Source organism: Campylobacter sp. 2018MI01, assembly GCF_018501205.1.
Lineage (GTDB): Bacteria > Campylobacterota > Campylobacteria > Campylobacterales > Campylobacteraceae > Campylobacter_E.
In genome coordinates, this window is sequence record NZ_JAHCZE010000002.1 from 1 (window position 1) to 57,671 (window position 57,671).

Below are 57,671 nucleotides of genomic sequence, written 5' to 3' on the forward strand. Positions count from 1 at the left end.
CTATAAATCAAAATATAAAGCTTTGGTAATAATAAAAATATTGCTTTATATTTTTTAGTTTTTATGTGTAAATTATTGTTTTAAATTCTTTATTTTTTAATACTTAAAAAAATCAATATCAGTGAGATTTCAAGTGATTTTATGAGTAAAAAATACAATTAAATGCGTAAAAGTAACATTAAAAATAACTAAACTTTTAAGAAATTTGTGGATAAAAATTATAAATCTTAGCTATCTTTACCGCTTAGTAATTTGGCAAGATTTAAGAAATGGTTTAATAAAAACAATAACTTAGCAATTTAAATTTTCTTACTTTTAAAGAAAATTAAAATATTTTTATTTGAATTGTTATTTTAAATTCTTTATTTTTTGTATTTAGTAATGCGAGTGAATGAATAAAGATTATTATTTAATGGTTATTTTTGCTTCTTTATATCAAAAATTAAGCTTTGCATCATAATTTGAGTATATTTAGGCGATAAGATAAATGTATTTTGAAACTCTTTATGTTTAAACTCATTAAAAAATCCAATAAATAATATTTATTGGCAAGATAAAAAACATATAAAGATTTTGCACCTTTAAAATAGGTGCAAAATAAATTAAAAACTCTTTCTTAAAGTCATATTAAGCGAATAATCCACATTCAAATCACCAAAAAATGTCCTTTCAAACTCGGTCATTAGCCTTAAATTATTCGTAAAATTATAATTAAATGAAGCATTAGTTAGCATTCTTGTATCTTTTTTGCCTTCAATTTGTCTAATTACATTTAAATCTCTTATGGTTTTATCGCCGTTTTTAGCTAAATCAGCAGCAATTCCAACCCCAAATCTAAATCCAAATCTTGAATCTTCGCTACTTTGCTTACCAAAACTTAGCATTGTTTTTGTATTAAATGGAACGAATGATTTGCTTTCTAATTTTATATGCTCGGCTTTATTTTCAAGGCTAATCGCACTAACATAGCCACTAATTAGCTCAACGCTAGGCTCTAAATAATAATTATTCATATAAAATCTATTGCCTAATTCTACGCTTGCTACTACGCTTTTAGAATGATTATTCGCGTTAATATAAATTGCTTTATTATTGCCATTATTTAGCGTTAGAGTATAGTCATTTTTATAATCAACATATTTTGCAATCATATCAATATAAAAACCATTATTAAAAATAAAGCTTGAATAAAGTCCCCCGCCTATGCCTTTTACTTTACCTTCTAGCATATTTTTTGTATCTAGTTTATAAATTGAATTAGTAAAGATAATTCCCGCATAAGCATTGAAATCATCCATTTCGCTAATCTTATCAGCACCGATTTGTAATTCATAATATTTGGTCTTATTATCTTTTAGATACGAACTTGCTCCACCGAAATTCCTAATCCAAATTCCGCCATTTGCAACCTCATCTCTTAGCTCTCCCATACGCTTTTGCATATTGTTCCACTCTAAAACATAGTTAAAAAATGCTTGATTTAGCGTGTTTTTAGCTGTATTTATTGAACTTTCTTTCTCTCTTACGAAGAAGTATTCTTGATAATGGCCTTTTGTTTCTACATTGCTTGGATTGTTGCTAGGATTTGGGTCAAGCTCAACTATAACAGGCTCTTCTGGGTTATTTGGAGTGCTTGGCTCATCTGGTATTGTAGGCTCATTTGGAGTTGTTGGGGTATCTGGCTTAGGCTCAACTGGTTTAGTATCAGGCTCACTTGGTTCGTTTGGAGTGCTAGGAATACTAGGTTCGCTTGGATTATTAACATTAGGCTCATTTGGATTAATAGGCTCACTTGGAGTTGTGTCTGTGTTAGTTGGCGGAGTTGGTTTAGTATCAGGCTCACTTGGTTTATTTGGAGTACTTGGCTCATTTGGTGTTGGGCTTGGCTCTGGTGATGGAGTAGATGGTATTTTTTCAAGATACCATTTAGCTGTGCCGTTTTCAGCATAATATTTTACATTAGCTTTAAGGTCAGCAAATACTGAATCTTCACCTTTAATACCAAAATAATTTTCAGCCACTAAAGTATCATTAGCCAAACTTGCTAAAAGTATTTTATCATCTCCGTTTAAAAAGTCTTTTTGGATTAGCAAGGTATTATTAGCTCCACTTGTGCTTTTGCTTATATTTAAAGCATTAGTTTTGCTTTCGTAAATATATGTTGTATTGGTTGAGTTTAGGCTACTTGCGTTTATATTTGCATTAATCATTGCACCATTAAACTCAAGGCTAGAACTATCATCAGCTGTTATTGTGCCTTTAAAATCTGTGCCATTTAAAAGGCTTAGTTTTGAATTGGTTTTCAAATCAAAATTTGAATTAATTTTGATATTTTTAGCAATGCTTTTGCCTTTTGTTACTTCTTCTTGATATTTTAGATTATTATAATAACTTTCATTAGTATCACTACCCATAGTATCATTTGCTTTTATATTTTCTCCATCAAACCTATCTATATAAGCTAAATTATCGCCAATTTTAATGGTTGAAGAAATAGAATTAATGTTTTTAATATCCACATTTGAATGTTTTAAAATATCAAGACTAGCTTTATCTAAAGTTAGGCTAGCCATTTTATAATTTCTCTCTTCCCAATCTTCTTGGTCTAGCCTTGTAGGGGTAGTAAATATATCTTCTTTTAGCTTATCTTTTACATCTTGTGATACATAATTATGCACTATTGGATGACCTTGTAAAACTAAATTTCCGTTTTTAAATTCCATATTTTGAATATCTAAACCACCATCATAAACAGCGTATTTACCACTATTATTGTGATTTTGAATTATATTGATATTTCCTTTAATATTTCCGTGATAAATAATATTTGTAGGTTCTGTTGTAGCAAATTTATTGATTTCCAAAGTGCTTAAGTTAGTGCTAGTATTTGTTATCACTGCATTATTATCACTTGCATAAAAATTATTAAAATATTTTAAACTAGCACCATTTAAATCAAGCTTGCCTGCATTCTCGCCAAAATATAAATAATTTGTATTTATTTGATTGGCGTTATTTATCTTTAAACTTGAATTATTAGTCATATAAATACTACCAAAAGTTGTGCCTGAAGAATTTTTAAACTCAACTTCGCCCCCACCTATTCTAAGACCTGCATTGGGGCTACTTGAATATACATTTAGCTTGCCAGCTCCGATTTTATGTAAGAAATCATATTGAGTAGTCTTTGCATAATAATTTACGACCGAATTAGCACCTATATCAAGACCACCATGTAAAAAGTCAAAATTACCTTTAATATCATAAGTTAAATTATCTTTTATAATCAATGCACTAGAACCTAAATCAGCATTAGCACTAAGAGTTAAAGAACCACCATTTATATAAATATCCTTATCATTAGCCATTAAATCTAATCTTTGCTTATAAGCATCGTAATTTTTATTTAAACTGCTTATATAACCAGAATAATGGTGTTTAAAAGATAAAGCCCCCATTGTTTGTTCTACAAGATGATTTTTATCATCTTTTAAACCATCATTATTAAGTGTTAAATTAGCAGATGTAATAACACTATGAGCCTTATTAAAAATATCTAAAGTATTATTATTTACTAAATGATAATTTGTATAAGTACAAGATGTGCTATTTTCATTACAATTTGCAACACTAGCTACTCCTATCATATACCATTTTTTATCTACATTATCCCATACATATAAAGCACTTCCACTATCGCCTTTTGCGCCTGTGCTTGAAAAATTCAATAATTTATTCTGATTAAAATTAATTGTATAGATTCCAAATTCTTGTCTGAAACTTTCATTTTTATCTATGTTGTTTATAATTCCACCTGTAAAATACTTATTTGCATCAGCCAATTTATCTGATTTTACACTAAAATAATCGTATCCGTTTTTATTTATTGTTTCTACTGTGTTAATTTTTTGAAGACCTGTTCCACTCCTTACAAAAAGTGTATATCTAAAATTATCATATAAAGCTGCCTTACCACTTTTATCTTCAAAATTTGCTAAATCATTATTAATATCTGATGAATATGTTTTAAAAGCTTCGTAATTTGTATCTTTTCCATTTTCATCATAATATTTTATCGGAGCAATATCCGCTTTTTTATTAATATTAACCTTACCCATTCTAAGAGCTAAAAAATCATCTTTTCCACAAGTTCCTTGAGTACAAGTCCATTTATCAAAATTATTTGATGCACTTACAACAGTATTTAATACTCCACCAAATTGTAAAGCTGAATATTTATGCAAAGAATTTGCTTGGTCTCCAAAAATCATATGAGCTGCACTTAAAACCCTATTGCCACCTATATTTGTAAATTCTCCCCTTAAAATACCCGTTTTATTACTAGCACCAAAATCAATCATAGGCATAGGAGCAAAACTATCTACTTTTAAAGTCCCATCTTTAGAGCTTACGCTAAGCTCTGTTGTCCCTGCTTTAAATTTGCCTTTATTAGCACCAAAATCTAAATAATCTTGATACGAAAATCTACTATCAACGGCACTTGCATTTAAACTAGAATATAAAATACTTATTAAAATTATTGATTTTTTCAACATTTTTTTGCCTTTTTTTATAAAAAATAATCGTTATTTTATAATGTTTTTCTTAAATTAAAAATCATAGAATTTAAAAACGATATTTAAATTCTTTAAATCAAATTCTAAAAACAAATTATTCCTTAACTAACTTAAGATATTTTTCCAAATTACAAAGGATTTTAATGAAAGAAAAATTAGCAAAACTATATTTAACATTTTTTTATTCAGGTCTTAGTCCGTTTGCAAGTGGCACAATGGGGACTATTGCGGCATTACCATTTGCTTATTTGTTACTAATTTACACAGATAAAAGCACTTTAATGCTATTAAGTATTGCAATTTTTATTGCAAGTATTAAAATCATTGACGATTATGAAAAAACTCACGAACACGATGCTAAAGAAATAGTAATTGATGAGGTTTGTGGGGTTTTTTTGGCGATTGGTATGAGTTTTAACAACTCTTGGTGGCATTTTGCTTTAGCTTTTATCTTATTTAGGCTTTTTGATATAACTAAGCCAAGTATTATTGGTAAAGTTGATAAAAAGTTAAAAGGTGGCTTAGGCGTTATGCTTGATGATTTACTTGCAGGATTTTTTGCAGGTCTTTTATGCCTTGTAATTCAAGGAATTTATTTAAATTATTTAAAGGATTTATTATGAAAAAAAGTTTAATTTTATTAGCTTCTAGTGCGGCTTTTGCTTTAGATATTGGTGTAGTTTTACCACTTAGCGGTAGCGTTGCAGCGTATGGAAATGCGGCACTTAATGGAATAAAAGTAGCAAATGCAATGCAACCAACTTTAAAAAATGGAGAGCAAATCAATTTAAATATAGTTGATACAAAAGGCGATAAAATAGAAGCCATCACAGCAACTGAAAGAGTTTTACCAAAAGTTAGTGCAATAATTGGAGAAATGATTACTGCAAATACTATAGTGGTTATGAATACAGCTGAAGCGAAAAAAGTGCCTGTAATTGCACCAGCTGCTACAAATGATAAATTATTAAAAGGCAAAAATTACGCTGCTAGAGTGTGCTTTAATGATAGTTTTCAAGGCGAAGCTATGGCAAAATATTTATTAGCTCAAGGTAAAAAAACAGCAGTAATTGTAAAAGACCAAGCGACTGATTATTCACTAGGTTTATCAAAAGCTTACAAAAAAGAATTTGTTCAAGGTGGTGGAGAAATATTAAAAGAATTAATCATTACAAGTGGAGATAAAGATTTTAACGCTATTTCAGCTCAAATTGCTAGTTTAAATCCTGATGTAGTGTATTTGCCACTTTATTATCAAGAAGCAGCACTTTTTGTAAGACAAGCAAAAATAGCAGGTGTTAAAAGTATAATCGCTAGTGCTGATGGGGTTGCTGATGAGCAATTTATCAAACTTGCAGCAGAGTATTCAAACAATCATTTATATACAGATAGCTTTGATGCAAATGTTCCACCAACAGAACTTAGCAAAAAATATTTAGCAGAATATGCAAAAGCTTATAATGGAAGTCTTCCATCAAATTTTGCTGCAATGGGTGCTGATGCTTATTTTGTATTAGTAGAAGCTGCAAATCGTTGCGAGCAAATCACTAGCGAATGTATAAATCAAGAGATTAAAAAAACTAAAGATTACGAAGGCGTTAGTGGAATTATTAGCATAGATAGCACAGGAGAGACAAAAAGGTCTTTAATTATTAAAGAAGTAGTAAATGAAAACGCAGTTTATAAAGATAGCGTAAAGTAAGGGAGCAAAATGAAAAAAATATTATTTTCTTTAGCATTATTAACAAGTATGAGTGCTGATATTTTAAGAGTAGCAACAGCACCTAATTATCCGCCTTATGAATATTTAGAGAACAACGAATTAAAAGGCTTTGATGTTGATATTATTAAAGAAATTGCTAAAAGAAATAATTTAGAAGTGGAGTTTAAATATATGGATTTTGACGGATTAATCCCAAGTCTTAAGAGCAATAAAGTGGATTTAATCGGAGCAATTATGAAAAAAACTCCAGCAAGAGCTAAGGCAGTAGAATTTACAATTAATTTTAAAGATAGTTCTAATTATTTCATAAAAAGAATAGAAAATAATGAAAATCAAGAAATTAAAAATTGTAAAGATTTAGATTTTACTAATACGCTTTTTGGGGCTGAACTTGGCTCGGTGCAATATGATATAGCAAAAAAATCTAGCCAAAAAGAAGTAAAAGGCTTTGCAAATTCTAGCATTAGCATACTTTCATTACAAAGCAAAAAAATAGATGCTATAGTATTAGATAAGGTTGCTGCAGTTAATTTTTTAAATAAAAATCCTGATTTGCAAGTAGTTTGCGAGTATAAAGATGAAGACTCACAAGGATTTGCCGTAAATAAAGGTAATACAAAATTACTTGAGATAATAAATAAAAGCCTACAAGAAATGCTAGATGATGGCACAATAAATGAAATTAGTAAAAAGTATAAAATAAATTAATGCTAGTTCATATTTGTTGTAGCGTTGATTCGCACTTTTTTTTGCAAGAATTAAGAAAATTAATGCCTGATGAAGAACTCATCGGGTATTTTTATGACCCAAATATTCATCCTTTTAGCGAATATGAATTAAGATATTTTGATGTAGCAAGGTCTTGTAAAAAGCTTGGTATTAAGCTAATTAAAGGTGAATATGATTATGCTGAATGGTTTAATTATGTAAAAGGCTATGAAAATGAGCCTGAGCGTGGGAAGAGATGTTCTAAATGTTTTGATTTTAGAATGCAAAGTTCTGTTGAAATGGCTTTAAAATTAGGGCAAAAAACATTTACAACCACACTTTTATGCTCTCCTAAAAAAGATTTAGAGCAATTAAGAGTATCTATGCAAGAAGCTTTAAAAGGGACTGATTTAGAGTTTTTTTGCGTTGATTTTAGAAAAGATGGTGGAACTCAAAGGCAATTAAAATTAGCAAAAGATGATTTATTGTATCATCAAAATTATTGTGGCTGTATTTACGGCTTAGCTCAACAAAAAAGCGAAGAGCATTTGATAAAAGAATTAAGCTCAAGTATATATAAAAATCAAATTCTACCTGGCTCAATAGAAGAAAAATTGCAATTTTTTAAAAAAGTCGTAAGATTAGAAAGCAAAAATCAACAATTTAGCATTATTAGAGAAAAGTTTTTAAATTATCGTTTGCTTTATGCAAGAATTAAAGCTAATAAAAGTACCGCAAAAGCTTTTGTTTTGTTTTATTCGCATTTTAAATCACGCAAAATTAATCTAAGTCTTGACATAAGTAAAGAGCTAATAATGTGTAATAAAGATGAATTATGTGTAATATCGTTTAAAAAAGCGAATGAGTTTTTTAAATACGAAAATTATGAAGAATTTTTAAAAAATCCACCAAGTATTAAAAAGCAAATAAGTTTTAGAACAAAATTATTTAATCACTATAACCTAAGTCCTATTATAATTATTGAAAATATCCCCGAAAAAATTGAAATAATTGCAAAAAGCATAATTTTTGAGGATACTAGATTTATACAAGGAAATTAATGGAACTTAGCTCAAATGATTTAAATATTTTATTATTTATATCTTTTGTTGTTTTTTCATCGCCTTATATAGCAAAGCTTACTAGCTTACCTATTTTAGCGGTTGAAATTATTTTAGGAAGTATTGCTGGTGCTATTGGAATAATCACAAAAACACCTGCTTTTACCCTAGCTTCTCATATTGGATTTTGCTATTTAATGTTTATAGCAGGGCTTGAAGTAAGCCTTAAAGAATTTATAAAATTAAATGCAAATGAGCTAAAAAAAATATCTTTATTTTATTTAATTCTCTACGCTTTAGCTATTAGTATTTCATTGATACTAAAACTTAGCTTAGTAGTTGCAATAATAATTCCTGTTATGAGTATAGGGCTTATTAGTATTTTATATAAAGAATACGAAATTACTCCAAAATGGCTTAGTTTTACTATGGTTTTAGCAGCACTTGGCGAAGTAATAAGCATTGTTTTAATAACTCTTTTAAATAGCTTTTCAAACTCAAGTAGCACAATGCAAGTTGTTACTTCTGTATTGTCAATACTATTCTTTTTAGGGATTTTTGTTGTAATTTATTATATTTTTAATGCGATTTTTTGGTGGTTACCTTGGCTTAAAGAGATTTTAATGCCTGATTATGATAAAGCAGAGCGTAATGTAAGGCTTAGTCTTGCATTGTGGATGCTAGCAGTTGCTTTAATGCTTTATTTTGATTTTGAAATAGCTTTAGGAGCGTTTTTAGCTGGTATGTTTATATCTAGCTTTTTTGGGCATAAAAAGGATTTAGAGCATAAATTAAGCTCATTAGGACACCCTTTTTTAATACCTATATTTTTCGTATATGTTGGGCTAAGCCTTGATTTTAGCTTGGTTAATAAAGAGCTTATATTAATGTCATTTGCTATTATTCTTACTATGTTAGTTTGTAGAATAATTAGTTCTTTTGTATTTTATAAAGACTTTAAAATATCTTGTATTTTATTAGCTTTTACATCTTGTATGCCGCTTACTTTATTAATCGCAATTGCAACTTTAGGAATGAAATTAAACTTAATTGATAATTCTTTTTATTTAGCTTTGGTTTTATCATCTTTAATTGAAGCTGTCATATTTATGTGGGCTATTCCTAAAATTTCGTTACTTATTGAAACACATAAGCAAAAATCTAAGTAAGTTTTTTACAATATTTCACAAATTCCTTTTAAAATATACATAACTATTAAAAAAGGAGTTAAAAATGGAAAAAGCAAAATTAATTTACGATGGTAAAGAATTTGAATTTGATGTATTAAGTGGAACTAGAGGTGCAAAATCAATTGATTTTTCGTCTTTATATTCAAAAACAGGTGCATTTTCTTATGATGAAGGATTAACTAGCACTGCAACTTGTAAATCAAGTATTACTTATATAGATGGAGAAGCAGGAGAATTAAGGCATCGTGGTTATTCTATTGAATGGCTAGCAGAAAATAAAACTTTTTTAGATGTAGTGCATTTATTATTACATAAAGAATTACCAAGTCCTGAAAGATTAGAAGCATTTAGATACGAGCTTAAAAAAAGAAGCTTTATTCACGAAGGTATGCATAAATTATTTGACGCTTTCCCTGACAATGCTCATCCTATGGCAGTTATGCAAGCAGCAGTTGCAGCACTTTCAACATTTTATCCTGACCATTTAAATATGGATAAGCACGAAGATTATATGGAAATGGCAGCCAGAATCGTAGCAAAAATACCAACAATAGCCGCTAGTGCGTATCGCTATAAAAATGGCTTTCCTATGGCATATCCTAATCTTGATCGTGGATTTACCGAAAACTTTTTATATATGTTAAGAACATATCCATACGAGCATGTAAATCTAAGACCTATTGAGGTAAAAGCACTAGATACGGTTTTAATGCTTCATGCTGATCACGAACAAAATGCAAGCACAAGTGTAGTGCGTTCAGTCGGTAGCACTCACGCTCACCCATATAGCTGTATTAGTTCAGCAATTGGTGCATTGTGGGGACATGCACACGGGGGTGCTAATGAAGGTGTGATTAGAATGCTTGAGACAATTGGCACACCTGATAGAGTTGATGAGTTTATTAAAAGAGCAAAAGATAAGAATGATCCATTTAGACTAATGGGCTTTGGACATAGAGTTTATAAAAACTTTGACCCTAGAGCAAAAGTTCTTAAAAAATTAAGAGACCAATTGATTAGCGAAATTGGAATTGATGCAAACTTTGTAAAAGTTGCAACTAGAATTGAAGAAATCGCATTAAATGATGAGTATTTTGTAAGCCGTGGATTATATCCGAATGTTGATTTTCATAGCGGCTTAATCTTAAAAGCTCTAGGAATTCCAAATGAAATGTTTGCGGTATTATTCGTAGTAGGTAGAATTCCTGGCTGGATTTCACAACTAATTGAGCAAAAAGAAAGCCCATTAAAAATAGTTCGCCCAAGACAAATTTATATAGGCGATTAAAAGAATTTGAATTCGGAAATTCCGAATTCAAATCAATGCTTTAAAACTCTTAAAAAGCTTAATATTAAGGCATTTTAAAAATTATCAAAAGTTAAAAATTAATTATTATTGTTATATTCATTTTTACTAATATATTTTATAATGAAGAAAAATAAAAAAGGATTAAAAATGCGTATTAGACAACCACATATTCCTTATGTTTCAAATAAAATTTCAATAGATTTATTAAACTCAAAATTTGTAAAATTAGTAAATGGTTTAGAGCCAGTTAAAGAAGTAGTTTCAAAAATTATTACAGCCTTAGTATTAAAAGAAAAATCACTTGATGAGAAGGTAAATGAGATTTTAGCAGAGCAAGAAAGCCAAATGGATTTAATGCAAGTTGATAGAAAAAATATGTTTTGGTTACTTAAGAAAAAACTAGCAGATGAATATAAAATCCAAATGAATTATGAAGATAGATATAATGCCTTATCTCACGCTATTTTGGACGCTTTGGTTGATGAAGATTTAATCAATTTTAATGTATCAGAAAATAGAGTAAAAAATGTGATTTATTCAAGTATGATTGAATACTTAAAAACTTATGAAGATATTGAAGACCTAGTATTTGATAAAATTAATAATTACAAAAGAAAAATCGTTCCTGGTAGCGAAGAATACGATTTAATTTACGAAAAGCTTTATGAAGAAGAGCTTAAAAAAAGGAAGATGTTATAAACAATCTTCTTAGCACTTTTGTGCTAGGACTAGGTCTTAGTCTTACTCATTGTTTTTTTATGTGTGGTGGGATAATTCTTTTATTCAACCACAAAAAGAGTAATTTTTTTGATATTTTTATATATCATTTTAGTAGAATTTGTGCTTATATTTTAATAGGTCTTATAGCTTATTTTTTAGGTTATTTTTTAAATTCTTTAAACTTACAAGTATTTTTATATTTTATCTTAGGTGCTTTTTGCGTTATTTTAGGATTTGCTTTAATTGTTAAGGGACAACTACTAGCTTTTATAGAAAATCAATTCATATATAAAAAAATAATGGTATTTTTAAACAATAAAAAAACTTCAAAATATAAAGGCTTTATATTTGGTTTTTTAAATGGATTTTTTCCTTGTGGTTTAGTATATTTTTTCGTAGCAAAATCAATGATTGCAAAAAGCGTTAATGAAGCTTGGCTTAATATGTTAATTTTTGGGATTAGCACTCTTCCTGCTATGCTTTTAGGCTCTATATTTATAAATAAAATTAGAAAAATTAAAAATATTCAATATTTATTTTTTGCTTTAATTATTGTTTATGGATTTTATTTGTGCTTTTTAGCACTTAAATTAAGTAGGTAAAAATGTATAGATTAAATGAATATAAAAATGCAATTGAAAACACAAATATAGTTTCAAAAACAGATATAAATGGGATTATTACCTTTGTAAATGAAGAATTTTGCAATCTTTGTGGTTTTAGTGAAGATGAACTACTAGGACAAAATCACAATATTATCCGCCACCCTGATACGCCTAAGAGTGCTTTTAAAAAATTATGGGATACTATTTTAGCTGGGCGTGTTCATAAAGGAGTTGTTAAGAATAAAAAGAAAAATGGGGATTTTTTCTACGCACAAACAACAATAATTCCAATTTTTGATGAAGATGGAACAATATTTGAATTTATAGCTATTAGACACGATGTTACTAAGCTTTTTACCTTAAATGAAGAGCTTGTTGCAACTAAACAAAAGCTAATGCAATTAAATGAGAATTTAGAACAAGTCGTAGCTCAAAAGACAAATTCTTTAAAAATACTCAATGAGAATTTAGAAAAGAAAATAGAAGACGCAATAGCAATCAATAACGCTCAACAAAAAATAATATTTCAGCAAAATCGCCAAGTTATCTTAGGACAAATGCTAGAAAATATAGCTCATCAATGGAGACAACCTTTAAATGAATTATCTTTAGCTATTTATTTATTGCATAACGAAAAAAAAGATAAACATTATAAATTATGTCAAAAATTAATCCAAAATATGAGCCAAACTATTAATGATTTTAGGGACTTTATTAATCCTAATACGCCTTTAGAAAAGCATAATTTAATTAAAGTAATTAAGCATAGTTTATACATAAGCTATCAAGCATTGAAAAAAAATAATATAAAAACTACATTTGATATTGATGTTAAAAAATGCTGCTTGTTTTGTAATTTTAATGAATTAGTGCAAGTTCTTGTAAATATTATAAATAATGCTAAAGATGCTTTTTTAGAACAAGAACTAGATGATAAAATACTACATTTTAAAGTATTTAAAGAAAAAAAGAATTTGATTTTGCAAATTAGCGATAATGCAGGGGCAATTCCTTCTAATATAATAGAGCATATATTTGACCCATATTTTACAACTAAACACAAAAAACAAGGCGTAGGACTTGGGCTTTACATTTGTAAGCAAATTTTAAATAAAATAAATGCAGATATAAGATGTTTTAACAAGGGCAATTGTGCATATTTTGAACTTATTTTTAAAGGAGAAGAATGTTAAGTTTATTAATTGTTGAAGATGAGAAAAATATAGCTCATCTAATGGGAGATATTTTAGCACCTTTGTTTTATGAAGTGCATTACGCTCAAGATGGCTTAAGTGGATTAAATAAATTTAAAAAACTTCGTCCTGATATAGTAATTTGTGATGTATTAATGCCGCTAAAAGATGGTTTAAGCCTTGCAAAAAGCATTAAAGACCTAAGCCCAAATACGCCTATTATAGTAATTTCAGCCCATAGTGATAAAGAAAAATTACTAAAAGCTATTGATGTTAATGTGAATAAGTATTTAATCAAACCTGTAATTCCAGAAGAATTAATCGCAAGTGTAAAAAGCCTGGTTTCAAATATGAGTAAAGTTACTAAAATAGGTGATTATACGATTGATTATATGAAATCAACTTTTAAAACATTAGAATTTGAAGTTGAACTTACAAAAAAAGAATTAACTTTATTAAAAGCCCTTAGTGAGCCTATAGGAAAAGTTGTAAGTCTTGATGAAATAAAAGAGATTTGCTGGGGCAAAAGCGATGTAAAAGATGGTTCTGTAAGAACATTTATAAAGCGTTTTAGAGATAAATTGGGTGTAAATATTATAAAAAATATTACTTCAACAGGTTATAAAATAGTTTTATAATATAGAATTATCGTATTTAATACCCATTCTAATAAATATAGTATTAGAATTGCTTATATTAACACTTACAGCTTCATCGCCTGGAGTGTCTTTGCCTATTAATAGCGATTTCACAGAATCATAACTTAATAATGTAGAACATAATTCCCCTGGTTTTTCAATTTTTTTAACTATCAAAAAATCTCTAAAAGTGCTAAAGTGTAAGCATTTTTCAGATTTAACAAAAAACCACATATCCTTATCAAGCCCTACTTTAGTCATTAGTGGAATATCTATGAAATTTTCATTATTAGAATAATATGTATCTACATCATTAATCAATGTAGCTAAGTTTCTGATTGATTTTGACATTTCTGCTTCATTTTTTGAATTATATACCTTAAGACCTAGTAAAATAAGTAACGCAAGTACCACAATACATACAATAATAATTTCTATTACTAATGCTTTTTTATTCATTACTTAATCTTCCTTGCTGCTTAAAAGACCTGCGTTAGGCAACTTAAAGCTTCTATCCTTTGCATAAATTCTTTGATTATTAATTAAATCGTATTTCCAAATAGGTGCATTTTGTTTAAAATCTTCAATAAACTTAGCAAATATATCTAAGCCGTTTTTTCTATGTGAGCTTGCAATCCCTGCAAAATAAGAGCATTCACCTACTAATACATCTCCTTTTGCATGTGCAAAAAATAATCTAATATTTAAATTCCTAGTTTTCTCACACCAATCATCAAACCATTTTTTTAAAATTGGCTCATATATATCAAAACTAAGACCGCTAATATTGCCTTCTGCTCTAATTATCCCACTAAAACTTAAAAATGCTCCATAATTTAACTCTTTGCAAATTCCACAAAATTTACTATATAAAGCTTTTTCATCAAGAGCATTATTAAATATTTGAAATTCTTTCACGCTCAACCACCACAAACAGGAGGTAGTATGCTTACTACATCGTTATCTTTTAATGCAATATCTAAACTATCTATGAAATTATCATTTATAGCAATAGCACTAATCTCTAACCATTCTTTTAAATCTTCAATTTTCAATAACTCATTTTTTAATTCACGAACATTTTTTACATTTAATTCAATAGAATTTTTATTAATAGGTCCTAAAAAATTAATCTTTACCATTTTCATATACCTTTTCTAATAAAATATTTTCAGGAACAGGTCTGCTAAAATAATACCCTTGATACTCATCGCAACCTAAGTGTTTTAAGAAATTTAAAATCTCAATATTTTCTACACCTTCAGCTACAGAGCGTTTATTTAAAGATTTAATAACATTTACAATAAACTCAACCAATCTTCTATTTTTTTCATTAGTATCTATATTTTGTATAAAGCACTTATCAATCTTAACAACATCAAAATCTAAATCTTGGTCATTTAAATAAGATAAAGAACTATATCCTTTACCAAAATCGTCCATTGATAAACCTACATTAAGTTTTTTGATTTTATCAATAATAGCCTTACTTGTTGCATTTTCTATTGAAAAGCTTTCTGTGATTTCAAATTCAATTAATCTTGGCGGTATGCCTTGAATGTTTTTTTCTATTGTATGAACTATTCCTTCGCTTAAAAGCTGCTTGGTGCTTAGATTTATACTAAGTTTTAATTCAAGACCTTTTTCTAACCATCTTCTTTGAGCTTCACAAGCCATTTTAATAATTTCATTACCTAAAGTAATAATTAAATTACTTCTTTCGCAAATTCCTATAAATTGGTCTGGAAATATTAATTTATCTCCTTTTTGCCATCTAACAAGAGCTTCTGCTCCTATAATTTTGCCAGATTTTACATCTACTTTTGGCTGATAATATAATAAGAATTCTTTATTTACAATGCCATTTCTTATATCTTGTTGTAGCTTTAAATTAGCTTCATTTTGTTTGCCAATTTCTGCCGTATAACCAAATATCCAATTATCTCCACTAGCTTTATCATTTTCTATTGCTAAATCAGCATTTCCTATACATTCGTGTAAATTCTTGCTATCTTTTGGATATATACTAAACCCAACTCTAGCATTAATTTTAAATGGCTCATATTCTATTAAATCATCATTTGAATTAATTTTAATGCTTCTTGCGGTTAGTTTTTGATGATATTTTTTAGCTAATGTAAAATAATCTTCATTTTTATCTACTTCAATTACTAATAAAAACTCATCAGCACTAACCCTAGCAAGGCATTCAAAAGTAGTTTTATTTTGTATAAATTTATATTTATCATATTTTATAAAGTCTAAGCTCTCAAAATGTTCATTATCGCCTGTTGCCATACCTTTTAAGGTTGTATAAAGTCTATAAGCTACGATTTTTAAAACTTCATCACCAAAACTTCTTCCATACATTGAGTTATAAATTCTGAAATTATCTATGTTAAAAAATAAAAATAATAATACCTTATTATCTTTTTTTACATAATTATCAAGGCTTTCAGTAACACTTATCATATTCATAAGACCGGTAATATTATCAATATACGCTTGTTTTTTGATATTCCCGTCTTTGGCTTGAATTTGTCTTATAAATCTAAGTAAAGCATAACTTAAAGTTCTAAATTCCTTAAATGCAAAATCACTATTTAATTGTTTATTCTTATTAAAATTAGATATATGTTTATTTAATGCTACATCAAAATGCTTAGTAGCTAATTCTATTTGCGCTCTTACTTCTTTCTTCTTTCTTATTATATATACCAAAATGCCTAAAAATCCAATTAATATAGAGCAACCTAAAAACGCGCCTTGTATTAATGCCGATTCAAATCTTTTACTTTTTACTTCTTCTAAAGCTTCTTTTAATACATCGCTTTTAACGGTAAATTCTAAAGCCAACCACCAATTTTTATCATAGCAAGTGTAAGCTTCATTTTCATATACACAATACCATCTTTCATTACCTAAAAAATTAAAATTATCATCTAATCTTTTTGCATTAAAATAAGAAAGTTGAGCATTGTGAAGATTTTTAATATTATTTAATGCTACTACCCTTTGAGTTTCTTCATATTTTTTAGGATTTAAAGTAACTCTTAATATTTTTTTATTATCTAATTCAACATACCTAGCGTAGTAATAATAAGTCGGGTCAATTCCATCAAAAACGTCAATATCAATAGGATAACCCATATTTGCTTTTAAAAATTCTAAAGCTTTTTGTTTATCTTCGTGAGTGTTTAAATAATTTAATGCGAAATTGTAAGCACTATCTACAAATTCTTTGGCACTATCGTCTAAATATGAAAATTCTGCATCTAAATATTTTTTAATATTTTTAAGTTCTTCTTTGATATATTTATTTGATGATAAATTGATTTGTTCGTTATATTCTTGTTCTAGGCTATTTACTTCTTCCGTATAACTTGATTTAATAACAAATATTCCAACGCTAAAAATTAACGCAAAAAATATTATTGAATAAAGAGTTAAGCTCTTTATTGATTCTTCTAAAATTGACTTTCTTTCTTTCATAAAATACCTAATATATTATAAATTTAATATGATATTATAGCAAAATTATTAATACCGAAAGGAAATTGTAATGAAATATATTGAAAATAATATTAAAACACCAGCTTACATTTGCTACGAAAGCAAACTAAAAAATAACCTTGAAATCTTTAAAAAAATTCAAGAAGAAAGTGGAGTTAAAGTCTTATTAGCTTTAAAAGGATTTGCATTTAGTGCTGCTATGCCTTTAATTAAAAATTACTTAAAAGGTTGCACTTGCAGTGGATTATGGGAAGCAAAATTTGCTAAAGAATTTGTAGATAAAGAAATCCACACTTACGCACCAGCATTTAGTAATGATGATTTAGAAGAAATATTAAATCTTAGTCATCATATAGTGGTTAATTCATTGAATGAATATAAAAAAGTTATAAATCATAAAAATTATAAAAATCAATCTTTAGGAATTCGCTGTAATTTAGAGTTTTCAGTAGCTCCAAAAGAAATTTATAATCCTTGCGGAAAATTTTCAAGGCTTGGCATTAAAGCAAAGGATTTATTGGATAGCGAAATAATAGTTGATGGGCTACATTTTCACGCTTTATGCGAAGAGAGTTTTGAGAGTTTAGAAAAAGTCTTTAAAGTATTTGAAGATAATTTCTTAAAACCATATCTAGCAAAACACCCATTAAAATGGATTAATTTTGGTGGTGGTCATCATATCACAAAAAAAGGCTATAAAGTAGAAGAATTAATTCAATTCTTAAAAGCTATTAAATCAAAATATAATCTTGAAATATACCTTGAACCAGGAGAAGCTATTGGTTGGCAAACGGGGGATTTAATAGCTAGTGTTTTAGATATTGTTGAAAATGAGAAAAAAATAGCAATTTTAGATATTTGTGCTGAAGCTCATATGCCTGATACTATCATTATGCCTTACACTAGCGAAGTAAAAAATGCAAAAATCCTAGCAAGTCGTGATGAATTAGCAAAAACACAAAGCACTAAAAATAGCTATCTTTTAACAGGTAATTCTTGCCTTGCAGGAGATATTATGGGAGAATATGAGTTTAATCAAGAACTAAATATAGGAGATAAGATAATATTTTGCGATCAAATTCATTACACAATAGTAAAAAATACAACTTTTAACGGAGTAAAATTACCAAGTTTAATTTATGTTGGTGAAGATGGTAGCATTAAAAGTCAAAAAGAATTTAATTTTAATGACTATTCAAGGAGAAATTAAAAATATTTTGATATAAATTAAAGAATAAAATCATTTTAGGAAGATATTATGAAAAAGTTTTTTGTATTAGCATTTTTATTTACCTGTTTAAATGCTAGTGATTTAACAACTACAGGAAGAGTTACTAATATTACTAGCTATGAATTAGGAGAAATTTGGACAATATTAGCATCAAGTTACATTGCTTCACTTGCTTTAATTGTCTTAATTGCAGTGCTTTGTGCGTTTTCATTACATTATATGGTAATAGGACCTAAAACATTTAGTCACGAAGGCAAAAAAATATATGCCTTTTCATTATTTGAGCGTGGTTTTCATTTCATTGCTGCACTTGCTTGGATTATATTAATTCCAACAGGTTTAATCATTATGAATGGTCATTATTTTGGTGGTGGAGTATTTGTTAGACTTTGCAAAAATCTTCACGGAGTTGCTACTATTTTATTTTTTATCTCAATTATTCCTATGTTTTTTTGCTGGATTAAAAGAATGTTACCTGCTAGTTATGACATAAAATGGCTTATGATAGTAGGTGGATATTTAAGCAAGGTTAAAAGACCTGTTCCAGCGGGAAAATATAATTTCGGTCAAAAAATGTGGTATTACATAGCCGTTTTTGGTGGAGCTATTATGATAATTACTGGTGCGTTTATGTTCTTTTTAGATTTTCAGAGCGAATTTTTACAAAATATGTTAGGAATTAGTCATATTAATATTTTAAGACTTAGTGCAATAGTTCATAATATCTTAGGCATTGTTTGTGCTGCTATGTTTTTCGTGCATTTATATATGGCTGTATTTGCTATCAAAGGCTCAATTCACGCAATGATAACAGGATATAAAGAAGAAGAAGAAGTATATATTTTGCATTCTTATTGGTATAAAGAACTTACAAAAAATGGAAAAATAACACCGAGTTATAGCTATGAAAAATAAAACACCTAAAATCAAATTCTGGTTAGAAGAAGACGGTGAAATTTTTGGAAAAGGTAATTATGAGATATTAAAAGCCATAGAAAAATTTGGCTCAATTAATGAGAGTTCAAAACAACTTCATATGAGTTATAAAAAGGCTTGGACTAAGAAAACTAGCACAGAAAAATTTTTAGGCGGAGATATATTTATTAGCAAAAAAGGAGCTAGTAAAGATAGTGGAACTATTCTTAGCCCTAAGGCTTTAGAATTTATGAAAAATTATGAATTATTAGAAAAAGAATTAGAAGAATTTTTAGAAAAAAGATTTAACGAACTATTTAAAAAGGAAGAATAATGAAACTAGATTTTAGCGGCAAGGCTTGTCCGATACCTGTAATTGAAACAAAAAAAACATTAATTAATTTAGCAATTAATGATGAATTAGAAATAATAGTTGATAACGAAGCAGCAAAAGAAAATATCCAAAGATTGCTTAAGAATTTAAATCAAGAATTTGAGCTTAATGGATTTTGCTTTAAATTAAGAAAAAGCGAAATAAAAAGCTCAAAAGATGAAACAAAACAACAAGAAGGAATATTCTTAAAATCTTTAAAAGTTGGCGAAGGCGAATTAGGAGCAATGCTTTTAATTGGATTTTTAACTGCCGTAAAAGAAAGAAAAATTCAAAAAGTTGTATTAATAAACGAAGCTGTTTTTATAGCTTGTGATGATACTCATCCAGCATTTAATGCTTTAAAAGCTTTAAGTGATGATGGAGTTGATATTTTATGTTGTGCGAATTGCTTAAATTATTTTCAAGTTAGTCCAAAAATTGGTAGAAGTTCAAACGCAGTTGAGATAATAGATACTTTATTTGAAACAAAAATGGTAAATCTATGAAACTTACTCAATTTAGCAAGCACGCAGGTTGAGGAGCTAAGCTAAGTCAGGCTGACTTACACAACGCATTAGCTAATATTAAACCTAGCGAATTTGTATTAAGCTCAACTACTAGTAATGAAGATGCTTGTGTTATTGATTATCCTAAGGTAATTTCTACTAATTTAGAAGATTTTGCCTTAGTTCAAACACTTGATTTTATTACCCCAATCGTAAATGATGCTTATGATTACGCTGTAATTGCTGCAGCAAATTCATTAAGCGATATTTTTGCAATGGGTGCGAAGGTTATGAGTGCTATGAATATAGTTGCATTTAGCGAATGCTTATCTCAAGATATTTTAAAACAAATGATAGCAGGGCTTAATGATACTATTAATTTAGCGGGTGGATTTTGTGCTGGTGGGCATACTTTAAATTCTAGTGAAGTATTTTTAGGGCTTAGCGTTACTGGTTATGTTAAAAAAGATAGTTTTTTAAGCAATAATAAGTCCTTAGAAAATGATGTTTTAATAGCTACAAAACCACTAGGAACAAGTCTTAATGCTATGGCTATTAAGGCTAATTTAGACGATGATTTTAGCGAATGTATAAATGGTATGAAAAGTCTAAATAATAAAGCTTTAGAACTTTTAAATGGCATAAAAATCAATGCTTGCACTGATATTACAGGCTTTGGACTTATTGGGCATTTGAGCGAAATGCTAAATGATAAAATATCAATTGAAATCAATTCTGATGCGATAAAGTATTATAAAAATACTTTAAATTACGCTAATTTAGGGCTTTTTGGAGCAGCTAGTTATACAAACAAAAATAGTTTAAAAGGACTTGTAAAATCATTTATTGAAGATGATTTACTTTTGTATTCTCCAGAAACAAGCGGTGGATTAATCCTTAGCATTAGCGAAAAAGATACTCAAAAAGCTTTAGATATTTTACAAAATGCAAATATAAATGCCTACGCCTTTGCTAGAGTTATAAAGAAAAACGATAATAGAATTTGTATTTTTTAATAAATCAGTTTTCTAAAAATATTTATCATACATTAACTTAGGGGGGGGGTATAATTATTATCTAATTACAAATAAGGAGATATAATGAAAAAAACCCTTGCTATTTTAGTTGCATTAGTTTTTAGTGCTTGTAATGATTTTAAATTAAGTAATTTAAACCCTATGGAGCTTTTATCAAACCCTGATTTAATAAGCAATCAAGCAAAATGTATAAAAGATAAAGATGCAAATTCTTGTATTAAAGTCGCTGATGAATTAGCTAAAAACTCAAATTCTAAAGAAAACTTAGACAAAATAAAACAACTATATAATCTTGCGTGTTCGTTCGGCTCAAAAGAGGGTTGTGTTAAATTAAATAATTATTAAAAAGGGGAAAATCCCCTTAACTATGCTTTCATAGGCTAATTAAATAATATGAGTTTTTAATATTCAAATTTAAATTGTAATTATTAATTTTAAGGAATTTAAAACTTAGTAATATAAAAAATTTATCTCATATTTATCGCACAGACTTCTTTATAAAAAATACTAATCAACCCACTTGCTTAGCAACACCACTAAAAAGAATGACAAATCTTGAGTGAATTTTTATGCTGTAATTATTAGATTAAATATAGCCATCAAGATAACAATTACATACCGAGTGGTTAATCACTATAAAAACTTTTCAACAAGCTAATTAAATAATTTCAATCTAAATCAAGGGAAGATTATGAAATTAATAGAAATTTCTAGTGATGAGTTTTTTAATTTCGCAAAAGATGTGCAAAATACTTTTCAAATAAGTCTTATAGATAAAACTGATGAAAATGTAATCACCATCGATGAGATTTTCAAATTTTTAGAAAATAAAAATGCTAAAAATTTTTATGTATATGACAATGGTGTAAAAATAGGTGGAGTATGCCTTTTAATAGATAAAAATACCCAACAAATAATCTTGATTTATTTTATATACTTGAAGAATTTCATAATAAAGGCTATGGTTTTAAAACTTGGCAAATGGTGGAAAAAACTTTTCCTAAAACTAAAGTTTGGACTACAACCACACCTTATTTTGAAATAAGAAATATCCATTTTTATGTTAATAAATGTGGTTTTAAAATAGTTAAATTATCAAATTTATCCGATAAATTTAATGATATTGAAGAATTAGAATGGTTTTTTGATTTTGAAAAAATAATGAATAATTAAAATTAAATTCTAGGGGCAAATGCCCCTAATATTATGCTTTTACAGGTTCAGTGAATACTACGATTTCAGGTTTTTCGCCTTCAAATTTTTTGATATTTACTAAAGCTGTATGAGAGATATTTCCGTTTGCAAGTTCGCTTGTTGGAATATCTATTGTTAGCACATTCGCACATCCGTATTTGCAATCATTATTATCATCAGGGTCATACCAGCCACCTTCTTGTAACACTACTACGCCTTTTAATACATCATTGCTTACAACTGCTCCTGCAATAACTTTACCACGAGCATTGAAAACCTCAACTAAATCTCCATTTTTAATACCTTTAGCCTTAGCATCTTCGCTATTGATTAAAATAGGCTCGTGTCCATTTACTGCATAAGTTTCTCTTAAACTTGTGTGGCATAGTTGTGAATGTAAGCGGCTCGTTGGATGCGGGCTAATCATATGAAATTCTGCGCTCTTTTCTTTCATACCAAGCCATTCAATTGGTTCAAACCACATAGGATGAGCTTTACAATCTTTATAGTTCATTTTTTCAATAGTTTCACTATAAATCTCAATTAAACCACTCGGAGTTCCTAATGGATTTAAGATAGGGTCTTCTACGAAGTCTTTAAATCTAACGAACTCATAAGCATCTTGAGAAGCTTCAAATTTCAATGCTTTATTGTTTTCCCAAAACTCTTTAAATTCAGGCATTTCTACGCTTGTGCTTTTCTTAGCAGCGTTATAGTATTTTTCTATCATTTGCTCTGGAGTTTGATTTTCTGTATAAGCATTTACTAATTTTGTAGCTAACATTGCTGCATCTTTTTCACTTGCACCCTTGCTAATCGCACAAAGAGTTCCATAAACTTTAGCAAGTTCAACAAAGATTTGCATATCATCTTTACTCTCTTCAACTGGCATAACAGCAGCTTTCATAGGAACTATATGCATATTAGAATAATCCCCACTCATAGAAATATCATTTCTTTCATATTGGCTAGTTGTAGGTAATAATATATCAGCCATTCTAGCAGTTGGAGTCCAGTAAATCTCATTTACTACAACGGTTTTTAGCTTTTGCCAAGCTTTTTTTAGAGTTTTTAAATCTTGATGATGAACGAATGGGTTACCACCTACCCAATAAACAAAATCTATATCACTATAAGTAATTTTTTTGCCATTGTGGTCTATTGTTTTACCTGGGTTTAATAGCATATCAGCAATTCTTGCTACAGGAATTTCATTATCACTTGTCTTTGATAACCACTCAGGTAGATTTTCACCTGCACCACTATTTCCAGGTATAAATTTACCATTTTTATCAAATGTTCCTTGTTTAACGCCCTTAAATACACCTTTATCCCAAAGACCATTCATACTAGCGTTAATTCCACCTACTATTGGAGCATTAGTTGTAGCAACACCACCATTTGAATAATGATAGCTTAAACCAAATCCGCCACCATCTTTACCAATATGACCTAGCATTGCACATAAAGTTACAAGCATCCAATGAGGTTGCTCTCCGTGATGAGCTCTTTGCATACCCCAACCACTCATTACTAAACTTAGATTTTCTCTTAATTCCTTAGCTAAATTCTCAATTACACTTGCTTTAATTCCGCAAATATTTTCAGCCCATTTGCTATCTTTTTTAACGCCATCAGTTTTACCCATTAAATAATCACTAAATTTATCAAATCCTATTGTGTAATTCTCCATAAATTCAGCATCATAAAGCTTATTATCAATTAAATATGTAGCCATACCCATCATCATTGCCACATCAGTATTTGGGCGTGGAGCTAACCACTCGCCTTTACCTTCAAAGAATTTAACAGTTGAACTAGCTCTTGGGTCTATGCAAATTACTTTTATTTTGCTTTCTTTTATTTTTTCCATATATGCACGACCTTCGCCATCAGTTACAGTCCAAGCAATTTTTAAAGTATCAATAGGATTTGCACCCCAAATAACTATAACTTTTGTATTTTCTAATACTAAGTCTAAGTTAGTTTGTTGCTCATAAACTTCAATAGAGCCAACAACATGAGGCATAATAACTTGTGATGCACCAGTTGAGTAATCTCCTAATGAGCCTACAAATCCGCCCGTTAAGTTCATAAATCTATGAAGTAATATTCTTGAATTATGCACATTTCCGCTTGATTTCCAGCCATAGCTACCTGCAAAAATCCCATTAGCTCCTTTTTCATCATAAGTTCTTTTTAAACTTTCTGCAACTAATTTTAAAGCTTTATCCCAGCTTACCCTAACCCACTCATCTTTACCACGAAGTTCAGGTTTATTATCTAATGGATTTTCTAAGAAACTTTTTCTAACATAAGGATATTTAACACGATTAGCATATACTAAATCAGGTGTGTAGTGTTGTAAATCATTTTTTAAATTCTTAGTTTGATTTGCATCAAATGGCTCACTTTTTACTACCTTACCATCTTTTATAGTAAGTTTTAAAATACCCCAATGTGCACCCGTTACAACTTCGCCATTTTTTACTAAGCCACTAACAACTGCTTTACTTTCAGCTCCTAATACATTTATAGGTGCAAAACTCATAGCACCAACTGCAGCTGAACCTTTTAAAAAACTTCTTCTATTTAGCATAATGTCTCCTTTATTTCATATCTTTTGCGTGTTTTTGTAGATATTGCACCACTAATTGTCTATCAGCTTTATCAATTCCTGTTCTTGTTTCCATTGCCTTAAATGTAGCTGGCCATTGATTTGCATTAAATTCACTAACAGGATGAAGTGGATGACAAATGCCACAATTTTCTTCAAACATAGCTTTACCTTTTTCAAAAAGTGGTTTTGCTGATTTTTCTAAATCCACTAGCTCATCTTTTTTAGCAAATACTTTAATGCTAGCTAATTTAAAACCATTTTTTAATTCTTTTTCAACTTTAAAATCTACTTTAGCATTTTTACCAAATGCTGCTACTAAAATTCTATTTTTGTCATTAAAATATAAAATATTACCTTGATTAGGATTGTAATATCCTTTAATTTTAAGTTCAGCTAAATCGCCGTCTTTTACTATCTCAAAAGCATTAGTTGGAAGTAGTTTTCCTTCTGCTTTTTTCGCATCTACTGAAGTGTAAAGATTAATAATTTTACCGCTAAATTGCTCTGCAGCAAATACTGAAGCCGCTAAAGCACAGCTTAAAAAAATCTTTTTCATAAATCTCCTTAAAATAAAATTAATTTTTAAAACTTGTTAAAAATTATAAAATTATTGCACTAAATAGTAAATAATTTTTATTCATAAAATATTTTATTGAATATTTAATTTGCCTTAGATTAAGGTGCTTGCTAAGAATAATTTTAGAATGCAAATATTATTTGGAATAATAATAAAACTTAAGAATTTGAAAAATCACTTTCAAATTCTTAAAGATAAATTACTTTAAAACTTTTGGAAGAGTTATGCCTGTTTGATTTTGATATTTACCTTTTTTATCAGCATAAGAAGTAATGCAAGGCTCATCACCTTGTAAAAATAACACTTGAGCTATACCTTCATTTGCATATATTTTTGCAGGTAGTGGAGTGGTGTTGCTAATTTCTATTGTAATATGACCGCAAAATCCAGGCTCAAAAGGTGTAACATTTACAATAATTCCACATCTTGCATAAGTGCTTTTACCAAGACAAATTGCTAATACATCTCTTGGCATTTTAAAATATTCAACCGTTCTTGCAAGTGCAAATGAATTCGCAGGAACAATACACTCATCACCTACGAAATCAACTACATTTTTATCATTAAAATCCTTAGGGTCAATCATAGTGCTATTTACATTTGTAAATATTTTAAACTCACGCCCAACACGAATATCATACCCATAACTAGAAAGTCCATAGCTAACCACATTTTTACCTACATTCTCTTCACAAAATGGAGTTATCATTTCGTGTTTTAATGCCATTTCTTTTATCCAAGCATCACTTTTTAGTCCCATTCATATCCTTTTTATGATTTTTAACTATTATACATTTAATTTTTAATATAGGTTTTATTTTATTATTAGATGAAATTTATGAATTTAAAGGAAGATTATGTTAAGTGCAAGAAATATATTAAAAATACAAATAACTAAAGTTGAAAGTTCGCCTATTATTTCATTAGTTACTGCAAAATTAGAAAACAATAAAACAATCAAATCTTTAATAACTACAGAAAGTGTAGATGATTTAAATCTAAAAATAAATGATAATGCTATAGCAGTATTTAAAGCAAATTCTGTAATTGTTAGCAAAAACGAATGTGCTACTCGTTTAAGTAGTGCAAATGAACTAAATGGCAAAATCGTAAGTATAAAAAATGGTTCGGTATATAGCATAATAGAAATTAATTGTAATGGAATTTTAATTACAGCTAGCATAACCAATGATAGTGCAAATAAGATGGATTTAAATATAAGTGATAATGTAAATGTTTTAATAAAAGCGAGTGATATTTTAATAGGAATTAAAGAATAAAATATGAAAATATTTTTAAGCTGGCTAATAAGTGAGATTAAATCAAATGAAAAATCTTTCATAGCTTTTTCTTTTTCTACTAAAAAATTAAATATTTATTATTATTTATTTTTTGCTTTATACTTGCTTATAAAACCTGATAATATTACTAAAATGTTTCGTGTATTTATAAATGAAAAAGCAGTATATGATGATATATTTTTATTAATTCCTTTTGCAGGACTTCAGATTATTTCTTTTGTGATATTTATCCCATCTTTTATAGTGGTTTTATTTAGCTTATTAATTGATAAAGATAAAATTAATCTTGCTTGTGAATTAGAAGATTTTTTCAAGGCTTTATTTTATGCGTTTATATTTATATTTTGCATATTTTGTGCCTTAAGTTTTATTAGCCAATCTAACGAGCTTTTCTTTATTTGTTTAACGGCATTTGTGTTTATATCTATATTATTATTTATAATTGCTAAAGATAATTTATATTATTTTTTTAGCATTATTTTATATCTTACTTGCTCGCTACTTCTTTATGAGCTCATAGATATTTTTTATATTTTAGTTTCTTTTTTGATTTTACTTATAATTTCAATTTATATAAGGCTTAGAAGTATTTATTTATTTTTATTATCAATGCCTTTGATACTTCATTATTTTATAGAATTTGCACATAGTTATTTTGCAAGCAGTGAAGGTGTGATAAATGCTTTAAGTGAGTTGTTTATTACTTTGGCTATATTTATTTTGATTTTTGTATATGATAAAAGAATTAGGCTAGAAAATCTAGCCTAAGAATTATAGACCTTCAAACGGATTTGTAACTACGTTTTTGCGGTCGCATACATAAGGAATTAAAGCAACTGCTCTTGCTCTTTTAATAGCTAGCTCAACCATTTCTTGGTGTTTTTTGCTTGTTCCTGTTAATCTTCTTGGCATTATTTTAAAACGCTCTGATAATGCGTGTTTTAATAATGCTGTATCTTTATAATCAATAAAATCAACTTTTGCTTCTGTAAATTTGCAATATTTTCTTGAATACTTTCTTTTTTCTGCCATAATTTATCCTTTAAAATGGTATCTCTGCATCATCTGCCGAGTTATAATTATAATTATTTCTTTCTTCAGCAAAATTATTTTGTCTTTGATAATTCTGCTCTTCTCTTGCATAATTATTTTGTTGATAATTATTTTGAGTAGGTCTATTGTAGTTATTATTTGCTTGATAATTGTTTCTAGGAGCATTATTATTTTGCATTTCATCAGGTTTGTTGTCTAACATTTCCATATTTTCAACTACAAGTTGAATTTTTGAACGATTTTGATTGGTTGCTGTATCTACCCAAGTTTGTTGTTGTAAATAGCCTTCAACCATTAGTTTTGAACCTTTTCTTAAATATTGCCCTACAATTTCTGCTAATCTAGCATAAAACACTACATCTATAAATAAAGTTTCTTCTATTCTTTCGCCTGTGTTTGAGCTTCTATATCTACTAACAGCCATTGCATTATTTACTACCGCACTACCTGTTGTACTAATAGTTTTTATTTCTACATCTCTTACCAAACGACCTATTAGAATAACCTTATTCATATCTTATCCTTTATTCTGCTGGAGTTTCAGCCTTAGTTTCTTTTTTGCTTTCTTTTTTACCTAATCTTTTGCCTTGAGAAAGTATTTCCCACGCAGCGATTTCGCGTCTGTTTTCGTATTTAACGATTAAAAATCTAATTACATCTTCAGTGATTTTTAAAACACGCTCAAGTTCTTTAATTAATGAACCTGGAGCTTTAAAATATATTACATAATATACGCCACGCTCATATTTATCAATTTGGTAAGCTAATTTTCTAGTACCCATTTCAATAGTATTTGCAATTTCAGCACCATTTTTTACTAGAGTTTCTTTAACAAACTCAACTCTTGCTTTTAATTCTTCATCAGTTAGCGTTGGCTTTGCGATGAATAAAACCTCATAATGTCTCATGATTCTCCTTTTGGATATTAAGCCTAGATTTACTAAGCAAGGAATTTTGCATAAAGCAAGGCTTGATTTTAGCAGTTTAATCTTAATATTTTATGAGTTTATTAAAAAATATATTTTTAAAAGATTTGAATATGCTATTTCTTTTGAAGAATTATTGTTATTTAGTTTTAATTCATATTCAGCGTTTAATAAAATTGCAAAAATTTCTTCGTAAAAATTAGATAATTTTCTCGCTTGATTTTCTAATTCTACGCAAACTTGTCTTGGTGGAGTGTAACCAAAGGCTATTTTATAATCAATTCTACCATTTGTTTTTAGATTTGCACTTATTGTAAAAAGTCTTATTAAACTTGAATAAAGTTTATTGATTAAAGCGATTTCATCTTCATTTTCTAAGATTTTATAAATATATTCATTTGGCTCTTTTGTCTTTAAAAAATTACTCAAAAAATCATCAAACCCTAAAGCATTATCGCTTTCTAAATGCTCTTTAATAGTGCTTAAATCTAGTGTTTGATTTTTATATTTTAAAAGCTCACAACCTGCTTTAAATATATCAAATTCATAATTTTTTTGAAGATATTGCAAGGCTTCTTCACTAGCATTTATTTTATAAAAATTAGTAATTTCTTTTAATAAAGCAATTTGCTCAAAGCTAGTCTTTTTCTCAAAAAATCTAACAAAATTATTATTAATACTTAATTCTAAATCTTTTAAAGCTTTTCCATCATAAATAGCTAATATTAATTGATTTTCACTATTAATATGTTTTAGAATTTCTTTTAAATCCTTACTTGAAATTCCTTTTTCAAATTCCAAAATCAATTGCTTAGAACTAGCAAATAACGAACTCTCACTTAAAAAATCAACAGCTTTATTTAATTTATAATCGCTATCTCTTAAAATCAGCCTTTCATCGTATTTTTTCAGACTTTTTATAATTTCTAAGTTTATAAATATACTTAATCTACACGCCCCATAAAGCATAAAAGCATTAGGGAGATTGTTTTTTATTTTGTTAAATTCTGCTTCATACATCTTTAACTATCCTAGCAAAAACCTTAGCGCTTATTAAATCTACTTCATAAATCTCAACTAAAACTCTAGAAAATAAAGTTACATTAGGATTTGCAATAAATATCCTTGCACCTTTAAACTCATCATCTAAAACACCTATTGTAATATCTTCGTTTTTAGTGATTTTTACATAAAATCTTTTGCCAATATTTTTATGAAAATATCTTGCATAAACCCTATCACAAAAATCCATTGCCACCTTATCAGCTTCTCTTTCAAGATTACTAACTTCAAAACATTTATTCTCAAGGTTCGTGCTAAGGTATGTAAATAGCTTATCTTGATTTTTCATAAGAGCTTTTAATAATCTATGCAAAATCAAATCCGAATATCTTCTAATAGGACTTGTAAAATGCGAATACCTTTCAAATCCTAATGCAAAATGCCCTTTATTTTCATGTCCATATTCAGCTTTTTTAAATGAACGAATGATGATTTTATCTACTTCAGCACGGATATTTAATTCATCTGCTAAGCTCTGAATATTTTTGATATTTTCATAGATATTTTCTCCACCACTAAAATCAAGTCCTAATAATTGCAATTCTTCATACATAGCAGCGATTTTATTGTAATTTGGGCTTTGATGATTTCTAAAAATAGCTAAATCAGGGCACATTTTAGCCGCTGCTTTATTAGCAAGTAGCATACAATCCTCAATCAATTGATGAGACCTTGTTGATTGCTCGTAATAGGTCTTAGTAATTTGCCAGTCGCTATCAATCTCCATTCTTAGCTCTTCTGTTAAAAAATTAAAACCTTTATTTAATCTAGCATTTCTTATTTTTTTTGTAAGCTCATTTAAAGAATATAAATAATTGCATTCTTTTAAATCAGTTTTTTTGTCTAAATACTCATCTACTTCATCGTAATTAAATCTTCTTTTTGAATTAATTATGCCTTCATAAATTTCTTCTTTTATTACTTTTGCACCTTCAAAATATATTTTAAAACCAAAGCAAAGCCTGTCTTCATTTGGGTTTAAAGAACAAATTCCTTCACTTAAAACTCTTGGTAACATAGGAATGCTTTTATGTGGAAAATATATACTAAATCCACGCTTTAAAGCTTCGTTATCTAAAGCACTAAAAGCCCTTACATATTCGCTTACATCAGCAATTGCTACATATAAAATCTGATTTTTTTCATCAAAATAAATAGCATCATCAAAATCTTTTGCATGAATTGGGTCTATCGTGCAAAATGGCAAATGCCTTAAATCAAGTCTATCAGGATAAAAACTAGCATCAACACTACCACTATAAGCATTTGCTTCATCTAAACACGCTTTATCAAATTCTTCGGTTTTATTAAATAAAGCCATAGAGATTTTTTCATCTACTTTTTCATCACTAATATGCCCTAGCACTTCTACTACATTTGAACTTGCATTATCAATCTTTAAAATAGTGCCAACAGGTAAGGCTTTTAATGATTTTTGAGATACACTAAGTTGTCTTAAAAGTCCTGTTTTAAAGCATTTTCCAAATACTACATTTTTTAGCATTTGAGTAATAACTAAAGAAAATTCTTCTTCTCTTTTTAAGACAAGTATTACAGCAGCACTTGGGCGACCTTTTTGCTTTTTAATCTTTTTTGCAATTACAATATCGCCGTATCTTGCTGAATGTAAGTCTTTTGATTTTATGAGTAAATCTCGCTCTAAAAACGACGCTTGTAAAAATCCATCGCCTTTAGAATTTATATCCATTTTGCCATAATAAAATCCATTATTAAAATAGATTTTATTATTGTATTCGCTTACTATTTTTTCTGTTAATAAGACTTTAATTATTTCTTTTTGTTTTGAATTAGCATTAAGCTTATTAAAACCTTGCCTAATGTTTTCTAAAAACTCAAGCATCTTGTTCTACTACTTTAATAGCGTCTATTAATTTATCTCCTAATAAGCCATTATTTTTAGCGTCTAATACACATTGAACCATCATTTCTTCATTAAAAAATCCAAAAATATTAATAAGATTTGAAACTATATTTAATGCAATCGCATTCTTTTTTATATCATTACTTGCATTTTCTGGATTTACACTATAAAAAATCGCATCAATCATATCAACTTCAAGATTCCATTTATCAAATATCATAGAAGTTACTTCTTCGCTACTCATTCCTAAAAACTGCTTTTCATAATCACTTAATTCTTTAATATTTCTTAAATCACTTAATCCATTTTTAAATTCTTCTGCTTTATTTGTTTCAACTAATTCAGAAGATATAATTATCTTGCCAATTTCTAGTAAAAACGATGCTGGAATTACGACTTTTTTAGTATTGTCTGCACTTCTATTAAGCCAATTAATTGCTAATGAATTTTGCATAGTTGAGATTTTTGCAAACATTGCTTCATTCATATTGTAAGCACTTAAATTAATTTTAAAAGAGTTTTTAACAGCTGCATTTAAAGCAAATCCTTTAATAGTTGTCATTCCAAACAAATTAACAGCCCTATCAACACTACTAATTTCTCTTGAAAATCCGTATAAAGGCGAATTTGCTGATTTTAAAATATTTGCAGTTAGCATTGGGTCTTTTTCAACTATTTTCGCTAAATCTTTTAAAGATGAGTTTTCGTCATTACAAATTCTTTGAATTTCTAAAGTGCTTTCATTAAGCGGAGGTAGGCTTTTTATTCTTTTACTAATAAAATCTTGCATAATAAACCTTTTAAGTAAATAAAATTTGATATTTTTTTATTAGATTGTAACTAAAATAGTTATAATTTGCTTAATTAAATCAAAAGAAAAAGGAAAAATATGGCAGTAAATGTTTATTATGATCGTGATTGCGATTTAGGTTTAATTAAAAGCAAAATAGTTGCGATTATTGGTTTTGGCTCACAAGGACACGCTCACGCTGAAAACTTAAGAGATAGTGGTGTAAAAGTTATAATTGGTCTAAGAGAAGGAAGCTCGGCTAATAAAGCTCGTGCTAAAGGTTTTGAAGTTTTAAGCGTAGCTGATGCGACTAAAAAAGCTGATGTTATTATGATTTTAACTCCTGATGAGTTTCAAGCTCAAATTTTTAATAGCGAAATTAAACCAAACTTAAGCGAAGGAAAAGCTATAGCATTTGCTCACGGATTTAATGTTCATTACGGACAAATTGTAGCTCCAAAAGGAGTAGATATTATAATGATAGCACCTAAAGCACCAGGTCATACGGTAAGAAATGAATTCGTAATTGGTGGCGGTGTTCCTGATTTAATAGCAGTTGCTCAAGATGAAAGCGGTAATGCAAAAGCTCTAGCACTAAGCTATGCAAGTGCAATTGGTGGCGGACGCACAGCTATAATTGAAACTACATTTAAAGACGAAACAGAAACAGACCTTTTCGGCGAACAAGCAGTGCTTTGTGGAGGTTTAACTGCACTTATTGAAGCAGGATTTAATACACTTGTAGAAGCTGGATATGAGCCTGAAATGGCATATTTTGAGTGCTTACACGAAATGAAATTAATCGTTGATTTAATGTATCAAGGCGGAATTGCTGATATGAGATATTCTATTTCAAATACAGCTGAATACGGCGATTATATTACAGGCGAAAAAGTTATAAACGAAGATAGCAAAAAAGCTATGAAAAAAGTATTAAAAGATATTCAAGATGGCACATTTGCAAAAGATTTCATCTTAGAAAGCCGTGCAAATTATCCAAAAATGAATGCAAGACGCAATATTACTAAAAACAGCCTTTTAGAACAAACTGGCGTTAAATTACGCAAAATGATGCCTTGGATTGAAAAAAGCAAATTAGTTCAACAAGATAAAAATTAATGGCTAAAAAAAAGCAAAAAAGCAAAGCTAATTCTAGCTTTGCTAAAACTCTTAAAATAATTTTTTTATTTTTATTATTATTTGGCATAGGGCTTTTAGTATATTTAAATATATACGAAAGCAAAGAGCAAATTAGCGAAACTAAAGAGATAAAAACTCAAAAAGAAATTCAAAAACCAAAACCGCAAACAATAGTAAATGCTATAAATAATTATAAAAATGAAAAAAGCATTGATAAGGAAAAGAATTTAAATCAAAATTTTAGTGATATATTTGCTAATATGGATTTAGAAAAAAATGATGATAATTGTAAGGTAACTAGCGTAACTTGTTTTGATACTAAAGAAACTTCAGCCTTTGGTGCTTTAGCAAGTGCTACTAATATTAAGGCAAAATTAGCAATTATTATTGATGATGTTGCGACAAAAGAACAAAGCGAAGAAATCAAAAAAATTATTAAAAATGGTAAAAAAATCACTCCGAGCTTTTTTCCTAACACAAACAATCACCCAGACACTAATAAATATTCAAAAGAATTTAAATCTTTTATGATACACCTTCCTTTAAGGGCTTTAAAGTTTAATAAAGAAGAGCCGCTAACCCTTACTCCAAGTGATAGTTATCAAGCGATTGAAAATAGGATTAAAAATATCAAAATCGCTTTTCCAAATCTAAAATATCTAAACAATCATACAGGCTCATTATTTAGCGAAGATGAAAACGCTATGAGAAATTTATTTAAAGCATTGAAAAAATATGATTTGATTTTCGTTGATTCAAGGACTAGTGCTAACACAAAAGCACCTACAATTGCAAAAGAATTTAATCAATTTTATATCCACAGAAATGTATTTTTAGATAATTCACAAGATTTAAATGATATTCGCAAAAAGCTAGATGAAGCAGTGGAATTTGCCCTAAAACACAAAAGAGCAATAGCCATAGCACACCCACACAAAAATAGCCTAAAAGCAATTAGCGAATATGACTTTTCTAAAGTTGAGCTAGTTTATATAGATGATATATACAACGATTATAAATGAGTTTAATACTCTTAAAAACCCGCCTAATAAGATTTATTATAAAGGCAATTTAGAACTTTTAAAAATGCCTAAAATAAGTATAGTAGGCTCTAGAAAAATGAGCGTTTATACAAAAAATCTAACCTTTAAACTAGCACAAAAACTAAGCCAAATAGGTATTTGCGTAGTAAGTGGTGGAGCAATTGGAGTAGATATTGAAAGTGCAAAAGCAAGTCTGCCTTATCATATAGGAATTTTTGCAAATGGGCTTAATAAAATCTATCCGAAATCAAACGAATACATAATAAAACAAATATATGAAAACGCCCTAGCACTAAGCGAAAACGAGCCAAATCATATCCCATTAAAACACGATTTTTTAGCTAGAAATCGCCTTGTGGTAGCTCTTGGAGATATTTTAATCATCACCCAAGCAGACCTTAAAAGCGGTTCATTAAATTCAGCAAAACACGCCCTAGAATATGGAAAAGATATTTATGTGTTAGCCCAAAGAATAGGAGAAAGTGATGGCACAAACGAGCTAATCGCAAACTATAAGGCAAAAATAATTTATGATATTGATGTTTTTATAGCACAAATGCAAGAATACTTCAGCGTTCAAAAATGCTACACTCAAAACTACGATGAGTTTTTAGAATTTTGTAAAAACGGAGCAAATCTTGATGAAGCCTTAGAGCGATACGGCGAATTAGTATATGATTATGAGCTTGATGGAAAAATAATAATTGATGGAGTTTTAGTTAGGAGTGTTTAATGGAAAATATACTTGCACTTGATTTAGGACTTAAACGAATTGGCGTTGCAATTAGCATAATGAAAATTCCTATGCCACAACCTGCAATAATTAGAATAAATCGCAACCAAGCAGCCACAGAAGTAAAAGAACTAATCAAAAAGCACAAAATCACTAAAATTGTAATAGGCATTCCAATGGGTGGTAGTGCTGAAGATGAGATGAGAAGAAGAGTGGAGCATTTTTCAAAACTAATTGAATTTAGCAATATAGTCTATCACGATGAAAGTTTTACAAGCAAGCAAGCAGCAAAAATTATTAGTAGCAAAAAAAAAGATGGCAAACAAGATAGCATTGCAGCATTTTTATTGCTTAAGGATTATTTAGGAATTTAAATTGAAAAAGCTCATTTGTTTGCTTATATTTAAAGTTTTGTTAGCAAATGATTATGACTTAGGATTTGAGATTTTTAAAAATATTGATTTTACAAAAGAGCCAATTGAATACGCAAATGATTTAAAACAAGTTTATAATTTATGGTCTAAAGCTTGTAAGAATAAAAATATGCAAGCTTGTTATGATTTAGGGTTTTTATATGAGAGTGGAATAGGAACTAAGCAAAATTATACTAAAGCCATAAATCTTTATACTAAAGCTTGTGAAAATAACTTATATGAAGCTTGTTATGCAGTAGGTTTTATGAATGCTTATGGGATTGGAACGCAACAAAACAAGAAAAAAGCTATTAAATTCTATACCAAATCTTGTAATCATAATTATGCTGTTGGGTGTTATTTTTTATCATTTTTATATAAGGATAAAAAAGCTAAAGAATATTTAAAAAAAGCTTGTGATTTAGGTGATGAAAGAGCTTGTCAAAGTATTGAGAATTGAAAAATTAAATTAGAAATTTAAAGGAAGTAAGGTGAAAAAATTATTATGTTTAGCACTTTTAGGTGCAAGTGTTTTAGGTGCAGTTGATATTAAGGAATTAGAAAAAGCTTGCAATAAAAACGATTATAAAGCTTGTGATGCTCTTGGATATTTATATGCAAGTGGCGAAGATGTAGAGCAGGATTTTAAAAAAGCAAATAAATTATGGATTAAGGCTTGTAAAGGTAAAGATGCTTCTTCTTGTTTTAATATAGGATTATCTTACGAACAAGGAAATGGAGTAAAACAAGATTTAAAAAAAGCAAGTGAGTTTTACACAAAAGCTTGTGATGGTGGACATACTTTTGCTTGCACAAATTTAGGTTCTATGTATTTTGAAGGAGATGGCATAAAACAAGATTTAAATAAGGCGAGAGAATTTTATACTAAAAGTTGCGAACTACAAGATTTTGGTGCTTGTGGATTTTTAGGCTTTATATATTATTCTGGAATTGGCGTTGCAAAAGATATTGAAAAAACAAAAGAATTATGGACTAAAGCTTGTGACAATAAAGACGGAGAAAGCTGTTTAGCTTTATCAAGTTTATATGAAAATGATATTAAAAAGTCTATTGAATTAATTAAAAAAGCTTGTGATTATGGAGAACATACTAGTTGTTTGCTGTATAAAAAAATAAACAAGCAATGACATTAAAGGAAGTAAAGTGAAAAAATTATTATGTTTAGCACTTTTAGGTGCAAGTGTTTTAGGTGCAAATGAGCTTGAGAGTCAGTGTAATAAGGGCGATTTGGAAGCTTGTTCAGATTTAGGAGTAGAATATGCTAAAAATCAAGATTATACTAAAGCAAAAGAATATTTTACTAAGGCTTGTGATAACGGAAATGCTACGGGTTGCAATAATTTAGGGGTTGTTTATGCGAATGAATTTGGAGTAAAACAAAATTATACAAAAGCAAGAGAGTTTTATACTAAAGCTTGTGATAATGGGGATACTATGGGTTGCTCTAATTTAGGGTTTTTATACGAAAAAGGACTTGGAATAAAGCAAGATTATTTTAAAGCAAGAGAGTTTTATGCCAAAGCTTGCAATAACGGAAATGCTACGGGTTGCTTTAATTTAGGAATTTTATATGCAAATGGATTTGGAGTAAAAAAAGATTACATAAAAGCAAAAGAATATTTTACTAAAGCTTGCGATGGTGAAAACGCTAGTGGTTGCTCTAATTTAGGGGTTGTGTATGCAAATGGATTTGGAGCAAAACAAGATTATGCAAAAGCAATAGAACTTTATGCTAAAGGTTGTGATGGTAACGATGCTATGGGTTGTTATAATTTGGGGGCTTTATATAATAACGGGCAAGGCGTTAGAGAAGATAAAAGAAAAGCTAAAGAATACTTAAGAAAAGCTTGTGATTTAGGCGAACACAACGGCTGTAGTCATTATGAAATATTAGATGAGCAAGGGTTTTGATAAATAACAATGATAAATTTAAAGGAAGTAAAGTGAAAAAATTATTATGTTTAGCACTTTTAAGTGCTGGTATTTTAAGTGCAAATGAACTTGAAAGTCAGTGCAATCAAGGGGATTTTGAAGCTTGTTTTAATTTAGGAGTAGAATATGCTAAAAATCAAGATTATACTAAATCAAAAGAATATTTTACCAAGGCTTGTGATAACGGACAAATTCTTAGTTGCCTTAGCTTGGGTGAATTTTACTTTTTTATAAATCAAGATTATGCTAAAGCAAAAGAATATTTTACTAAGGCTTGTAATGAAGATGCTACGACTTGCTCTGATCTAGGGTTGTTATATAGTGAAGGGTTTGGAATAAGACAAGATTATATAAAAGCAAAAGAGTTATTTACCAAAGCTTGTGATGCGGGAAGTATTGTTGGCTGTGTTAATTTAGGAAATTTATATGCTAACGGAAATGGTGTAAAGCAAGATAATGATAAAGCAAAAGAGCTTTATACTAAAGCTTGTAATGATGAATTTACTGAAGGCTGTTATGGTTTAGGATTGTTATATAGCAAAGGGGTGATTAGAACAAGCGAAGATTATTTAAAGGCAAGCGAATTTTATACTAAATCTTGTGATGGTGGAGAAAGTGTTGGTTGTTATAATTTAGGTGTTTTATATAGCAGTGGGTATGGAGTAAAACAAGATCCTATTAAGGCAAAAGAGCTTTTTACTAAAGCCTGTGAAGATGGGTTACCTAATGGTTGTTTTAATTTAGGCAGTTTGTATTATAAAGGCAAAGGTGTAAAACAAGATAAAACAAAGGCTAAGGAATATTTTGGCAAAGCTTGTGATTTAGGCGGTCAGAATAGTTGTTATTGGTATAGAAAATTAAACGAGCAAGGATATTAATAATAAGAAATTTTAAGGAAATAAAATGAAAAAATTATTATTTTTAGTGCTTGTAGGTATGAGTTTATTTGCAAATAAAACCAATAAAGAATGTTTAAATATGAATTATAAAACTTGCTACGAGATAAATGATAAGAATTTAGAAAGTAAATGTGACAATAAAGATTATCATGCTTGTTTTTTATTAACACTAATTGAGTTAGATAACAATTGCAACAAAAACGATTATGAATCTTGTCATAAACTAGCTAACGAATATGAGAGTGATTGGAAATTTAAAAAAGCTATAGAATTGCATACAAAGGCGTGTAATGGTGGATATTTTCAAAGTTGTGATTTTTTAGGCTTTTTTTATGAACATGCTCGTGGGGTAAAGCGAGATATTGCTAAGGCGATACATTTTTATAAAATAGCTTGTGATAACAAGGAATATTTAGCATGTGAAAGCATAGGTTATATATATTCTGAAGGTTTTTGGCTTATGCAAAATCATAAAAAAGCGATTGAATATTATAAAAAAGCTTGCGAGTATAATAAAGGAAGATGTGAAAAATTAGCTTGGCAATATGAAAAAATAGATGATTTCAAAAATGCTATTAAGGCTTATGAAATTTCTTGTGATGCTAAAAATAATAATGCCTGCTTACGCTTAGGAATAATGTATGAAAACGGCGAAAATATAGAGCAGGATATAAATATGGCAAAAAAATATTATAGTCTTACATGCCGATATAAAGGCGGCGTAACTTGTGATAAACTAGAAATGTTAAACCAACAAGAAATTATAAAATAAATATGTAGGATAAAATATGAAAAAATTATTATCTTTGGTATTTTTTAGTATAAGTATTTTAGTTGCAAATGAAAACAATAACGAATGCTTAAATATAGATTATAAAACCTGCTTTAAACTTAATGAAGCCGAACTAAAAAGTAAATGTGATAAAAAAGATCACCCATCTTGCTATCTTTTAAATACGCTAAAATATGAAAAATTATGCGCTCAAAATGATTTAGAAAGTTGCTACGAACTAGCTGGGCAGTATGAAGATCATAAAAAATATAAAAAAGCCTTTAAACTACGCACAAAAGCATGCGATGGTGGGTATTTTTCAAGCTGTGATTATTTAGGTTTTTTTTATGAACAAGCTCGTGGTATAAAGCGAGATATTAAAAAATCTATGCAGTTTTATAAAATAGCTTGTGACAATAGAGTAGCGAATGCTTGCAAAAGTTTAGGTAATAAGTATTCTACAGGTTTTTGGGTTAGACAAGATCATAAAAAAGCGATTGAATATTATAAAAAAGCTTGCGAATATGACAGACCATATCAATGTGAGGAATTAATATACGAATATGAAAAAAATAAAAGATTATGAAGAAGCAATTAAGATTTATAAAAAAACCTGCGATAATGGATATTTCCCAAGCTGCGAGCGTTTGTTTTTGATGTATAAAAATGGCGATAGGGTAAAACAAGATTTGAATTTAGCAAAAAAATATTTAGCCGATGTTTGTCGTTATAGTCCTGAGTACTGCGAAGAATTAGAAATAAATGAAGAAGAAATCTTCAATCAGGAAGTAAAATGAAAAAATTATTATTTTTAGTGCTTTTAGGTGCTGGTATTTTAGGTGCAAATGAGCTTGAGAGTAAGTGTAATAATGGCAATTTAAATGCTTGTGTGAATTTGGGAATAGAATATACTGAAAGTCAAGATTATATAAAAGCAAAAGATTTATGGCTTAAAGCTTGTAATGGTAGAAATGCTAAGGGTTGTCACAACTTAGGGTTTTTATATTACAATGGACAAGGTGTAGCACAAGATTACGCAAAAGCAAGAGAGTATTATGCTAAAGCTTGTAATGATGGATATGCTGGCAGTTGTTTTAACTTAGGGATTTTATACGATAACGGACAAGGTGTAAGACAAGATGAAAAAAAGCAAAAGAATACTTGAAAAAAGCTTGTGATTTAGGTAATCAAGATGGTTGTAATAATTATAAAATATTAAACAAACAAGGATATTAATAATAAGAAATTTTAAGGAAGTAAAATGAAAAAATTATTATGTTTAGTGCTTTTAGGTGCTGGTATTTTAGGTGCAAATGAGCTTGAGAGTAAGTGTAATAATGGAGATTTTCAAGCTTGTTTTAAATTAGGATTAGAATATTATGGCAAACAAGATTATGTAAAAGCACAAGAATTATGGCATAAAATGTGTGATGGTGGGGATGTTAATGGTTGTACTAACTTAGGAATTTTATATAAAAACGGAAAAGGTGTAAAACAAGATTATTCTAAAGCAAGAGAGCTTTTTATCAAAGCTTGTGATGGTGGGAAAACTATGGGTTGTTTTAATTTGGGGATTTTGTATGAAAACGGACAAGGTGTAAAACAAGATTATTCTAAAGCAAGAGAGCTTTTTATCAAAGCTTGTGATGGTGGAAATATTCCAAGTTGCACTAATTTAGGGTTTTTATATTATGAAGGATTAGGAGTAAAGCAAGATTATTCTAAAGCAAAAGAATTTTATACCAAAGGTTGTAATGGTAATGATGATAGAGGTTGTTTTAATTTGGGGATTTTGTATTACAACGGACAAAGCGTAAAACAAGATGAAAAACAAGCTAAAGATTATTTTAAAAAAGCTTGTGAATTAGGACATCAAGATGGTTGTAATAATTATAAAGTATTAAATGAACAAGGATATTAATGATATTTAATCATACCGAGCATTTTAACGAGATTTATGGCTTTAAAAAGCCAATTGATTTGGAGTATTTCGGAGTATTTATAAACTCTATCAAATGCGATGAAGAAGAGTTTTTAAGTGCATTTAGCACTTACGAACCTACAAAAATAGATAATAATTTTTATATTTTTAATCAAGAATTTAAAATAAGAATTTCAACTCACGATTTAGCAATAAATGGCGGTATTTATATACAAGATTATTCAAGCTATTTATGCGCTAAGGCTTTAAATGTTAGCTCAAGCGATATTATTTTGGATATGTGTGCTGCTCCAGGGGGTAAGAGTATAAATCTAGCTAATTTTAGCGACAATTGTGAAAATCTAAGCTCAAATGAGCTAAATAGCAAAAGATTTCATAAGCTTAAAACAATCCTAGCAAACTACGGCGTAAAGGCAAAAACCTATAATCACGATGGCGTTTTGATAGGTCGTAAAACGCCCGAGCGATTTAGCAAAATATTGCTTGATGCTCCGTGTAGCACATTTATACACGATTTTTCTATCACAAAAAGTCAAAAAGAAATAAAGCAAATCGCCACTACTCAAAAAAAGCTTTTAAACTCTGCCCTAACAGCTTTACAGGTTGGTGGGGAGCTAGTTTATAGCACTTGCACGCATAATTTTTATGAAAACGAAGCAGTGATTTATAATGCGCTTAATTCTAAATTTAATATAGAACTTTTAGAAATTGATTTGCCTTGCGAATATTTGCAAGGACTAAGTAATTATGATGAAAAATATAGCGATATTAGACTTGCTAAAACTTATCGCATAAAGCCAAGCAACACACATTCAGGCTTTTTCATAGCAAAATTAAGGAAATTAGGTTAAATTATTTTGCTAATAAATTTGTAATATTCTAAGAAATATTGAGCTAATTAGTGAGTTTAAATTATAAAAACTACATAGATAGATTTAATAGTATTAAAAAGACTTAAAAGTAAGAAAACGATAAGATATTTAATCAATACATAGCAAAATCTTATAAAAAATAAATTATTTTAATAATCTGCCTTGCCTAATCAACTGCAAAATATTCTAATTAGCTATTTTAATTGTTTGGCTTGGCAATTAGTGTTTTTACAATAATTAGTTAAAACCTAAATACTTAATAGTATTTAGGGAAAGTTTTAATTATTTGTTTGTTCTTTTAGTTTTTCTTCAAGTTTTTTAAGCTTTTTTTCTGATTTTTTATGCTCTTTTTCAACTTTTTCTACTTTATCATCAACTTTATTTTCTAATTCTTTAGCTTCTTTTTTAGCTTTATTTTTTAATTCTTTTTCTTCTTTATCAGCTAATTTTTTAGCTTCTTTATCTTTTTTAGCTTTGATTTTTTCTAAATCATCTTTGTATTTATCTTCAACTTTTTCTTTTTTGGCATTTAGTTTTGCTTGGCTTTTTTCTAATTTTTTACTCTCGTAATCATATTTAGTTTCAGCTTTGATGGTTTTTAATTTTTCATTATCTATTTTACCATCTACACAATTTTTGCTGATTTCTTGTTTTTGTGTTTTTAAATATTCTAACCTTTCTGGATTTGCCTTTTTTTGATTTTGAACTTTTGTGATTTGCTCATCAAGTTTATTTAAAACCTTATCACACGATGTAGCGGCAAAAAGCGATGAAGCTAAAGCAACACTTAAAATTAACTTATTCATAAATTCTCCTTAAAAAATATTCAGCAAATAGTATAAAAACACTCATTAAACAATTAGCTTAGCTAAATAAATTATATGTAGCTAATACAAATTAAGTAAAACTTAAGAATGGGGGGGGGTATTATACTGATTTTTAAAATATTTAAGGAGAGTAAATGAAAAAATTATTAACAGCTAGTTTGTTTTGTAGCGTGGCATTATTTATGAGTGCTTGTTCTGATGAAAAAAAAGAATTAAGTCAAGATGTGTTTAAATTTAATATTGAAACTGAAACAAAAGGATTCGGTAAATATATTACGATAAGACACATTTTAAGCCTAACAACTAAAGATGATATTGAAATTAAAAAAATTACAGCAAATCGTGGTACTTGTGAAGTAAGAGATTGGAATAAAGAACATGATGGATACAATTTAAGCGATAACTTAATATCTGATGAAACTCCACCAAAATTATGTAATGCTGGAATATTAAATAAAAATTGGATTGATTATTGCGAAAAATTAATTAAATGGGCAGAACTAAGTAAAGAAGATTGTAGTTATGAGTACAAATACGATTTAGATGATACAAGCGAAGGTTTGAAACACATAAATGAAAGAGTAGAAAAAACGCAAGATTCAAAATATATTGAAAGTTGTGAAAAAGCAAAACAAGTTGCTAAAGAAAAATACAATGGAAAATATTATTATGATTATAAAGTGCCAATGAAATTTGGTGAAACTAAACAATTTGGCATATTTGATTGTTCTGATGTTGTGGAATTTAGCGTATATACAAATAAAGGCTTTGTAACTTATAGCGTTAAATAATAGCTTAGCTAAAGGAAAAACCTTTAGCTAATGCAAACTTGCCCTGCATAAACGATAAAAAATCTTAACATTATTACTCCAATTAGCACAGCAAGAGAGTTTATTATTATGAATGCAGGTTTATAGGCGTGGTTTTTAAGTGCGGTTAGGGCTATTAAAATAGGTAAAATAAGCCCCGTTCCTAGCACTCCAAACCAAAATAATTTTGAATAAAACTCATGAGAAAAAATAGCCTTAAGCGATATTAAACTCTCGCCCCCGCTATAATACATTCCTACAAAAAGTAAAAGCAAGATAGGAATTTCAAGCATTATTGCTCTTAAATCTAAAACCAATAAATATTTTATGTTTTCTTTATTTAAGTGAGCTTTAAAAAATAAAATTCCCACAAGTATATTTGCAGCTATTCCACAAGAAAACGCAGAAACCACAAAAAGCAATGGTAAAATAGGAGTATTCCATAAAGGGATTTTAGAAATCGCACTTAATAAAAATCCCGTATAAGCACCAACACATAAAGCCAAGAAAAGCAATACATATTCAATCATCTTTGCAAAATTAGCCATTTTTCTTATGGAATTTGTAATAGGAATTAAGAACCTAAAATAAAGCCCTATTTCACGCTCAAAAATGATTAATGCGTATAAAAATGCTAAAGGTGTATAAACTAATAAAAATAAAACACCTAAAGTCATAACCGAAGTAAAATTGTATTTTATTAGCAATAAATAAAATGTAAGCGGTTTGCCTAAATCAATTATTAAAAGCAAAAGCCCCAAGCTAATAGCAAGTGGAGAAATTAACGCTCCTGCTTTAATCGTTGCGTCCCAAATACTATTAGTATTATGTGTAAATCTATTAAATTTTACTATTAATGAAACCATCAAACACCCAGCACTAAGCCCTGCTAAAAACAAATATAGTGCAATAGGCCAAGGCCAATAAATCTCATTATATTGCAGTAAGCTTCCTGCCATATTATTCATAGCGTCCTCCTTTTGTATTTTTTATAAAACCTAGTTTTGGTTTAGTGCCTAAATGAGCTTTAGGATATTCAACGCTTTTACTTGCTAAGACTTTATTAATTTCTGAATTAGTATCGTTTATATCCCCAAAAATTAGCGCATCAGTAGGACATACGCTAACACAAGCAGGGGTTAAACCATCGCTTACTCTATTTGGATAGCAAAAAGTGCATTTATCAATTGCTTTTGTGATAGGATTAAGAAATCTTGCATTATAAGGACAGGCTAATATGCAGTATTTGCAAGATACGCATAAATTTTCATCAATTAATGTTATTCCATTTGCTAGTTTAAAACTAGCTCCCGTAGGACATACGCTTACACACGGGCTATCTTCGCACATTACACAACTTGCCCTTGTAAAATCTGTTTGAAGATTTGGAAAAACTCCCTTCATTTTTACATGAACTTGCACTCTAAAAACCCCACTTGGAATTTGATTTTCGTTTTTACAAGCTACACTACAAGCCTCGCAACCTATACATAAATTTTTATCGTGAATCATTACAAACTTTTTCATCTTTAAGCCCTTTTAATATCTACGCCTATATTTGTAACCATTGTGCTACAAACATAACCACTTCTTGAACCTAGCACTATGCTATCATTTGCACCTATTTCGTGAATGTTTTTAAGTGCTGGAGTATTACGACCAAATCCGTGATAAATAAACAATGTATCAGGACGAATTCCTTGAGTTAGCATAAGTTTTACTTGGATTTTGCCAAATTCATTTTCTAAATATACTAAATCGCCATCTTTAAAGCCTAATTCTTTAGCCTTAGTTTCATTTATCCACACAGGACTTTCGCTCATTAATTCATTTAAAATTGGGATATTTTGAGTATGAGCGTTTGTATGAATTGGAGTTTTGCCACTTGTTAGACAAAATTCATGATTTTTAAACACATCATAATCAGTTGTATTTAAACAGCCGTGAGTTGGGAATAAGTTTTCAACTTTTTCTATGAAAAGCTCTATTTTTTTACTAGGTGTCTTAAAGTTAATTAGTGAACTTAATTCGCCGTTACTATCAATTTTATCTTTAATTTGCAGATAAGTTTTAGCAAATTCTTTTATGGTTTTTGGCTCTCTTAAATAAAGACTAGGGACTTTATAAGTTACTATGCCATCTTTTTTAAGATTTGCTAGTAAATCTACATTGCCTTTAGCTTGTTGCATTCTATACTCATCTATTGTTGTATAAGTATAAAGCTCATCAATTTTCATCATACTTGCTAGTTTTCTAAATATATCAAAACCACTTTTTGTATCGCCTATAACTTCTACGGCTTTATTTCTCATATAATAGCCATTTCCTATAGTTGCAATGCTCTCATCTCGCTCTAAATATGAGCTTTCTGGTAATACCACATCAGCTAAATTGCTAAAATCATTTAAATATATATCAATACTTACTATAAAATCTAGCTCATTTATAGCCTTTAAACTCTCATTTACATTTGCTACATTTACTAAGTGATTAAACCTAGTATTTACCCAAGCTTTAATAGGATATGGCTTTTTGCTAAGTATTGCAGGGGCAATATCCATTAAAACTCCATGTTTTCTGGATACAAAATAGTTTTTACTTCCATCTTCACCTGCACCATCAATTCTAGGAGTGTTAGGAACCTTAAAAACATTGCTAGGATTATCAATAGTAGGGAAAATATCTTCGCCTATTATTTTGTTTAAAGTATTTGTATTTTTGCTAGTGTGAATGCCACCTTTTTTCTCGTAATTTCCCATTAAAGCGTTTGCTATTGCAATAGCTCTTGTACGTTGATATTCTGCATAAGTAGTAGTGGTTTTATGTCCCCAATCAATTACTACTTTAGGAGCAGCTTTATAGATTTCATCGGCAATTCGCTCAATAGTATCAGCACTAATTCCAGTGATACTTTCTTGCCATTTAGGGCTTGTATCTTTTACACTAGCTTTAAGTTCATCAAGTCCTATGCAATATTCATTTACAAATTCTTTATCGTATTTTTCATCTCTTAGCCAAATATGAATTAATGCCATTAAAAATGCCACATCAGTTCCTGGCTTAATAGGTAGCCACTCATCAGCCTTAGCAGCAACTACGCTAAATCTAGGCTCAAGGACAAGTAGTTTTGTATCACTTGCAGCTGCAAATTTAGCTAGTTTTTTAGCATCACTTATTACTATACCTTCAAATAAATTATGTCCGAAATTTACAATATATTTTGCATTAGCAAAATCTCTTGATAAGCCGCCGCCATAAGTATGCTCTAAAACCATATTATAAGTAATCGGACAGCTTGAATAATGTGAAAATATATTAGGACTGCCGTAAGCACAGGCAAAATTACTCATATGAGTGTGAGATTCTCCGGCTTTGCTTGTAAATATTACGCTTTTTGCTCCGTGCTTTTCTTTTATTTCGTTTAACTTTGTTGCAACTAGGTTTAAAGCTTCGTCCCAACTAGCTTCACGCCATTTGTTTTCCCCACGCTTACCTACACGAATTAAAGGCTTAATAAGGCGGTTTTTATCATATAATTGATTAATTCCTGCTCCACCCCTTGCACATACGCTTGTTTTATTTGCACTAAATTTTGGATTACCATTAATAAATACACCTTTATTATCTTTAACGCTTATTTCAATAGGACAGCGAGTAGAACACATCTCGCAAACCGAAAAAACACTTTTTTTATCCCCGTTTGTAAAGGCATTAGCACTTAAAACTGGATTAATACAGGCTAATGAACCTAAAAATGCAGAGCCTTTTAAAAATTCCCTTCTTTGCATTAATACTCCTTAAAATACAAATACTTTCAAAGTATTTAATTAAATTATACTTAAAAATTTTAATTAAATTATAAAATTATAATATATTTTATTTTAAATTATCGGAATTTAAATTCTTTTTATTTTTTATGCCAAATTCTTGAATTAAAATATAATTTTTTAGATTTTTCTTGACAATTAAAAATTTTTTTTGTATTATTTAGCCTTTCACAAATATTTTAATGTCTTGTTAGCTCAGCAGGTAGAGCATCTCACTTTTAATGAGGGGGCCGCTGGTTCGAATCCAGCACAGGACACCATCAATCTTGGTCGCTTAGCTCAGTTGGTAGAGCGCCACCCTTACAAGGTGGATGTCATAAGTTCGAGTCTTATAGCGACCACCATTTCTTAAACTAGGTTGCGGCGGTAGTTCAGCTGGTTAGAATATCGGCCTGTCACGCCGGAGGTCGCGGGTTCGAGCCCCGTCCGCCGCGCCATTTCCCTTTCTTTTAAAAATTTAAACAATAGTTCTCTCCTTTAATATTTTTATTTCTTAATTTATTTAGGATAAAATCTATCTCTTAAAAAAAATATTAAAGGAGAATTATGAAAGATTTTTTCATTAACTTTTTTACACTTTCAGAGCCTTTATCAATTACTTTTGTATTAGTTTATCTAATATTATGCTTTTGGCTAAATCGTTTAGCATATACTATAAGTTTTGCAAAAAGAATGACATTGGCACTATTTTTAGGTGTTATTTTGGGTGTATTAGCTCAATATTTGGCAAATTTTCCTGCAAATTCTAAAGAAGTTTTATGGCTTGAGCAAACTAGAATTTGGTATTCTTTCGTTGTAAATATTTTTATTAGCTTATTAAAACTTATGATAGTTCCTATTGTATTTTTTGGAATTTCATCATCTTTATTAAAGCTTGAAGGTGGAGTAAAGATTTCATCAATTCTTAGTAGAAGTATTTTTTGGCTTTTAATAACTACTGCAATTGCAAGTGCTATAGGTCTTAGTCTAGGTGTAATATTTAATCTAGGAAGTGATGTTGTAGTGCAAACTTCAAAAACTATAAAAGAAGCTAGAACCCTAAGCTCAATTTTATTAGGTTTAATGCCAAATAATATCATAGATTCTTTTGCAAACAATAATATTTTAGGAGTAATTTTAGTAGCATTTTTATTCACTCTTGGTGCAAGAAAAATAGGCACAAAAGAAGAAAATAAAGAAATATTTAGTACCTATAAAAATCTAGTAATTTTTATAAACAAAATTATTATGAATGTAATTACAAATATAATCCAACTAATGCCTTATGCTGTTGTTGCGATGATTGCAAATGTGCTAATAGCAAATGGAGTTGCAGCTATGAAAGAAGCTGGGTTATTTATAATATTAACTTATGCAAGTGGAATTTTAATGATTGTTGTATTTTCTATCATTTTAGCATTTCACGGCTTATCTCCTATGGTGTATTATAAAAAAGCGTTTGAAGTGCTATTATTAGCTTTTACTTCAAGAAGTTCAGCGGGTGTTTTACCGATTACCATTCGCACACTTCATACTAAATTAGGCGTTAGTGAAAACAATGCAAACTTCGTAGCAGGGCTGGGTGCTACTATAGGAATGAGTGGCTGTGCTGGGTATTATGTAGGGCTTGTGGCTGCGTTTATTATGCATAGTGCAGGGCTTAGCATTGATTTATCTAGTGCAGTTTTAATTATTATAATTACTCTTGTTGGGTCTTTAAGCATCGCAGGAATTCCTGGAATTTCAATTGTAGCAGCTTCTATTATGATTACAGGGCTTGGACTTGGAGATAAGTTTTATTTGCTAGGTGTGATTTTTGCAATTGACCCTATTATAGATATGGTAAGAACTATGAGCAATGTAAATGGTGCTATGATTGCAGCGATTGCGACTGATAGCGAGTTAAAAACATTAAATAAAAATGAATATAAGGATTTAAACAATGAAAGAGATTAATTATCAAGAATATTTAGATATTAAAGACAATGCAACTTGTGTTATAGCTTTTGGAGCACCTTGGTGTAGGGATTGTAAGATTGCTGAGCCGTTTTTGGTAGAGCTTAGTCAAAAATATACTAATATAAATTTTTACCATGTAAATGTTGATAAAGATGAAAATATAAGAGCTGATTTGGGTATTCGCCATATTCCTACGATACTTTTTTTAAAAAATGGAGAGGAAGTGCATACAAGAGTGGTTGAGCCGCACTCAATTTCTTTGATTGAAGAAGGCGTTTTAAAGCTTTAAAATGTTTAAAAATCCATCACTTAACAATGTGTTTTTACAGAGTTTTGATGGATTTTATATATATTCTAAAAATAGCGAAATTGAAATTCTTTTAAAAGAATTAGCAAATAATCTAAGCAAAAATAATCTAGTTTTATATATTTGTAATACTGACACAAAAGGCTTAAATAAAAATATTTATCACATTGATATTTTTAATGATTTAGCGATTTTGCAAGTTAAAAAATTGAAATATTTTGATTATATTTTCATTGAAAATTTATCATTTTTAAAAAATATAAATTTTCCAAAAAATGTAAAAATTATTGCAAACGGATTTTTAAAATCAGATTTAAGACATTTCAAGGGTAAAAAAACTAGATTTTTAAGATTTATATACACTCAAGATTTTATAAAAATATTTAATCAAAATTGTGAGTTTTTGTATAATTTCAAACCCAAAAATCATAGTATTTTTAGCCCAAATGAGATAGATTTTGATATAGATAAAGAAGTGGAATTTTATTTAAACTGCATTAAGCAAGGCTTTAGGTTTTATGATTTTAGAAAAAGTAGAAAAGATAAGATTTTTAAAGCACTTGGAGATGGCAATGTATCTTTTAATGAAATTCCGTTCGCAAATAATATTAGCAAAAAATATTTTTATATAAATAATCACAAAATCAACAAAGACTTTATACCAAATAATACAAATAATATAAAAGTAAATTTTATGAGTAAGAAAACAGAAGTGAAAAAATCAATATTTAAAAAATTATTTAATTTTAAGTGGGCTAGGAAAATCCTAGCCTTTAAATTATAGTTTTTCGCTATTGTTAGCTAGGTAATCAGCAACACCTTTTGGATCAGCTTTCATACCTTTTTCGCCTTTATGCCAGCCAGCTGGACATACTTCACCATGCTCATTTGTAAATAGCATTGTATCTACCATTCTAATCATTTCATCAATATTTCTTCCTAGTGGTAGGTCATTAATTACCGCGTGGCGAACTGTTCCATCAGCGTCTAATAAGAATGAACCTCTTAAAGCTACTGCTTCATCAAATAATACATCAAAACCACGAGCAATTTCTTTTGTAAGGTCTGCTACTAAAGGAAATTGAACATTACCAATACCGCCTTGGTTTACTGGAGTGTTTTTCCAAGCAAAATGGCAGAATTCATTATCGCCACTAATTCCGATTACATTAATTCCTCTATCTTGGAAATCTTTAAATCTTTTATCAAATGCGATAATTTCACTTGGACATACGAATGTAAAATCTTTTGGATAAAAGAATACTACTGTTCCTTTTTTACCCATATTTTTATATAGATTAAAATTGTTATCTATTGTATTATTTCCTAATACAGCTGGAGCTGTAAAATCTGGTGCTTTTTTTGTAACTAACATAATTTGTCTCCTTATTAATAATTTTTATTTGTTGAAAAATTATAAATGTTAAAAGTTAATAGAAATGTTAATCATACAAAAATTATCCTAAAATAATTTAAATCAAGATTTTAAGTAATTTTATAAAAATAATAAATCAGTACTAGTTTTAAAAATTATTTATTTTAAATAACTATTTAAAATATTTTTAATAAAAATTAATTTATAATATGATTTGCTTTTTGCCTTAGGCTTGTTAGGGTGGAAAGGTGGTAATATGGGAGAAACAATTATTTTAATCGTTTTAATCATAGCTTTACTAAGAACTTTAAAAAAGTTCTAAGTAAAACACTTTCAAAAAACCTTAAATAAATTATAGTGAAGCACGGCTTAGCCTAAGCTTAAAGCAATTCACCTAACCCTAGCAAATTAGCCGTGTTTTGCTAGGGTTTATAAATAGTATAATAATAAGAATAATCTATAATTAAAATTGTTTTTTTATGTTTTTTCATTTATTTGTCCTTTCTTATACTTAATATAACTAAAAGCTAAAAGTCGTTTTAGTGCCGTAAAAGTGGTAATTTCTAAAATAAAAAACACCATAAAATGTTTTGTTTAAAATATTTTTAATAAAAATTAATTTATAATATGATTTGCTTTTTGCCTTAGGCTTGTTAGGGAGCAAAGTTGGTAATATGGGAGAAACAATTATTTTAATCGTTTTAATCATAGCATTACTTAGAACCTTAAAAAAGTTCTAAGTAACCATTCTTAAACATCTTAAACAAATTATAGTGAAGCACGGCTTAGCCTAAGCTTAAAGCAATTCACCTAACCCTAGCAAATTAGCCGTGTTTTGCTAGGGTTTATAAATAGTATAATAATAAGAATAATCTATAATTAAAATTGTTTTTTTATGTTTTTTCATTTATTTGTCCTTTCTTATACTTAATATAACTAAAAGCTAAAAGTCGTTTTAGTGCCGTAAAGTGGTTGTTTCCAAAACGGAAAATACCATAAAAATATTATTTAAAATGTTTTTAATAAAAATTAATTTATAATATGATTTGCTTTTTGCCTTAGGCTTGTTAGGGAGCAAAGTTGGTAATATGGGAGAAACAATTATTTTAATCGTTTTAATCATAGCTTTACTAAGAACTTTAAAAAAGTTCTAGTAAAACCATTCTAAAAAAACTCTAATTAAATTATAGTGAAGCACGGCTTAGCCTAAGCTTAAAGCAATTCACCTAACCCTAGCAAATTAGCCGTGTTTTGCTAGGGTTTATACATATTTAAGTAATTTTATTCCGATTACAAAATAATCAATCACTAAACCTAAAGCTAATAATACAAACGGACTTATATATACTAATGCTTTGTGCTTATATTTTACGCATAGAATTATGCCTATTATAAGCCCTAAAATACTTGCTAGATAGTTTAAGATAAATGCCTTTAAAGTGTAATAATTAAAGCTTTCTATATCGCCTACATTTGCACTAAGTCCTAAGGCTTTGTCTTTTACTATTGTTTCATTATCGTTATTTTTACTTAATTCATATTCATTAAAATGAGATGATAGCATTGTATTTATAAAACTTTCTTTTGTTAGTTCAAGTCCTAGCTCTTTTGCATTTTTTTCATAGCTTTGTTTTGTATCTACTGCATTAAGCATTGCATAATAGCTTTGTAATTTTGAACCTAAATTCTCTAACTTATAAGCTCTTTTTTCTATCCATTCATCTTCACTTAATATTCTTTCTCCTGTAGGTGCTACTTCATCTACATATTTAAAATACTCTTCACTAGCTTTAGATAATAATTTATGCCTTTCCATTTCTTTATCTATATAATCACTTGTAAAAGGTGTATAACCTTTAGTGGTATTAAAATATTTTTTTATAGTGCTTTCGCTTAAAGGTGTGCTTACAGCTTGAAGATTATTTATAATTGTTTCGTGATAATCTTTTATGCTTTGATTTGCTTTGCCATATTTTCTGTAGTTTTCTATAAGTGGAACTTTCATTCCTTTATCTATATAATTTTTCTTTGCGTTATCTTGTATGTTTTGTGGTAATTGCTTTATTAATTCTTCATCACTTAGATTAATTTGTAAGCCTTGTGAATATACAAGGCTCATTATAATAATTAATATTTTTTTCATTATTGTGTTGCCTTTAGTGAATATTTACTCGTATAGATATTATCCACTAAAGACTTAATTAATTCTTTACTCTCATTATTATAAGCTGATAATTTATTATTTATTTGATTTCTTATACTCTCTTCAATATCTCTTAAATCACTTGCTACTTTGCCTTTACTTTGCCAAAAACCTGTATAATCAGGGAATACTGACCTTATATCTTCATATTGTGATTTTAGCTTAGTGCCTGAATTTTGATATATCTTCATAAATGTTTTTGTTCTATTTTCTAGCAAGTCTACAGGATGAGAATTACCACCAACTCTAGTAAAAAATCTACCAATATTACCTGTATAGCCTACATTAAAATCCTTACCTTTGCCATTTTCTAATACATCATATATATCATTTAAGCCTTTAGATAACAATAATAAATCTTGTATTTCTTGTATTTCTTCTTCAGGTTTAGAAAATCCTTGTCTTGCTAAAGTATCCTTAAGCATAGTATAAATACCTGAAGTATTGCTATTAATATAAGCTTTATTTTGATTTTTTATATTTTCTAGTTCTTTTTGTCTTTCTTGTAGCTTTGCTAATTCTTGCCTAATTATTTCTGGGTCTTCTAGGTTTGATGCGGCAGTTGTTAAACTAGTGGCTAATTGTTTTATCTTACTTGCATTATTTAGAAACTCCTGCTCTATAGCTTTATTTTGCTCTTGTGCTTTATTAAACATAGCTAAATCTACATTAGAAACGCCATTATTTCTCACGCTATTTGCACCATTACTACCTTTAGGAATAGGGTTAAAATTACTTTCTATTGCATTATAGCCTGAAGATACATAACCTAAATGTTTTGCAGCTTTAGTTTGCATATCTAAATATTTTTGAGCGTTTCTTATTTGAGTAGTATTATCAGCTAGTGGGTCATTAAAAGATGATATCATCTTATAATCTAAGTTTTTAAAATAAGCATTCTTTAGCTCATCTCCTTTTAAGTTAGGATTTTTAAGTGAAAACTCATTAAAATCACTCATTACTTTTTTAGCTTCTTCTTGTTCTTTGTAGGCTTGGTCTTTAAAAAACATATTTTGCTTACGCTCGGCTATCGTTGAATAAATATTGTTTATATTTGCTTTATGGCTTTGTTGTTGCATTTTAAATATTTCAGGTTGTGTTTTTGTAGCGAATTGATTTTGTTTTAGAGTTTCCATATCGTTTGCAGTTTTTATTTGCTCTTGTGCGATTTTTTCATCTTTAGTTTGCTTAGCTATATCTAAATCAATTGCACCTTTTTGCACTTGATTTTCTAGGTTCTTTGTTCCTAGCTTAATAAAATAAGAGATTTTTATTAATTTATTTAAAGTAAAAAAGCAATTTCAAATTCTACAAAAATTTCAAATATAAAACTAGGAATTTCCTTAAGAAATCCCTAAAAATTATTTCATTTCATTCAAACCATCAAGGTCTAAAACACCGCCACTACTAGCATTACTAACTAGCTTTTGATACATTCTAAGCCATCTTGAATTAAGCTCTTTTTTAATAGGCTTAAATTCCGCTCTTCTTCTAGCCATTTCTTCATCATCAATTAATAGATTTATAGTGCATTTAATAGTGTCAATTTCTATTAAATCTCCATCTTTAATAAGCCCTATTTCGCCACCTTCAGCAGCTTCAGGTGAGCAATGTCCTACACTAAAACCACGAGTCGCCCCGCTAAATCTACCATCAGTAAGTAATGCAACCGACGCACCTAAGCCCCTACCCATAATAAGACTTGTTGGGCTTAACATTTCTTGCATTCCAGGACCACCTTTTGGACCTTCATAGCGAATTACTACACAATCTCCAGCAACCACTTTTCCACTGCTAATCCCTGCTATTGCTTCATCTTGAGAATTAAAGCAAACACATTTACCACGGAAAACCTTATCACCAACGATACCAGCTACCTTTATTACCGCACCTTCTCTTGCGATATTGCCAAATAATACACATAATCCACCACGCTCAGAATATGGATTATTTAAAGTTTTTATAGCCTTTCCATCAGGATTACTATCCTTAATCAGTTCTCCTATACTATCTCCACTAATAGTAAGTGCATCTTTGCTAAAGAATTTACTTTTTTTGCTAACTTCATTCATTATTGCATATATTCCACCACTACTTCCTACATCTTGCATATGAGTTCCTGGCAGACTTGGACTAACCTTAGCTATATGTGGTGTATCTTGAGCGATTTCGTGCATTAATTTTAAATCAATCTCATCAGCATAAGCTTCTTTTGCAATTGCTAAAGTATGTAAAATTGTATTCGTGCTACCACCCATTGCCATATCACAAACAAGAGCATTTTTTAAACTCTTATTATTTAAAATATTTCTAATTTTGTATTTTTCGCTTAGCTCTTCGCTCTTTGCAATCTCACAAATTCTTCTTGCAGCACTTCTTAATAATTCTTCTCTTTCAGAAGTTAAAGCTAAAATAGTTCCATTTCCTTTAAGCGCAATGCCAAGGCTTTCCATTAAAGAATTCATTGAATTTGCAGTAAACATTCCACTGCAACTTCCAGCTCCAGGACATGCAGCGCATTCAATTTCTTTTAATTTTGCTTCATCAATTTTACCTACTTCGTATTCGCCAACTGCTTCAAACGCTGTATTTAAATCAATTTGAGAACCATCTTTAAGCTTACCTGCAGCCATCGCTCCACCACTTACAAAAATAGTAGGCACATTCACTCTTAAAGCCCCCATAATCATACCTGGAGTAATTTTATCGCAGTTTGGAATAGCTATCATTGCATCTAGGCTATGTGCGTTCATAACCGTCTCAACACTACTTGCTATTAATTCGCGACTTGGCAACGAATAAAGCATTCCACTATGTCCCATAGCAATACCATCATCAACACCAATGCAGTTAAACTCAAATGGCACACAGCCGTTTTTGCGTATTTCATCTTTGATAATTTCAGCATATTTGTTTAGATAAAAATGCCCTGGAATAATCTCTATAAAACTATTACAAACCCCAATAAATGGCTTTGCAAAATCTTCATCTTTTAGCCCAACGGCTCTTAATAATGACCTACTTGGTGCTTTTGTATAACCTTTTTTAATAGTATCACTTCTCATTCTTGCTCCTTTTTATATATTAATAGATTTTCAAATTCCTATTTTAAATTCTAAATAAAAATATTATGTGGTTCTTCAGGTTTGCTTAGCTCATACCCTTGAGATTTTTCTATTCCGTAATCTTGAACTATTTTTAAAATTTCTTGATTTTTTACAAACTCAGCTACAACTTCATAACCTTGCTTATGAGCAAATCCTACTAGAGTTTCAAGAACGGTTCTAGCATTATTATCAATTACTAAACTTTCAATAATTGAGCCATCAATTTTTAAGTAATCAAACTTAATTTTTAATAATCTATAAAAGTTTGAATATCCACTACCAAAATCATCTATTGCTATCTTGCAACCCCTAAATGAAATTGATTTTAAGAAATTTGATAAATCATCATATTTATCAATACTTTCACTTTCTAATATCTCAACACATAAAGCTTCTGGGCGAGAGCATTTTTCTAATCTATTTTCAAATACATCTCTAGTTTCTTTATTGATAATATCAGAGTTAGCTAGGTTTATACTAAAATTCGCATTAGGATATTGCTCTATCAAATCAAAAACCTTATTAATTACTACTTCTTGAATATCTTTATAAAGACCCACTTTTCTTGCTACATCTAAAAAAAGTCCCGGTGAGACTATATTATTATGCTCATCTCTTAACCTTACTAACACTTCATAATAAGAAACTTCTTTTGTAATAGAATTATGCACACCTTGACAAACCACAAATATTTTATCATTTTCTAAAGCATATCTTATCTGACCTACTACTCTTTGTTGCTCTGCGTGTTGTTTTTCTATACTTAAACCTTCTTTATAAACACAATAAGGCTCTTTTGTTTTAATA

Annotated in this window: 59 protein-coding genes, 3 tRNA genes and 2 pseudogenes (1 of these 64 running past the window's edge); 41 read left to right on the forward strand and 23 right to left on the reverse strand. The window is 29.0% G+C overall.

Going from position 1 to position 57,671, the window contains the following annotated elements:
* Positions 1-602: 602 nt before the first annotated feature.
* Complete coding sequence (locus KJQ97_RS00520; RefSeq protein ID WP_214119581.1) at positions 603-4,556, reverse strand: S6 family peptidase; 3,954 nt, start codon at positions 4,554-4,556, stop codon at positions 603-605.
* A gap of 164 nt (positions 4,557-4,720) precedes the next feature.
* On the opposite strand from KJQ97_RS00520, the gene KJQ97_RS00525 reads away from it, so the two are divergent.
* The 10 genes from KJQ97_RS00525 to KJQ97_RS00570 all read left to right on the forward strand — a co-directional run bounded on the left by KJQ97_RS00525 (position 4,721) and on the right by KJQ97_RS00570 (position 13,724).
* On the forward strand, positions 4,721-5,200 hold the full coding sequence (locus KJQ97_RS00525; protein WP_214119583.1) for a phosphatidylglycerophosphatase A family protein: 480 nt from the start codon (positions 4,721-4,723) through the stop codon (positions 5,198-5,200).
* A complete protein-coding gene (locus KJQ97_RS00530) occupies positions 5,197-6,279 on the forward strand; it encodes an ABC transporter substrate-binding protein (RefSeq protein ID WP_214119584.1) in 1,083 nt (360 codons plus the stop codon). The genes KJQ97_RS00525 and KJQ97_RS00530 overlap by 4 nt, the downstream gene beginning before the upstream one ends.
* 9 nt (positions 6,280-6,288) lie before the next feature.
* Positions 6,289-7,008, forward strand: coding sequence for a substrate-binding periplasmic protein (locus KJQ97_RS00535; RefSeq protein ID WP_214116433.1), 720 nt, complete (start codon positions 6,289-6,291; stop codon positions 7,006-7,008).
* A complete protein-coding gene (locus KJQ97_RS00540; protein WP_214119586.1) occupies positions 7,008-8,069 on the forward strand; it encodes an epoxyqueuosine reductase QueH in 1,062 nt (353 codons plus the stop codon). Before KJQ97_RS00535 ends, KJQ97_RS00540 begins: the two co-directional genes overlap by 1 nt.
* On the forward strand, positions 8,069-9,238 hold the full coding sequence (locus KJQ97_RS00545; protein ID WP_214116421.1) for a cation:proton antiporter: 1,170 nt from the start codon (positions 8,069-8,071) through the stop codon (positions 9,236-9,238). The genes KJQ97_RS00540 and KJQ97_RS00545 overlap by 1 nt, the downstream gene beginning before the upstream one ends.
* Before the next feature lie 64 nt (positions 9,239-9,302).
* On the forward strand, positions 9,303-10,547 hold the full coding sequence (locus tag KJQ97_RS00550; RefSeq protein ID WP_214116418.1) for a citrate synthase: 1,245 nt from the start codon (positions 9,303-9,305) through the stop codon (positions 10,545-10,547).
* A 168-nt stretch (positions 10,548-10,715) separates the two neighbouring features.
* Positions 10,716-11,267: a DUF507 family protein gene (locus tag KJQ97_RS00555; RefSeq protein ID WP_214116410.1), complete on the forward strand. Its 552-nt coding sequence runs from the start codon at positions 10,716-10,718 to the stop codon at positions 11,265-11,267.
* Positions 11,268-11,287: 20 nt separating this feature from the next.
* Positions 11,288-11,890: a sulfite exporter TauE/SafE family protein gene (locus tag KJQ97_RS00560; RefSeq protein WP_350028213.1), complete on the forward strand. Its 603-nt coding sequence runs from the start codon at positions 11,288-11,290 to the stop codon at positions 11,888-11,890.
* A gap of 2 nt (positions 11,891-11,892) precedes the next feature.
* The gene (locus KJQ97_RS00565; RefSeq protein ID WP_214119588.1) at positions 11,893-13,086 is read left to right on the forward strand and encodes a sensor histidine kinase; all 1,194 of its coding nucleotides are present in this window, start codon (positions 11,893-11,895) and stop codon (positions 13,084-13,086) included.
* The gene (locus KJQ97_RS00570) at positions 13,080-13,724 is read left to right on the forward strand and encodes a response regulator transcription factor (protein WP_214116405.1); all 645 of its coding nucleotides are present in this window, start codon (positions 13,080-13,082) and stop codon (positions 13,722-13,724) included. The genes KJQ97_RS00565 and KJQ97_RS00570 overlap by 7 nt, the downstream gene beginning before the upstream one ends.
* Here KJQ97_RS00570 and KJQ97_RS00575 read toward each other — a convergent pair.
* From KJQ97_RS00575 to KJQ97_RS00590, 4 genes are read right to left on the reverse strand one after another with little or no spacing between them, the layout of a single operon-like run.
* The gene (locus KJQ97_RS00575) at positions 13,719-14,183 is read right to left on the reverse strand and encodes a hypothetical protein (RefSeq protein WP_214116403.1); all 465 of its coding nucleotides are present in this window, start codon (positions 14,181-14,183) and stop codon (positions 13,719-13,721) included. The genes KJQ97_RS00570 and KJQ97_RS00575 overlap by 6 nt on opposite strands.
* Before the next feature lie 3 nt (positions 14,184-14,186).
* On the reverse strand, positions 14,187-14,642 hold the full coding sequence (locus KJQ97_RS00580) for a molybdopterin synthase catalytic subunit (RefSeq protein ID WP_214119589.1): 456 nt from the start codon (positions 14,640-14,642) through the stop codon (positions 14,187-14,189).
* A 2-nt stretch (positions 14,643-14,644) separates the two neighbouring features.
* The gene (locus tag KJQ97_RS00585) at positions 14,645-14,866 is read right to left on the reverse strand and encodes a MoaD/ThiS family protein (protein WP_214116399.1); all 222 of its coding nucleotides are present in this window, start codon (positions 14,864-14,866) and stop codon (positions 14,645-14,647) included.
* Positions 14,853-17,216 (reverse strand): putative bifunctional diguanylate cyclase/phosphodiesterase, encoded by a 2,364-nt coding sequence (locus KJQ97_RS00590; RefSeq protein ID WP_214116397.1) that lies wholly within the window; start codon positions 17,214-17,216, stop codon positions 14,853-14,855. Before KJQ97_RS00590 ends, KJQ97_RS00585 begins: the two co-directional genes overlap by 14 nt.
* Positions 17,217-17,286: 70 nt before the next feature.
* Between KJQ97_RS00590 and nspC the strand changes: the two genes are divergently transcribed.
* The 8 genes and pseudogenes from nspC (at position 17,287) to KJQ97_RS09940 (ending at position 22,472) form a co-directional block, all read left to right on the forward strand.
* Positions 17,287-18,447 (forward strand): carboxynorspermidine decarboxylase, encoded by a 1,161-nt coding sequence (gene nspC, locus KJQ97_RS00595; protein WP_214119591.1) that lies wholly within the window; start codon positions 17,287-17,289, stop codon positions 18,445-18,447.
* A gap of 117 nt (positions 18,448-18,564) precedes the next feature.
* Positions 18,565-19,383 (forward strand): annotated as a pseudogene (locus KJQ97_RS00600) (formate dehydrogenase subunit gamma); the annotation flags it as partial.
* Positions 19,373-19,717: a winged helix-turn-helix domain-containing protein gene (locus KJQ97_RS00605; RefSeq protein WP_214116391.1), complete on the forward strand. Its 345-nt coding sequence runs from the start codon at positions 19,373-19,375 to the stop codon at positions 19,715-19,717. The pseudogene KJQ97_RS00600 and the gene KJQ97_RS00605, both read left to right, overlap by 11 nt.
* Positions 19,717-20,262, forward strand: coding sequence for a sulfurtransferase-like selenium metabolism protein YedF (yedF, locus tag KJQ97_RS00610; protein WP_214116389.1), 546 nt, complete (start codon positions 19,717-19,719; stop codon positions 20,260-20,262). Before KJQ97_RS00605 ends, yedF begins: the two co-directional genes overlap by 1 nt.
* A gap of 44 nt (positions 20,263-20,306) precedes the next feature.
* Positions 20,307-21,278: pseudogene (gene selD / locus KJQ97_RS00615) on the forward strand (selenide, water dikinase SelD); the annotation flags it as partial.
* 84 nt (positions 21,279-21,362) lie between these two features.
* Positions 21,363-21,644: a hypothetical protein gene (locus KJQ97_RS00620; RefSeq protein ID WP_214119593.1), complete on the forward strand. Its 282-nt coding sequence runs from the start codon at positions 21,363-21,365 to the stop codon at positions 21,642-21,644.
* A 346-nt stretch (positions 21,645-21,990) separates the two neighbouring features.
* Positions 21,991-22,344 (forward strand): hypothetical protein, encoded by a 354-nt coding sequence (locus tag KJQ97_RS00625; protein ID WP_214119594.1) that lies wholly within the window; start codon positions 21,991-21,993, stop codon positions 22,342-22,344.
* The gene (locus KJQ97_RS09940) at positions 22,233-22,472 is read left to right on the forward strand and encodes a hypothetical protein (protein WP_350028214.1); all 240 of its coding nucleotides are present in this window, start codon (positions 22,233-22,235) and stop codon (positions 22,470-22,472) included. The genes KJQ97_RS00625 and KJQ97_RS09940 overlap by 112 nt, the downstream gene beginning before the upstream one ends.
* Before the next feature lie 31 nt (positions 22,473-22,503).
* On the opposite strand, the gene KJQ97_RS00630 is transcribed toward KJQ97_RS09940, so the two are convergent.
* The 3 genes from KJQ97_RS00630 to dcd form a co-directional block, all read right to left on the reverse strand.
* Positions 22,504-25,092 carry a molybdopterin-dependent oxidoreductase gene (locus KJQ97_RS00630; RefSeq protein WP_214119596.1) on the reverse strand — a complete coding sequence of 863 codons (2,589 nt, stop codon included), beginning with the start codon at positions 25,090-25,092 and terminating at the stop codon, positions 22,504-22,506.
* Between the two features lie 10 nt (positions 25,093-25,102).
* Positions 25,103-25,669: a cytochrome C gene (locus KJQ97_RS00635; RefSeq protein ID WP_214116380.1), complete on the reverse strand. Its 567-nt coding sequence runs from the start codon at positions 25,667-25,669 to the stop codon at positions 25,103-25,105.
* A gap of 220 nt (positions 25,670-25,889) precedes the next feature.
* Entirely contained in the window at positions 25,890-26,450 is a 561-nt protein-coding gene (gene dcd, locus KJQ97_RS00640) for a dCTP deaminase (protein WP_214116378.1), read from the reverse strand.
* A 97-nt stretch (positions 26,451-26,547) separates the two neighbouring features.
* Here dcd and KJQ97_RS00645 point away from each other — a divergent pair, with 97 nt between their 5' ends.
* Both KJQ97_RS00645 and KJQ97_RS00650 read left to right on the forward strand, forming a co-directional pair.
* On the forward strand, positions 26,548-26,970 hold the full coding sequence (locus KJQ97_RS00645) for a TOBE domain-containing protein (protein WP_214116375.1): 423 nt from the start codon (positions 26,548-26,550) through the stop codon (positions 26,968-26,970).
* Positions 26,971-26,973: 3 nt separating this feature from the next.
* A complete protein-coding gene (locus tag KJQ97_RS00650) occupies positions 26,974-27,759 on the forward strand; it encodes a hypothetical protein (protein WP_214119598.1) in 786 nt (261 codons plus the stop codon).
* Positions 27,760-27,762: 3 nt separating this feature from the next.
* Here KJQ97_RS00650 and rpsR read toward each other — a convergent pair whose 3' ends face one another.
* From rpsR to KJQ97_RS00680, 6 genes are all read right to left on the reverse strand, one after another.
* On the reverse strand, positions 27,763-28,023 hold the full coding sequence (gene rpsR / locus KJQ97_RS00655; protein WP_214116366.1) for a 30S ribosomal protein S18: 261 nt from the start codon (positions 28,021-28,023) through the stop codon (positions 27,763-27,765).
* 10 nt (positions 28,024-28,033) lie between these two features.
* Complete coding sequence (ssb, locus tag KJQ97_RS00660; RefSeq protein WP_214116364.1) at positions 28,034-28,558, reverse strand: single-stranded DNA-binding protein; 525 nt, start codon at positions 28,556-28,558, stop codon at positions 28,034-28,036.
* A 10-nt stretch (positions 28,559-28,568) separates the two neighbouring features.
* Positions 28,569-28,952 carry a 30S ribosomal protein S6 gene (gene rpsF / locus KJQ97_RS00665; RefSeq protein ID WP_214116362.1) on the reverse strand — a complete coding sequence of 128 codons (384 nt, stop codon included), beginning with the start codon at positions 28,950-28,952 and terminating at the stop codon, positions 28,569-28,571.
* A gap of 90 nt (positions 28,953-29,042) precedes the next feature.
* Entirely contained in the window at positions 29,043-29,990 is a 948-nt protein-coding gene (locus KJQ97_RS00670) for a hypothetical protein (RefSeq protein ID WP_214119599.1), read from the reverse strand.
* Positions 29,983-31,893, reverse strand: coding sequence for an RNB domain-containing ribonuclease (locus tag KJQ97_RS00675; RefSeq protein WP_214119601.1), 1,911 nt, complete (start codon positions 31,891-31,893; stop codon positions 29,983-29,985). Before KJQ97_RS00675 ends, KJQ97_RS00670 begins: the two co-directional genes overlap by 8 nt.
* Entirely contained in the window at positions 31,886-32,704 is an 819-nt protein-coding gene (locus tag KJQ97_RS00680) for an HDOD domain-containing protein (RefSeq protein ID WP_214119603.1), read from the reverse strand. The genes KJQ97_RS00675 and KJQ97_RS00680 overlap by 8 nt, the downstream gene beginning before the upstream one ends.
* 99 nt (positions 32,705-32,803) lie before the next feature.
* Between KJQ97_RS00680 and ilvC the strand changes: the two genes are divergently transcribed.
* The 14 genes from ilvC (at position 32,804) to KJQ97_RS00755 (ending at position 42,450) form a co-directional block, all read left to right on the forward strand.
* Positions 32,804-33,823 carry a ketol-acid reductoisomerase gene (gene ilvC / locus KJQ97_RS00685; protein WP_214116355.1) on the forward strand — a complete coding sequence of 340 codons (1,020 nt, stop codon included), beginning with the start codon at positions 32,804-32,806 and terminating at the stop codon, positions 33,821-33,823.
* Complete coding sequence (locus tag KJQ97_RS00690) at positions 33,823-34,866, forward strand: divergent polysaccharide deacetylase family protein (protein WP_214119605.1); 1,044 nt, start codon at positions 33,823-33,825, stop codon at positions 34,864-34,866. The genes ilvC and KJQ97_RS00690 overlap by 1 nt, the downstream gene beginning before the upstream one ends.
* Positions 34,841-35,620 (forward strand): DNA-processing protein DprA, encoded by a 780-nt coding sequence (locus tag KJQ97_RS00695; protein WP_214119606.1) that lies wholly within the window; start codon positions 34,841-34,843, stop codon positions 35,618-35,620. Before KJQ97_RS00690 ends, KJQ97_RS00695 begins: the two co-directional genes overlap by 26 nt.
* Complete coding sequence (ruvX, locus tag KJQ97_RS00700; protein WP_214119608.1) at positions 35,620-35,994, forward strand: Holliday junction resolvase RuvX; 375 nt, start codon at positions 35,620-35,622, stop codon at positions 35,992-35,994. The genes KJQ97_RS00695 and ruvX overlap by 1 nt, the downstream gene beginning before the upstream one ends.
* Position 35,995: 1 nt before the next feature.
* Entirely contained in the window at positions 35,996-36,493 is a 498-nt protein-coding gene (locus tag KJQ97_RS00705) for a tetratricopeptide repeat protein (RefSeq protein ID WP_214119610.1), read from the forward strand.
* A gap of 31 nt (positions 36,494-36,524) precedes the next feature.
* The gene (locus KJQ97_RS09890; protein ID WP_214119612.1) at positions 36,525-37,181 is read left to right on the forward strand and encodes a tetratricopeptide repeat protein; all 657 of its coding nucleotides are present in this window, start codon (positions 36,525-36,527) and stop codon (positions 37,179-37,181) included.
* Between the two features lie 16 nt (positions 37,182-37,197).
* The gene (locus KJQ97_RS00715; RefSeq protein WP_214119614.1) at positions 37,198-37,965 is read left to right on the forward strand and encodes a tetratricopeptide repeat protein; all 768 of its coding nucleotides are present in this window, start codon (positions 37,198-37,200) and stop codon (positions 37,963-37,965) included.
* Between the two features lie 32 nt (positions 37,966-37,997).
* On the forward strand, positions 37,998-38,864 hold the full coding sequence (locus tag KJQ97_RS00720) for a tetratricopeptide repeat protein (protein ID WP_214119616.1): 867 nt from the start codon (positions 37,998-38,000) through the stop codon (positions 38,862-38,864).
* A 25-nt stretch (positions 38,865-38,889) separates the two neighbouring features.
* Entirely contained in the window at positions 38,890-39,657 is a 768-nt protein-coding gene (locus KJQ97_RS00725) for a tetratricopeptide repeat protein (protein WP_214119618.1), read from the forward strand.
* Positions 39,658-39,673: 16 nt separating this feature from the next.
* Positions 39,674-40,243 carry a tetratricopeptide repeat protein gene (locus tag KJQ97_RS00730; protein ID WP_214119620.1) on the forward strand — a complete coding sequence of 190 codons (570 nt, stop codon included), beginning with the start codon at positions 39,674-39,676 and terminating at the stop codon, positions 40,241-40,243.
* Entirely contained in the window at positions 40,221-40,454 is a 234-nt protein-coding gene (locus KJQ97_RS00735; protein WP_214119622.1) for a hypothetical protein, read from the forward strand. The genes KJQ97_RS00730 and KJQ97_RS00735 overlap by 23 nt, the downstream gene beginning before the upstream one ends.
* The gene (locus KJQ97_RS00740; protein ID WP_250325828.1) at positions 40,451-40,822 is read left to right on the forward strand and encodes a tetratricopeptide repeat protein; all 372 of its coding nucleotides are present in this window, start codon (positions 40,451-40,453) and stop codon (positions 40,820-40,822) included. The genes KJQ97_RS00735 and KJQ97_RS00740 overlap by 4 nt, the downstream gene beginning before the upstream one ends.
* 96 nt (positions 40,823-40,918) lie before the next feature.
* The gene (locus tag KJQ97_RS00750; RefSeq protein WP_214119624.1) at positions 40,919-41,578 is read left to right on the forward strand and encodes a tetratricopeptide repeat protein; all 660 of its coding nucleotides are present in this window, start codon (positions 40,919-40,921) and stop codon (positions 41,576-41,578) included.
* Complete coding sequence (locus KJQ97_RS00755; protein ID WP_214119626.1) at positions 41,578-42,450, forward strand: RsmB/NOP family class I SAM-dependent RNA methyltransferase; 873 nt, start codon at positions 41,578-41,580, stop codon at positions 42,448-42,450. Before KJQ97_RS00750 ends, KJQ97_RS00755 begins: the two co-directional genes overlap by 1 nt.
* 299 nt (positions 42,451-42,749) lie before the next feature.
* On the opposite strand, the gene KJQ97_RS00760 is transcribed toward KJQ97_RS00755, so the two are convergent.
* Positions 42,750-43,277, reverse strand: a complete 528-nt coding sequence (locus tag KJQ97_RS00760; RefSeq protein WP_214119628.1) for a hypothetical protein — start codon at positions 43,275-43,277, stop codon at positions 42,750-42,752.
* Between the two features lie 155 nt (positions 43,278-43,432).
* On the opposite strand from KJQ97_RS00760, the gene KJQ97_RS00765 reads away from it, so the two are divergent.
* Positions 43,433-44,089, forward strand: coding sequence for a hypothetical protein (locus tag KJQ97_RS00765; protein WP_214119630.1), 657 nt, complete (start codon positions 43,433-43,435; stop codon positions 44,087-44,089).
* A 23-nt stretch (positions 44,090-44,112) separates the two neighbouring features.
* Here KJQ97_RS00765 and nrfD read toward each other — a convergent pair whose 3' ends face one another.
* Genes nrfD through phsA form a run of 3 tightly spaced genes read right to left on the reverse strand, consistent with a single transcriptional unit; the run spans position 44,113 to position 47,895 of the window.
* On the reverse strand, positions 44,113-45,075 hold the full coding sequence (nrfD, locus tag KJQ97_RS00770; protein WP_214119632.1) for an NrfD/PsrC family molybdoenzyme membrane anchor subunit: 963 nt from the start codon (positions 45,073-45,075) through the stop codon (positions 44,113-44,115).
* Positions 45,068-45,634 carry a 4Fe-4S dicluster domain-containing protein gene (locus KJQ97_RS00775; protein WP_214119634.1) on the reverse strand — a complete coding sequence of 189 codons (567 nt, stop codon included), beginning with the start codon at positions 45,632-45,634 and terminating at the stop codon, positions 45,068-45,070. The genes nrfD and KJQ97_RS00775 overlap by 8 nt, the downstream gene beginning before the upstream one ends.
* A gap of 2 nt (positions 45,635-45,636) precedes the next feature.
* The gene (gene phsA / locus KJQ97_RS00780; protein ID WP_214119636.1) at positions 45,637-47,895 is read right to left on the reverse strand and encodes a thiosulfate reductase PhsA; all 2,259 of its coding nucleotides are present in this window, start codon (positions 47,893-47,895) and stop codon (positions 45,637-45,639) included.
* Positions 47,896-48,118: 223 nt separating this feature from the next.
* Between phsA and KJQ97_RS00785 the strand changes: the two genes are divergently transcribed.
* From KJQ97_RS00785 to KJQ97_RS00810, 6 genes are all read left to right on the forward strand, one after another.
* Positions 48,119-48,194: transfer RNA gene (locus KJQ97_RS00785), tRNA-Lys, on the forward strand.
* An 8-nt stretch (positions 48,195-48,202) separates the two neighbouring features.
* A tRNA-Val gene (locus tag KJQ97_RS00790) sits at positions 48,203-48,278 on the forward strand.
* 16 nt (positions 48,279-48,294) lie between these two features.
* Positions 48,295-48,371: transfer RNA gene (locus KJQ97_RS00795), tRNA-Asp, on the forward strand.
* A gap of 109 nt (positions 48,372-48,480) precedes the next feature.
* Positions 48,481-49,869 (forward strand): cation:dicarboxylate symporter family transporter, encoded by a 1,389-nt coding sequence (locus KJQ97_RS00800; RefSeq protein ID WP_214119638.1) that lies wholly within the window; start codon positions 48,481-48,483, stop codon positions 49,867-49,869.
* On the forward strand, positions 49,856-50,161 hold the full coding sequence (locus tag KJQ97_RS00805; protein ID WP_214116323.1) for a thioredoxin family protein: 306 nt from the start codon (positions 49,856-49,858) through the stop codon (positions 50,159-50,161). The genes KJQ97_RS00800 and KJQ97_RS00805 overlap by 14 nt, the downstream gene beginning before the upstream one ends.
* Position 50,162: 1 nt before the next feature.
* Positions 50,163-50,963: a hypothetical protein gene (locus tag KJQ97_RS00810; protein ID WP_214119640.1), complete on the forward strand. Its 801-nt coding sequence runs from the start codon at positions 50,163-50,165 to the stop codon at positions 50,961-50,963.
* On the opposite strand, the gene KJQ97_RS00815 is transcribed toward KJQ97_RS00810, so the two are convergent.
* The 5 genes from KJQ97_RS00815 to KJQ97_RS00835 all read right to left on the reverse strand — a co-directional run.
* Entirely contained in the window at positions 50,958-51,554 is a 597-nt protein-coding gene (locus KJQ97_RS00815) for a peroxiredoxin (RefSeq protein WP_214116319.1), read from the reverse strand. The two genes, KJQ97_RS00810 and KJQ97_RS00815, sit on opposite strands and share 6 nt — an antisense overlap.
* A 1,261-nt stretch (positions 51,555-52,815) precedes the next feature.
* Positions 52,816-53,697 carry a hypothetical protein gene (locus KJQ97_RS00820; RefSeq protein WP_214119641.1) on the reverse strand — a complete coding sequence of 294 codons (882 nt, stop codon included), beginning with the start codon at positions 53,695-53,697 and terminating at the stop codon, positions 52,816-52,818.
* The gene (locus KJQ97_RS00825; RefSeq protein ID WP_214119643.1) at positions 53,697-54,980 is read right to left on the reverse strand and encodes a hypothetical protein; all 1,284 of its coding nucleotides are present in this window, start codon (positions 54,978-54,980) and stop codon (positions 53,697-53,699) included. The genes KJQ97_RS00820 and KJQ97_RS00825 overlap by 1 nt, the downstream gene beginning before the upstream one ends.
* 138 nt (positions 54,981-55,118) lie before the next feature.
* Positions 55,119-56,822, reverse strand: coding sequence for a dihydroxy-acid dehydratase (gene ilvD, locus KJQ97_RS00830; protein WP_214116313.1), 1,704 nt, complete (start codon positions 56,820-56,822; stop codon positions 55,119-55,121).
* Positions 56,823-56,872: 50 nt separating this feature from the next.
* On the reverse strand, positions 56,873-57,671 hold the 3' end of the coding sequence (locus KJQ97_RS00835) for an EAL domain-containing protein (RefSeq protein ID WP_214119644.1). The gene runs 1,865 nt beyond the window's last position; the window shows 799 of its 2,664 coding nt (coding positions 1,866-2,664); its start codon lies beyond the right edge, outside the window — the gene reads right to left on this strand; its stop codon occupies positions 56,873-56,875.

Excerpts from the sequence above, each read along its gene's own strand:
- KJQ97_RS00725 (WP_214119618.1), top strand. The coding sequence starts at position 38,890 with ATGAAAAAATTATTATTTTTAGTGCTTGTAGGTATGAGTTTATTTGCA.
- KJQ97_RS00525 (WP_214119583.1), top strand. The coding sequence starts at position 4,721 with ATGAAAGAAAAATTAGCAAAACTATATTTAACATTTTTTTATTCAGGT.
- ruvX (WP_214119608.1), top strand. The coding sequence starts at position 35,620 with ATGGAAAATATACTTGCACTTGATTTAGGACTTAAACGAATTGGCGTT.
- KJQ97_RS00630 (WP_214119596.1), bottom strand. The coding sequence starts at position 25,092 with ATGCTAAATAGAAGAAGTTTTTTAAAAGGTTCAGCTGCAGTTGGTGCT.
- KJQ97_RS00730 (WP_214119620.1), top strand. The coding sequence starts at position 39,674 with ATGAAAAAATTATTATCTTTGGTATTTTTTAGTATAAGTATTTTAGTT.
- KJQ97_RS00635 (WP_214116380.1), bottom strand. The coding sequence starts at position 25,669 with ATGAAAAAGATTTTTTTAAGCTGTGCTTTAGCGGCTTCAGTATTTGCT.
- KJQ97_RS00570 (WP_214116405.1), top strand. The coding sequence starts at position 13,080 with ATGTTAAGTTTATTAATTGTTGAAGATGAGAAAAATATAGCTCATCTA.
- KJQ97_RS00740 (WP_250325828.1), top strand. The coding sequence starts at position 40,451 with ATGAAAAAATTATTATTTTTAGTGCTTTTAGGTGCTGGTATTTTAGGT.
- yedF (WP_214116389.1), top strand. The coding sequence starts at position 19,717 with ATGAAACTAGATTTTAGCGGCAAGGCTTGTCCGATACCTGTAATTGAA.
- KJQ97_RS00680 (WP_214119603.1), bottom strand. The coding sequence starts at position 32,704 with ATGCAAGATTTTATTAGTAAAAGAATAAAAAGCCTACCTCCGCTTAAT.
- KJQ97_RS00690 (WP_214119605.1), top strand. The coding sequence starts at position 33,823 with ATGGCTAAAAAAAAGCAAAAAAGCAAAGCTAATTCTAGCTTTGCTAAA.
- KJQ97_RS00755 (WP_214119626.1), top strand. The coding sequence starts at position 41,578 with ATGATATTTAATCATACCGAGCATTTTAACGAGATTTATGGCTTTAAA.
- KJQ97_RS00590 (WP_214116397.1), bottom strand. The coding sequence starts at position 17,216 with ATGAAAGAAAGAAAGTCAATTTTAGAAGAATCAATAAAGAGCTTAACT.
- KJQ97_RS00565 (WP_214119588.1), top strand. The coding sequence starts at position 11,893 with ATGTATAGATTAAATGAATATAAAAATGCAATTGAAAACACAAATATA.
- KJQ97_RS00670 (WP_214119599.1), bottom strand. The coding sequence starts at position 29,990 with ATGTATGAAGCAGAATTTAACAAAATAAAAAACAATCTCCCTAATGCT.
- KJQ97_RS00815 (WP_214116319.1), bottom strand. The coding sequence starts at position 51,554 with ATGTTAGTTACAAAAAAAGCACCAGATTTTACAGCTCCAGCTGTATTA.
- ilvC (WP_214116355.1), top strand. The coding sequence starts at position 32,804 with ATGGCAGTAAATGTTTATTATGATCGTGATTGCGATTTAGGTTTAATT.
- KJQ97_RS00800 (WP_214119638.1), top strand. The coding sequence starts at position 48,481 with ATGAAAGATTTTTTCATTAACTTTTTTACACTTTCAGAGCCTTTATCA.
- KJQ97_RS00810 (WP_214119640.1), top strand. The coding sequence starts at position 50,163 with ATGTTTAAAAATCCATCACTTAACAATGTGTTTTTACAGAGTTTTGAT.
- KJQ97_RS00520 (WP_214119581.1), bottom strand. The coding sequence starts at position 4,556 with ATGTTGAAAAAATCAATAATTTTAATAAGTATTTTATATTCTAGTTTA.
- KJQ97_RS00530 (WP_214119584.1), top strand. The coding sequence starts at position 5,197 with ATGAAAAAAAGTTTAATTTTATTAGCTTCTAGTGCGGCTTTTGCTTTA.
- KJQ97_RS00645 (WP_214116375.1), top strand. The coding sequence starts at position 26,548 with ATGTTAAGTGCAAGAAATATATTAAAAATACAAATAACTAAAGTTGAA.
- KJQ97_RS00695 (WP_214119606.1), top strand. The coding sequence starts at position 34,841 with ATGATATATACAACGATTATAAATGAGTTTAATACTCTTAAAAACCCG.
- dcd (WP_214116378.1), bottom strand. The coding sequence starts at position 26,450 with ATGGGACTAAAAAGTGATGCTTGGATAAAAGAAATGGCATTAAAACAC.
- KJQ97_RS00540 (WP_214119586.1), top strand. The coding sequence starts at position 7,008 with ATGCTAGTTCATATTTGTTGTAGCGTTGATTCGCACTTTTTTTTGCAA.
- KJQ97_RS00735 (WP_214119622.1), top strand. The coding sequence starts at position 40,221 with ATGAAAAAAATAAAAGATTATGAAGAAGCAATTAAGATTTATAAAAAA.
- KJQ97_RS00620 (WP_214119593.1), top strand. The coding sequence starts at position 21,363 with ATGAAAAAAACCCTTGCTATTTTAGTTGCATTAGTTTTTAGTGCTTGT.
- KJQ97_RS00605 (WP_214116391.1), top strand. The coding sequence starts at position 19,373 with ATGAAAAATAAAACACCTAAAATCAAATTCTGGTTAGAAGAAGACGGT.
- KJQ97_RS00575 (WP_214116403.1), bottom strand. The coding sequence starts at position 14,183 with ATGAATAAAAAAGCATTAGTAATAGAAATTATTATTGTATGTATTGTG.
- KJQ97_RS00760 (WP_214119628.1), bottom strand. The coding sequence starts at position 43,277 with ATGAATAAGTTAATTTTAAGTGTTGCTTTAGCTTCATCGCTTTTTGCC.
- ssb (WP_214116364.1), bottom strand. The coding sequence starts at position 28,558 with ATGAATAAGGTTATTCTAATAGGTCGTTTGGTAAGAGATGTAGAAATA.
- rpsR (WP_214116366.1), bottom strand. The coding sequence starts at position 28,023 with ATGGCAGAAAAAAGAAAGTATTCAAGAAAATATTGCAAATTTACAGAA.
- KJQ97_RS00765 (WP_214119630.1), top strand. The coding sequence starts at position 43,433 with ATGAAAAAATTATTAACAGCTAGTTTGTTTTGTAGCGTGGCATTATTT.
- rpsF (WP_214116362.1), bottom strand. The coding sequence starts at position 28,952 with ATGAGACATTATGAGGTTTTATTCATCGCAAAGCCAACGCTAACTGAT.
- KJQ97_RS00750 (WP_214119624.1), top strand. The coding sequence starts at position 40,919 with ATGAAAAAATTATTATGTTTAGTGCTTTTAGGTGCTGGTATTTTAGGT.
- nrfD (WP_214119632.1), bottom strand. The coding sequence starts at position 45,075 with ATGAATAATATGGCAGGAAGCTTACTGCAATATAATGAGATTTATTGG.
- phsA (WP_214119636.1), bottom strand. The coding sequence starts at position 47,895 with ATGCAAAGAAGGGAATTTTTAAAAGGCTCTGCATTTTTAGGTTCATTA.
- KJQ97_RS00625 (WP_214119594.1), top strand. The coding sequence starts at position 21,991 with ATGAAATTAATAGAAATTTCTAGTGATGAGTTTTTTAATTTCGCAAAA.
- KJQ97_RS00775 (WP_214119634.1), bottom strand. The coding sequence starts at position 45,634 with ATGAAAAAGTTTGTAATGATTCACGATAAAAATTTATGTATAGGTTGC.
- KJQ97_RS00805 (WP_214116323.1), top strand. The coding sequence starts at position 49,856 with ATGAAAGAGATTAATTATCAAGAATATTTAGATATTAAAGACAATGCA.
- KJQ97_RS00675 (WP_214119601.1), bottom strand. The coding sequence starts at position 31,893 with ATGCTTGAGTTTTTAGAAAACATTAGGCAAGGTTTTAATAAGCTTAAT.
- ilvD (WP_214116313.1), bottom strand. The coding sequence starts at position 56,822 with ATGAGAAGTGATACTATTAAAAAAGGTTATACAAAAGCACCAAGTAGG.
- KJQ97_RS00545 (WP_214116421.1), top strand. The coding sequence starts at position 8,069 with ATGGAACTTAGCTCAAATGATTTAAATATTTTATTATTTATATCTTTT.
- KJQ97_RS00585 (WP_214116399.1), bottom strand. The coding sequence starts at position 14,866 with ATGGTAAAGATTAATTTTTTAGGACCTATTAATAAAAATTCTATTGAA.
- KJQ97_RS00650 (WP_214119598.1), top strand. The coding sequence starts at position 26,974 with ATGAAAATATTTTTAAGCTGGCTAATAAGTGAGATTAAATCAAATGAA.
- KJQ97_RS00555 (WP_214116410.1), top strand. The coding sequence starts at position 10,716 with ATGCGTATTAGACAACCACATATTCCTTATGTTTCAAATAAAATTTCA.
- nspC (WP_214119591.1), top strand. The coding sequence starts at position 17,287 with ATGAAATATATTGAAAATAATATTAAAACACCAGCTTACATTTGCTAC.
- KJQ97_RS00820 (WP_214119641.1), bottom strand. The coding sequence starts at position 53,697 with ATGAAAAAAATATTAATTATTATAATGAGCCTTGTATATTCACAAGGC.
- KJQ97_RS00535 (WP_214116433.1), top strand. The coding sequence starts at position 6,289 with ATGAAAAAAATATTATTTTCTTTAGCATTATTAACAAGTATGAGTGCT.
- KJQ97_RS00550 (WP_214116418.1), top strand. The coding sequence starts at position 9,303 with ATGGAAAAAGCAAAATTAATTTACGATGGTAAAGAATTTGAATTTGAT.